This is a genomic window from Pseudomonas sp. 382, assembly GCF_002759075.1.
Taxonomy (GTDB): Bacteria; Pseudomonadota; Gammaproteobacteria; order Pseudomonadales; family Pseudomonadaceae; genus Aquipseudomonas; species Aquipseudomonas vlassakiae.
The window spans coordinates 1-57461 of the sequence record NZ_PEMX01000018.1 but is presented as its reverse complement, the minus strand read 5'-3'; the positions used below and the strand labels follow the sequence as shown (position 1 = coordinate 57461).

General features: G+C 57.3%; 55 protein-coding genes and 1 pseudogene (1 of these 56 running past the window's edge). 27 read left to right on the top strand and 29 right to left on the bottom strand.

Going from position 1 to position 57461, the window contains the following annotated elements:
- The 7 genes from CQW31_RS19625 to CQW31_RS31360 all read right to left on the bottom strand — a co-directional run.
- On the bottom strand, positions 1-106 hold the 5' end (the start) of the coding sequence (locus CQW31_RS19625; RefSeq protein WP_011953093.1) for an isoprenylcysteine carboxylmethyltransferase family protein. Its footprint begins 554 nt before the window's first position; only the first 106 of its 660 coding nucleotides appear in the window; it begins with the start codon at positions 104-106; its stop codon lies beyond the left edge, outside the window.
- Entirely contained in the window at positions 103-378 is a 276-nt protein-coding gene (locus tag CQW31_RS19620) for a DUF2933 domain-containing protein (RefSeq protein WP_011953094.1), read from the bottom strand. Before CQW31_RS19620 ends, CQW31_RS19625 begins: the two co-directional genes overlap by 4 nt.
- A 25-nt stretch (positions 379-403) precedes the next feature.
- A complete protein-coding gene (locus CQW31_RS19615) occupies positions 404-859 on the bottom strand; it encodes a hypothetical protein (protein ID WP_011953095.1) in 456 nt (151 codons plus the stop codon).
- A 138-nt stretch (positions 860-997) separates the two neighbouring features.
- Entirely contained in the window at positions 998-2020 is a 1023-nt protein-coding gene (locus tag CQW31_RS19610; protein ID WP_047932759.1) for a cytochrome D1 domain-containing protein, read from the bottom strand.
- A gap of 265 nt (positions 2021-2285) precedes the next feature.
- On the bottom strand, positions 2286-2486 hold the full coding sequence (locus tag CQW31_RS19605) for a heavy-metal-associated domain-containing protein (RefSeq protein WP_004575963.1): 201 nt from the start codon (positions 2484-2486) through the stop codon (positions 2286-2288).
- 337 nt (positions 2487-2823) lie between these two features.
- On the bottom strand, positions 2824-5346 hold the full coding sequence (locus CQW31_RS19600) for a heavy metal translocating P-type ATPase (protein WP_137108948.1): 2523 nt from the start codon (positions 5344-5346) through the stop codon (positions 2824-2826).
- Positions 5347-5389: 43 nt separating this feature from the next.
- Positions 5390-5548: a hypothetical protein gene (locus CQW31_RS31360; RefSeq protein ID WP_011953098.1), complete on the bottom strand. Its 159-nt coding sequence runs from the start codon at positions 5546-5548 to the stop codon at positions 5390-5392.
- A 47-nt stretch (positions 5549-5595) separates the two neighbouring features.
- On the opposite strand from CQW31_RS31360, the pseudogene CQW31_RS31355 reads away from it, so the two are divergent.
- From CQW31_RS31355 to CQW31_RS19560, 7 genes and pseudogenes are all read left to right on the top strand, one after another.
- Positions 5596-5931 (top strand): annotated as a pseudogene (locus CQW31_RS31355) (helix-turn-helix transcriptional regulator); the annotation flags it as partial.
- Positions 5932-6354: 423 nt separating this feature from the next.
- Positions 6355-7374: an ATP-binding protein gene (locus tag CQW31_RS31480; RefSeq protein ID WP_015268415.1), complete on the top strand. Its 1020-nt coding sequence runs from the start codon at positions 6355-6357 to the stop codon at positions 7372-7374.
- A 123-nt stretch (positions 7375-7497) separates the two neighbouring features.
- Positions 7498-7803 (top strand): STAS-like domain-containing protein, encoded by a 306-nt coding sequence (locus CQW31_RS32190; RefSeq protein ID WP_080516231.1) that lies wholly within the window; start codon positions 7498-7500, stop codon positions 7801-7803.
- 417 nt (positions 7804-8220) lie between these two features.
- Positions 8221-8454 (top strand): hypothetical protein, encoded by a 234-nt coding sequence (locus CQW31_RS19575; protein ID WP_156867445.1) that lies wholly within the window; start codon positions 8221-8223, stop codon positions 8452-8454.
- 310 nt (positions 8455-8764) lie between these two features.
- Positions 8765-9688 carry a hypothetical protein gene (locus CQW31_RS19570; protein ID WP_011953102.1) on the top strand — a complete coding sequence of 308 codons (924 nt, stop codon included), beginning with the start codon at positions 8765-8767 and terminating at the stop codon, positions 9686-9688.
- A 220-nt stretch (positions 9689-9908) separates the two neighbouring features.
- Positions 9909-10118, top strand: a complete 210-nt coding sequence (locus tag CQW31_RS19565) for a hypothetical protein (RefSeq protein ID WP_015268418.1) — start codon at positions 9909-9911, stop codon at positions 10116-10118.
- Positions 10119-10132: 14 nt separating this feature from the next.
- Positions 10133-10339, top strand: a complete 207-nt coding sequence (locus CQW31_RS19560) for a hypothetical protein (RefSeq protein ID WP_011953104.1) — start codon at positions 10133-10135, stop codon at positions 10337-10339.
- Positions 10340-10482: 143 nt separating this feature from the next.
- Here the strand turns inward: CQW31_RS19560 and CQW31_RS31710 are convergent, their stop codons facing one another.
- Both CQW31_RS31710 and CQW31_RS19555 read right to left on the bottom strand, forming a co-directional pair.
- Positions 10483-10611 carry a hypothetical protein gene (locus CQW31_RS31710; RefSeq protein WP_003253468.1) on the bottom strand — a complete coding sequence of 43 codons (129 nt, stop codon included), beginning with the start codon at positions 10609-10611 and terminating at the stop codon, positions 10483-10485.
- Positions 10612-10733: 122 nt separating this feature from the next.
- Positions 10734-12431, bottom strand: coding sequence for a phosphoethanolamine transferase (locus CQW31_RS19555; RefSeq protein WP_003298414.1), 1698 nt, complete (start codon positions 12429-12431; stop codon positions 10734-10736).
- 490 nt (positions 12432-12921) lie between these two features.
- On the opposite strand from CQW31_RS19555, the gene CQW31_RS19550 reads away from it, so the two are divergent.
- The 3 genes from CQW31_RS19550 to CQW31_RS19540 all read left to right on the top strand — a co-directional run bounded on the left by CQW31_RS19550 (position 12922) and on the right by CQW31_RS19540 (position 14728).
- The gene (locus tag CQW31_RS19550; protein ID WP_079732563.1) at positions 12922-13260 is read left to right on the top strand and encodes a zinc ribbon domain-containing protein; all 339 of its coding nucleotides are present in this window, start codon (positions 12922-12924) and stop codon (positions 13258-13260) included.
- 54 nt (positions 13261-13314) lie between these two features.
- Positions 13315-14220 carry a cation diffusion facilitator family transporter gene (locus CQW31_RS19545; RefSeq protein ID WP_010951438.1) on the top strand — a complete coding sequence of 302 codons (906 nt, stop codon included), beginning with the start codon at positions 13315-13317 and terminating at the stop codon, positions 14218-14220.
- Positions 14221-14377: 157 nt separating this feature from the next.
- On the top strand, positions 14378-14728 hold the full coding sequence (locus CQW31_RS19540; RefSeq protein ID WP_011953105.1) for a DUF3147 family protein: 351 nt from the start codon (positions 14378-14380) through the stop codon (positions 14726-14728).
- Between the two features lie 32 nt (positions 14729-14760).
- On the opposite strand, the gene CQW31_RS19535 is transcribed toward CQW31_RS19540, so the two are convergent.
- On the bottom strand, positions 14761-15087 hold the full coding sequence (locus CQW31_RS19535) for a DUF2790 domain-containing protein (protein ID WP_010951440.1): 327 nt from the start codon (positions 15085-15087) through the stop codon (positions 14761-14763).
- Between the two features lie 689 nt (positions 15088-15776).
- Here CQW31_RS19535 and CQW31_RS19530 point away from each other — a divergent pair.
- The gene (locus CQW31_RS19530) at positions 15777-16451 is read left to right on the top strand and encodes a heavy metal response regulator transcription factor (protein WP_003253457.1); all 675 of its coding nucleotides are present in this window, start codon (positions 15777-15779) and stop codon (positions 16449-16451) included.
- Complete coding sequence (locus tag CQW31_RS19525; protein ID WP_010951441.1) at positions 16448-17866, top strand: heavy metal sensor histidine kinase; 1419 nt, start codon at positions 16448-16450, stop codon at positions 17864-17866. Before CQW31_RS19530 ends, CQW31_RS19525 begins: the two co-directional genes overlap by 4 nt.
- A gap of 57 nt (positions 17867-17923) precedes the next feature.
- Here the strand turns inward: CQW31_RS19525 and CQW31_RS19520 are convergent, their stop codons facing one another.
- Entirely contained in the window at positions 17924-18511 is a 588-nt protein-coding gene (locus CQW31_RS19520; RefSeq protein WP_010951442.1) for a hypothetical protein, read from the bottom strand.
- Positions 18512-18777: 266 nt separating this feature from the next.
- Between CQW31_RS19520 and CQW31_RS19515 the strand changes: the two genes are divergently transcribed.
- A complete protein-coding gene (locus CQW31_RS19515) occupies positions 18778-18999 on the top strand; it encodes a hypothetical protein (protein WP_010951443.1) in 222 nt (73 codons plus the stop codon).
- Positions 19000-19081: 82 nt separating this feature from the next.
- Here CQW31_RS19515 and CQW31_RS19510 read toward each other — a convergent pair whose 3' ends face one another.
- From CQW31_RS19510 to CQW31_RS19500, 3 genes are read right to left on the bottom strand one after another with little or no spacing between them, the layout of a single operon-like run.
- Complete coding sequence (locus CQW31_RS19510; protein WP_010951444.1) at positions 19082-20536, bottom strand: phospholipid carrier-dependent glycosyltransferase; 1455 nt, start codon at positions 20534-20536, stop codon at positions 19082-19084.
- Positions 20530-21513: a glycosyltransferase family 2 protein gene (locus CQW31_RS19505; protein WP_010951445.1), complete on the bottom strand. Its 984-nt coding sequence runs from the start codon at positions 21511-21513 to the stop codon at positions 20530-20532. Before CQW31_RS19505 ends, CQW31_RS19510 begins: the two co-directional genes overlap by 7 nt.
- Positions 21479-21898 carry a GtrA family protein gene (locus tag CQW31_RS19500; RefSeq protein WP_010951446.1) on the bottom strand — a complete coding sequence of 140 codons (420 nt, stop codon included), beginning with the start codon at positions 21896-21898 and terminating at the stop codon, positions 21479-21481. Before CQW31_RS19500 ends, CQW31_RS19505 begins: the two co-directional genes overlap by 35 nt.
- 257 nt (positions 21899-22155) lie before the next feature.
- Between CQW31_RS19500 and CQW31_RS19495 the strand changes: the two genes are divergently transcribed.
- The 4 genes from CQW31_RS19495 (at position 22156) to CQW31_RS19480 (ending at position 26318) form a co-directional block, all read left to right on the top strand.
- Positions 22156-23124 (top strand): LysR family transcriptional regulator, encoded by a 969-nt coding sequence (locus CQW31_RS19495; RefSeq protein WP_010951447.1) that lies wholly within the window; start codon positions 22156-22158, stop codon positions 23122-23124.
- Between the two features lie 210 nt (positions 23125-23334).
- On the top strand, positions 23335-24642 hold the full coding sequence (locus tag CQW31_RS19490; RefSeq protein ID WP_009395904.1) for an OprO/OprP family phosphate-selective porin: 1308 nt from the start codon (positions 23335-23337) through the stop codon (positions 24640-24642).
- Positions 24643-24940: 298 nt separating this feature from the next.
- A complete protein-coding gene (locus CQW31_RS19485; RefSeq protein WP_011953109.1) occupies positions 24941-25966 on the top strand; it encodes a hypothetical protein in 1026 nt (341 codons plus the stop codon).
- Between the two features lie 127 nt (positions 25967-26093).
- Positions 26094-26318, top strand: coding sequence for a hypothetical protein (locus CQW31_RS19480; RefSeq protein WP_010951451.1), 225 nt, complete (start codon positions 26094-26096; stop codon positions 26316-26318).
- Positions 26319-26410: 92 nt separating this feature from the next.
- Here CQW31_RS19480 and CQW31_RS19475 read toward each other — a convergent pair whose 3' ends face one another.
- From CQW31_RS19475 to CQW31_RS19455, 5 genes are all read right to left on the bottom strand, one after another.
- Complete coding sequence (locus tag CQW31_RS19475; RefSeq protein WP_010951452.1) at positions 26411-28408, bottom strand: heavy metal translocating P-type ATPase; 1998 nt, start codon at positions 28406-28408, stop codon at positions 26411-26413.
- Positions 28409-28610: 202 nt separating this feature from the next.
- Positions 28611-28934 carry a DUF2790 domain-containing protein gene (locus CQW31_RS19470; RefSeq protein ID WP_003253432.1) on the bottom strand — a complete coding sequence of 108 codons (324 nt, stop codon included), beginning with the start codon at positions 28932-28934 and terminating at the stop codon, positions 28611-28613.
- Between the two features lie 162 nt (positions 28935-29096).
- Positions 29097-32258, bottom strand: a complete 3162-nt coding sequence (locus CQW31_RS19465) for a CusA/CzcA family heavy metal efflux RND transporter (RefSeq protein ID WP_010951454.1) — start codon at positions 32256-32258, stop codon at positions 29097-29099.
- A gap of 24 nt (positions 32259-32282) precedes the next feature.
- The gene (locus CQW31_RS19460; RefSeq protein ID WP_010951455.1) at positions 32283-33533 is read right to left on the bottom strand and encodes an efflux RND transporter periplasmic adaptor subunit; all 1251 of its coding nucleotides are present in this window, start codon (positions 33531-33533) and stop codon (positions 32283-32285) included.
- Positions 33534-33601: 68 nt separating this feature from the next.
- On the bottom strand, positions 33602-34873 hold the full coding sequence (locus CQW31_RS19455; protein ID WP_010951456.1) for a TolC family protein: 1272 nt from the start codon (positions 34871-34873) through the stop codon (positions 33602-33604).
- Positions 34874-35276: 403 nt separating this feature from the next.
- Between CQW31_RS19455 and CQW31_RS19450 the strand changes: the two genes are divergently transcribed.
- From CQW31_RS19450 to CQW31_RS19440, 3 genes are all read left to right on the top strand, one after another.
- Entirely contained in the window at positions 35277-36620 is a 1344-nt protein-coding gene (locus CQW31_RS19450) for an OprD family porin (RefSeq protein ID WP_003253422.1), read from the top strand.
- Positions 36621-37108: 488 nt separating this feature from the next.
- The gene (locus CQW31_RS19445; RefSeq protein WP_003253420.1) at positions 37109-37783 is read left to right on the top strand and encodes a heavy metal response regulator transcription factor; all 675 of its coding nucleotides are present in this window, start codon (positions 37109-37111) and stop codon (positions 37781-37783) included.
- Positions 37784-37900: 117 nt separating this feature from the next.
- Complete coding sequence (locus CQW31_RS19440) at positions 37901-38224, top strand: hypothetical protein (RefSeq protein ID WP_010951457.1); 324 nt, start codon at positions 37901-37903, stop codon at positions 38222-38224.
- Positions 38225-38325: 101 nt separating this feature from the next.
- Here CQW31_RS19440 and CQW31_RS19435 read toward each other — a convergent pair whose 3' ends face one another.
- The 5 genes from CQW31_RS19435 to CQW31_RS19415 form a co-directional block, all read right to left on the bottom strand.
- Positions 38326-38853, bottom strand: coding sequence for a hypothetical protein (locus tag CQW31_RS19435; protein ID WP_012269855.1), 528 nt, complete (start codon positions 38851-38853; stop codon positions 38326-38328).
- 189 nt (positions 38854-39042) lie between these two features.
- Positions 39043-40440: a hypothetical protein gene (locus tag CQW31_RS19430; RefSeq protein WP_224765890.1), complete on the bottom strand. Its 1398-nt coding sequence runs from the start codon at positions 40438-40440 to the stop codon at positions 39043-39045.
- Positions 40441-40521: 81 nt separating this feature from the next.
- Complete coding sequence (locus CQW31_RS19425; RefSeq protein ID WP_012269857.1) at positions 40522-40923, bottom strand: hypothetical protein; 402 nt, start codon at positions 40921-40923, stop codon at positions 40522-40524.
- Positions 40924-41660: 737 nt separating this feature from the next.
- Entirely contained in the window at positions 41661-42065 is a 405-nt protein-coding gene (locus tag CQW31_RS19420; RefSeq protein WP_099815200.1) for an RcnB family protein, read from the bottom strand.
- Positions 42066-42192: 127 nt separating this feature from the next.
- Entirely contained in the window at positions 42193-43482 is a 1290-nt protein-coding gene (locus tag CQW31_RS19415) for a sigma-54-dependent Fis family transcriptional regulator (RefSeq protein ID WP_099815199.1), read from the bottom strand.
- Positions 43483-43705: 223 nt separating this feature from the next.
- Between CQW31_RS19415 and CQW31_RS19410 the strand changes: the two genes are divergently transcribed.
- From CQW31_RS19410 to CQW31_RS19400, 3 genes are read left to right on the top strand one after another with little or no spacing between them, the layout of a single operon-like run.
- Positions 43706-44590 carry an MBL fold metallo-hydrolase gene (locus CQW31_RS19410; RefSeq protein ID WP_054884430.1) on the top strand — a complete coding sequence of 295 codons (885 nt, stop codon included), beginning with the start codon at positions 43706-43708 and terminating at the stop codon, positions 44588-44590.
- Positions 44591-44630: 40 nt separating this feature from the next.
- Entirely contained in the window at positions 44631-45887 is a 1257-nt protein-coding gene (locus CQW31_RS19405; RefSeq protein ID WP_249342222.1) for an FAD/NAD(P)-binding oxidoreductase, read from the top strand.
- Entirely contained in the window at positions 45884-46702 is an 819-nt protein-coding gene (locus tag CQW31_RS19400) for a sulfite exporter TauE/SafE family protein (protein WP_099815198.1), read from the top strand. Before CQW31_RS19405 ends, CQW31_RS19400 begins: the two co-directional genes overlap by 4 nt.
- On the opposite strand, the gene CQW31_RS19395 is transcribed toward CQW31_RS19400, so the two are convergent.
- A complete protein-coding gene (locus tag CQW31_RS19395; RefSeq protein WP_054884427.1) occupies positions 46691-47578 on the bottom strand; it encodes a LysR family transcriptional regulator in 888 nt (295 codons plus the stop codon). The two genes, CQW31_RS19400 and CQW31_RS19395, sit on opposite strands and share 12 nt — an antisense overlap.
- A gap of 219 nt (positions 47579-47797) precedes the next feature.
- Between CQW31_RS19395 and CQW31_RS19390 the strand changes: the two genes are divergently transcribed.
- Both CQW31_RS19390 and CQW31_RS19385 read left to right on the top strand, forming a co-directional pair.
- Positions 47798-49444, top strand: a complete 1647-nt coding sequence (locus tag CQW31_RS19390) for a GMC family oxidoreductase (protein ID WP_099815197.1) — start codon at positions 47798-47800, stop codon at positions 49442-49444.
- Between the two features lie 96 nt (positions 49445-49540).
- Positions 49541-51160, top strand: coding sequence for an MFS transporter (locus CQW31_RS19385; protein WP_099815196.1), 1620 nt, complete (start codon positions 49541-49543; stop codon positions 51158-51160).
- Between the two features lie 177 nt (positions 51161-51337).
- On the opposite strand, the gene CQW31_RS19380 is transcribed toward CQW31_RS19385, so the two are convergent.
- From CQW31_RS19380 to glyQ, 4 genes are all read right to left on the bottom strand, one after another.
- The gene (locus tag CQW31_RS19380) at positions 51338-52108 is read right to left on the bottom strand and encodes a 1-acyl-sn-glycerol-3-phosphate acyltransferase (protein WP_054884424.1); all 771 of its coding nucleotides are present in this window, start codon (positions 52106-52108) and stop codon (positions 51338-51340) included.
- Positions 52109-52171: 63 nt separating this feature from the next.
- Positions 52172-52699 (bottom strand): D-glycero-beta-D-manno-heptose 1,7-bisphosphate 7-phosphatase, encoded by a 528-nt coding sequence (gene gmhB, locus CQW31_RS19375; protein ID WP_054884423.1) that lies wholly within the window; start codon positions 52697-52699, stop codon positions 52172-52174.
- Between the two features lie 3 nt (positions 52700-52702).
- Positions 52703-54754: a glycine--tRNA ligase subunit beta gene (glyS, locus tag CQW31_RS19370; RefSeq protein WP_099815195.1), complete on the bottom strand. Its 2052-nt coding sequence runs from the start codon at positions 54752-54754 to the stop codon at positions 52703-52705.
- The gene (glyQ, locus tag CQW31_RS19365; protein ID WP_003253126.1) at positions 54751-55698 is read right to left on the bottom strand and encodes a glycine--tRNA ligase subunit alpha; all 948 of its coding nucleotides are present in this window, start codon (positions 55696-55698) and stop codon (positions 54751-54753) included. Before glyQ ends, glyS begins: the two co-directional genes overlap by 4 nt.
- An 83-nt stretch (positions 55699-55781) precedes the next feature.
- On the opposite strand from glyQ, the gene CQW31_RS19360 reads away from it, so the two are divergent.
- Together CQW31_RS19360 and CQW31_RS19355 are read left to right on the top strand one after the other, a co-directional pair.
- Positions 55782-56333 (top strand): DNA-3-methyladenine glycosylase I, encoded by a 552-nt coding sequence (locus CQW31_RS19360; protein ID WP_054884421.1) that lies wholly within the window; start codon positions 55782-55784, stop codon positions 56331-56333.
- A gap of 40 nt (positions 56334-56373) precedes the next feature.
- Positions 56374-57261 (top strand): lysophospholipid acyltransferase, encoded by an 888-nt coding sequence (locus tag CQW31_RS19355; RefSeq protein ID WP_054884420.1) that lies wholly within the window; start codon positions 56374-56376, stop codon positions 57259-57261.
- Positions 57262-57461: the final 200 nt, after the last annotated feature.

The window sequence follows — 57461 nt, the reverse complement described above, 5'->3', positions numbered from 1 at the left end:
CTCTCGCCGTTGCCGGCTTGAAGAAACTGAAGGCAAACATGATGAAGATCGCGGAGTTGATGAAAACCAGCGACCAGAGGCCATACGCGCTTTCACCATGATTCATGATGGATCTCCCGGCTTATGGATATCAGCCTTATCGGAGGGGGCCGGTTTGCTCTGGCCCTGGTGATGGTGTCCCCCATGTCCTCGATGCATGAAGACATGCATCAGCGGACAGGCGAGCAACAACAGATAAGGCAGGGCTCCAACGACATGGGCAAGGTGCTCGGTGAGCAGGAAGTAGACGGCGATCCCACCGATTACCACCAGGCCGATTGCATAGCGTGAACGCCAGAAACTGTGTGGTGAGCCGTTTTCATCGAAGTGAGGGTTCATAGCGACTCCTGGGAAAGGAGATGGGTTACTTCGATGCAGCAGATGGCATGCGGTCCATCATCATCTGCATCATCGACTCCATCATGTCCATGCGCTTTTCCATCATCTGGTGGCGGGCGGCCATATCCCCGCCCATGCCGCCATGCATGCCCCCCATTTCAGGCATGCCACCCTCCATGGACTTCATCATGGCCATGCCATTTTTCATCAGCGCCATATGCTCGGCCATCAACGCCTGACGGGCTTCCGGCGTTTTGGCTGCAGCCATCTTTTCGTGCATGGCTTGCATGGCCTTCATTTGCTGGTCCATCGCCGCCATTTGCCCTTTGTCCATTGGCTGAGAAGGCGTCTTCTCGGTAGCCGCCGCGCTTGGCGCATCGGCCGGGTGATGTGTCGAGTGTTCATCGGTGTTTTGCGCCATGGCGCCCACGGACGCTGCGGCCAAACAAAGTCCGATCAGTAAATTTCGAACGTTGTTCATCATCATCTCCTTAGCACTGTTTTAAAGCCGGATGCCTTGGTCTGGGCGCTAGGCCTCACCTGGCACGACAAGCAAATTACTGCGCCGGCGTGAATGCTCATTTTTCGCGTCGTGCTCGGGTTGTACACCGACGGGCTATTATTGGGCACTCGGCGGCTCGAAGCTGATCCCGTTTGGCCCGGCGCCAACCTTATGGGTAGCAACGACCTTTCGGCTGCTCGTATCGATGACAGATACGGTGCCCGCTTCAATATTGCTGACAAACACATAAGCGCCGTCGCTGCTGATGGCCACACCATGGGCACCCTTGCCGGTGGTCACGGTGCCCAGGCTGCTACGCGTCTGGAGATCTACGATGGAGACTCGGTCGTCCGGATTCTGGCCACTGCCCTGATTCGCGACATAGACCTGGCGACCGTCAACGGTGGCCATCATCTGGATTGGCGTGCGGCCGACATCAACCTTGCTGATCACCTTGCGTCTGGCCGTGTCGATGATGCCAAGCTGATTTGTCGCACTGAGCGAGACGAATGCCAGGCGACCGTCAGGGGCAAAGCCGACCTGGACAGGGCCTTTGCCCACGGGAATCTGCGCGGTTTCTTTGAGTGTGACGACATCGATAAGCGATACGCTGTCGCTCTTCATGTTCGCGATATAGAGTGTCCGGCCATCAGGGCTCAAGCGCAGCCCATGGGGATAACGCCCAGTTGGAATACCGGGCAACTCGATTCGCTGCTCAAGGTCAAATACTCGCACCTGGTTGGCAGCGGAATCGGTCACAAAAGCTCGCAGCCCGGTGACGTCGGTGACCACATGAGCCGGGTGATCGCCTGCCGGGAAGCTGAACGGTGGCCTGTCCAGCGCGCTGGTACTGAACACCAGCAACTGCCCACCGGGCTTTTCACCGCTCGAATGCCCCGCATGTCCAGCCACTCCAACAACCAGAAGCAAGCTGCCGTCGGGCGAAACCTGTAGGTTGTGGGGTGCGATCGGCAAGGCGACCGTGCTCACATCACCTGTCGCAAGATTTACCTGGCTAATGGAAGCGGACCGTTCATTGGCCGTGTAGACGTTACCCGTAGGGTTTGCCATGACCAGCCCCAGAGGGATGAGCAGGAATATCCCCAAGGCCATAGAACTAAACCGCTTGGCAGTCATCATTGTGAATGAGCTCCAACGAGGGGCCGGGGTATGTGAGCCAGGCTGGCCTATACATTTACTCAAGATAAACACCAATCGCGAAGCATTTTCTTGATCAGCGTCAACGTCCACAGCTTGACTCGGCACTGGGTGATCGAAGGCCGTCCATTTCTTGGGGAGTATTGCTGGCTATCCCGACCCGGAGTCAGTCGACATCAGGCTGTATATGAAGAAACCGCGCCATGAAACATGGCACGGCGGCTTGCCATCTGAGCGGTAACGAGACTTAGCGACTGACTTTGGTTGGGTAACCAAGCGCCTGGACCAGTGCACCGACGCGTTCCGCCTCGATGTTGCTTTGGACACTCACTGTACCGGCAGCACGATCAACGATCACCTTCGCGTCGCCATCGGCAGCCTGGATGGCCTTGGTGATCTTGTTGACACAACTGCCACATCCCATACCGGAAACTTCCAAAACGAACATAGCGGGCCTCTCATGCTGGTACGGCTTTTCTCGCCGCATTTACAGCTTCAACCTTGACACGATGACAAGGTCAAGGCCCGGTCAAAGGATTTATCTTCGCCCTGAAATCTTGTCCAACTCCTCTGGCGGCGGCCCCTGCTGCATCACAATTGTCCCTTACGATCTTGGCAGAAGATGGCGGACGTCGCAGTTGCCCGATGTCCTCCATCAGGACCAGATTGGCGCCGAACTCGCGGACATACCCGCTAAGGCCAAAGCCCTAGACAGTCAGTCATATGGATCAGGCGTTGAAACGCTGATGGCGGAACTTCCTCTCATAGGTTGCGGTGTGCCCATTTCAGTCTGTGACTACGCGCTTCAGCCGCAGTGCGTTGAATACCACGGAAGCCGAACTTACGCTCATGGCCAATGCCGCAATCATCGGTGACAATAGATGGCCGGTAAGCGGGTAGAACAAACCTGCCGCCAGCGGTATGCCCATAGCGTTGTAGAAGAATGCGAAGCCCAAGTTTTGACGCATGTTCTTCACCGTGGCCACGGATAGTGTTCTGGCCCGCAGGATGCCCATCAGGTCGCCCTTGACCAGCGTCAACTGGGAGCTGTTCATGGCAACATCGGTGCCAGTTCCCATGGCGATCCCGACATCAGCCCGGGCGAGCGCAGGGGCATCGTTGATCCCATCTCCTGCCATGGCAACCCGGCGCTTATCGCCCTGCAGGAGCGCCACCAGTTGCTCCTTGTCCTCGGGTTTCACTTCTCCGTGGACTTCCTCGATGCCGAGTTGTTTCGCGACCGCACGTGCCGTAGTCAGGCCGTCGCCGGTGGCCATGATGACCTTCACATCTTCTGCCTGTAGCCGGGTTACCGCCTCCTTGGAGGTGGGTTTGACCGGATCGGACACCGCTAGCAGGCCAGCGAGCACGCCATCGACGGCCAAGTACATGATACTCATGCCTTCCAGACGCAGCTGCTCGGCGCGGTCTCGCAACGGACTGGTGTCGAGGCCAGCCTCTTCCATCAAGGTCGTGTTGCCAAGCTGCAGCCGTTTGCCGTTCACCTGGCCACGTACACCGATCCCAGAGCCCGACTCAAACGCCTCTGGCTTGGACAAGCTGTGTCCATGCGCTCGCGCATGATCGACAATCGCATGTGCCAGCGGATGCTCGCTGCCTTGGTCCAGGCTGGCGGCAAGGCGCAAGACTTCGGGTGGCATGAACTGCCCGGTACCGACCACGCTATGAAACACTGGCCGGCCCTCGGTGAGGGTCCCGGTCTTGTCGACGATCAGCGTGTCGATCTTGCAGAGGTTCTCGATAGCACTGGCGTCTCGGAAGAGCACGCCACTGCTGGCAGCCTTCCCGGTAGCGACCATGATCGACATGGGAGTGGCTAGGCCGAGCGCGCAGGGGCAGGCAATGATCAGGACCGCGACCGCATTGATCAGGCCGAAGACCCAGCCAGGCTCCGGTCCGAAAAGCCCCCAGCCGAAGAGCGTGACCAGCGCGACCAGAATCACCCCCATGACGAAATAGCCGGCCACGGTGTCCGCCATCCGCTGCATCGGGGCTTTCGAGCGCTGAGCCCGCGCGACCATCTGCACGATTTGCGAGAGCACTGTCTCGGCGCCGACCTTCTGCGCCGCCATCACAAGGCTGCCGTGGGTATTCAGCGTGGCACCGATGAGTGCATCCCCAGCTTTCTTCATCACTGGCACGGGCTCGCCTGTCAGCATGGATTCATCGATAGCACTTTCGCCTTCCAGGACCACCCCGTCGACCGGCACCTTCTCGCCAGGGCGAACGCGCAGGTGGTCGCCCGTATGCACGTGGGTGAGCGGAATATCTTCCTCCTGACCATCGGCCCCGATGCGACGGGCCGTCTTGGGGGCAAGACCCAGGAGCGACTTGATGGCGGCGGAGGTTTGTGAGCGCGCCTTGAGCTCGAGCATTTGGCCGAGCAACGTTAATGAGATGATGACTGCAGCCGCTTCGAAGTAGACACCGATGCGGCCATCCTGCATGAAAGTCGTCGGGAAAACCTGCGGGAACACTGTGGCCGCAACGCTGTATAGGTACGCCGCAGCCGTTCCCAAACCTATCAGGGTCCACATATTCGGGCTGCGATTACGAATCGATGCGACCCCACGCACGAAAAACGGCCAGCCAGCCCATAGTGTCACGGGAGTGGCCAGAATCAACTCCACCCAATTCTGTGTGGCACCATGCAGCAATTGGAGTTGGTGGGCAGTCATGGCCAACACGGTCACGATGACCGTCAGGGGCAAGGTCCACCAGAAGCGGCGGGAGAAGTCCTTGAGTTCCGGGTTCTCGTCTTCCTCAAGCTCCGGTATTACCGGCTCTAGGGCCATGCCACAGATTGGGCAACTGCCCGGCCCACGCTGGCGGATTTGGGGATGCATCGGGCAAGTGTATTCGGCGTCCGCCGCGTTGCTTGGCTGCGGGGCAGCCGAGTGGAGATGGCCCGCGTGTTCTTGGTCCTGGGGAGGGCTAAGATAATGCACAGGCGCTGCGCGGAATTTCGTCAGGCACTTTTCACTGCAGAAGCGGTATGTCCTTCCCTCGTATAGCTCGAAGTAGCGACTATCCGGTGGCACCGTCATACCGCATACCAAATCGCGCTGACTACCATCCGGTTGCTCATACGGGTGCGAGTGGTCATGGTCATGGTCATGGTCATGCTGGCACGATTCGGTGTGCATGAAGTAGTTCCCTTTGTTGTCCGGTTTGGACGAGTTTTCACCCTTCTGGTGAGAATACCCGCCATGGTTGTGCCCGAAGAGTTGCGTCAGCGGACAGAGCAACAAAATTAAATAACTGTAGTGCCTGTGACAGGTGGCCATAGTGCACGAGCCACATAAAACAGGCCAAATATGGCCAGCATGATCAGTGCAATACCGCCTTTAGTCCGCCAAAAAGGTATTGCCAGATCTGTACCACGGCGATGGGCTCCATCATGATCAACTCCCAAGCTGGGTGGGAAATATCGGCCGCTGCCGTATTGTCCAGCCTAGACAACATCTCCTTGAACAGCTGTGACGCCAATCAATGCTCCTGTAAGCGTGTCGATTATTGTTGTGGTGTAGCGTCATGGCATAGATCATTTCTGGAGGTTGCTGATCCTGCTGCTGCACCAGTGGTTGCCCTTCGACAATGCGCTGGCTGCCTTGTACCCCGGCGAGGGAGTGCCCAAGCCGCTGGAGGAGTACGACGCCGGCTCCCGGTGGGGAACGCCGTCCATGCTTTCCTGCCTGGACGGCCTATACTTGCTCGACCCCTTCTACCAGGCCTGTCAGGAAGGCCTGCCCAGTGGGCTGTAACGCCTGGAGGAGATCGCTTCTGACCAGTTCCGTCAAAGCGAGTACTTCCTCAGTTACTTCCACGCCAACGCATTGGAAGACGAGGTGCAGTTCGTTCTCCAGTTGCCGGCCAAGGTAGCCTTATGCGATCTAACAGCTCAAGCCCCAGACCTGATACATGCGGTGCGGTACAGCGCTGATCGGGTCACTCTTCGCTGTTCCCCTTCCAGCTTTGCCTTTGCCCACAGCAGACGTCGGAGATGAAACTGCTCGGCGGACTCACAAACCTGCTCCAGTGCTCTCGCACAAGGCTTTGATCTGGCCATCTTTGCTTGAATGGCTGACCCGTGGCAGGGCGTTGGCCGTGTTTTCTTCGTGCGTGTTGAGCCCAAGGCGAGCGCGATCCACCATCCACAGGCCGCTACTGCCGCGCGCCAATTCTATGCCGGCACTACTCGTCAAAAAATAGGTGAGTGCTTACCCGGCAGGCAATGGGCTACTATCGAGCCCTATATCTATCCGAAAGGGTTAGCTCCGTTGCCAGGGAATTGCATGCAGGCCATCGATATTGAAAACGCGATCGTTCTTCCTTGGGGGCTTGGCTCAAGATCGCCCCATGACCTGTTTTCTGTGTGCGCAGAAATCATTAACTGCCCTGGTGACATCGTTTTAGACGCTAGCAACCTCTCGTATATCGATCCGTTAGGGATGGCCACGCTGCGAGCGTTGTTTGAAAACCAGTTGGTCCAGAAGCGAGTTTCGATGCAGTTTTTGAGCAGAGACCTGACCTCCTACCTGGCCAGGATGGATTTTTTCAAGGACATTGATGTAGAGGGTGTAGATCTATCGGGGGTAGGACGTCGAAACGACCGAAGCACCTCGTTGGTGGAAATCACCAAAATCAGCGAACACCATCAAGCAGAGGCTGCAGCCTCTCGCCTCGCTAGAGCTATTACGGGAAGGTTGACTCAATCGGACCCGGATGCCCCAGTCGACGAGCACACGGGACGGAATGAGTTTGACTCCTACCGGGGCCCTCTGGAGTATTCGCTCAAGGAGCTATTGGAAAACTCGCTTACTCACGCCCGCAGAGAGGGACGTGGTGACGCCGCCGTTTGGCTGACCTGTCAGTTTTATCCAAAATTGAACCTTGTACGCATGGCCATCGTCGATAATGGGTGTGGGTTTCTCGCGACACTGAGGAATCACCCTGAGCTTCATGACCGCACGCATTTGCACGCGATCGAGGCGGCACTCAAACCGCGAGTGAGCTGCAACCGGGGTGCGATGGCCCAGATCCTGGGTAGCGAGAACCAAGGTATCGGGTTAACAACTACCGCAAAAATTGCAGACGCGGCGGGCGGTGGTTTGATCATCGTGAGCGGCAATGGCATACATGACACAAAGCGTCGGCAGTCTCAGGAGCTGCATGATGCGCTGTGGAATGGTGTATCGATCGCGTTTAGCTGTACCCGTGAGCTGCTGCCCACCATTTCGATCAGTGACTTGCTGCCGAAGGACGATGCAGGACAGGTTGACGACGATCTCGACCTAGATCTGAATTTCCGCTAGCTCTGGCTTTTTGATAGCTCGAGGGCTAGAGTCGATCATGCAAGGAGCGGTAAATGGGAGATTCAGCGTCAACTGAAACTCTCGGGCTGCAAAAAAGGATTATGCAATACAAGGGGTTACGACATGCAAACTCAAATTCGATTAAGTAGGGATAGTTCTATCCGAACGTACGGAATGCGAGCTTCAGCGATCCCCTACCGTACCGAAATCGAACGCTCGCTCAGCAGTGGTGAGAGCGTTGTCATAGATTTCGCTGGGAACGATGTCACTCAGTCCTTCGTCGACGAGTTGATCGGGGCGCTGATTCTGAAGGAGGGTCGCCAGGTGGTATCGCGCCTTGCCTTTGAAAACTGCACCAACGATGTCAAAGGAATCATTAAATTTGTGGTCCATGATCGAGTTCGACAGCTGCAAAAAATGCCCGCGTGACGGATCCGCATTGAATTTAAGGCCCTCAATATTGAGGGCCTTTTCATTGGTGCCAGGCAAAAGATAGCCGTCTTGAGTGGCCCCCATAGCTCGCCCTGAAAAGCGAATGTCAGGGGACACACCGCAGAAAAGCGTTCTGTAGCGGAGGAATACGTGGAAAACGGAGCTTAGGTTTCCTCATTGAGATGTGTAGAAATCCATCGCGACTCACCTATGCAAAGGCTGCGAAAAGCCTGAATCTACTGGGGTATCGTGGCGTGAGATATGTGCAAAAAAATGTGCACAGCATCTGCGGATTGGAGAGCTGGCTTGGCTCCTTAAGTAAAACCATCAAGCTGCAACGGACCTGCAACTCCTGCGGCTTGAAGCAAAGCGGGTAATACCACCCCTGAGCCCTACGAGGTGGTGTTCCGGTTTTTGACCAAACGAGAGCACGCCAGGCGCGCAAATGAGCTGCACGACCAGCTGAATGAAGTGCTCGGGGTGGCCAGAAATCTCAACGATGGGCTGTACTTCGGTGGAGCAGACGTCACGGTGCTACAAGACTTTACCATGCTCGATGCGGAAGACTTCGTGCGGTACAACCTTCACGACTGGCTCAGTGTTGGGGATACCGATGAAGATGAAGAAGGTGCCGATGATGCTGACTGAGCTGCTATCGGCCTCCCCTTTAGGATCTGGGTTTGACCTTAGCTGACCGGCTGCTCTACAAACCAATTGATTTTCTCCGGAGCCGGTGTCACTGTCGCTCCAAGAATAGCCCCCACGCCTCGGGCAGGTCCCAGACCTGTACTGCGCATCAGGGGGTTAGTTGTTTCTAGGGCCCGCCCAGGTCGATCAGGCATGCTTTGGGCTGGCCTCAAACCAGTGGGTGACCACCATAAGGGTCAGTTAGGCCTACTGCTGCCTATCCTCGCTCGTTACCATCCAGAAACCCTCTATTGATACGGTTTCAGCAAAGATGGATGTCTATAAGCTCCGCATCGAAGACACAGAAAGCAAGATCATCGACAAGGAAGGTTTCGAGGCCGAGACCTTCCGCAGAGATCCGTGGTACCAGCCTGGAAGTGCGGGCAAGCTAGCTCAGTTTGCTGTATGCCCGGCATGCGACAACCCTGTCCAGCTGGTTGGGCTGTATGAGCTACCGCCTAACGTGAAGAACCCATTCGGGAAACATGCTACTAAGAGCATTCGCGGCATCGCTCCATTTGATAGTGAGGCCCGTAACGATTGCCCGTACTTCAAGCCTCGCCAGCATAAGAAAACAGAACGAAAAACCAGGTTTGACGGCGTCCCGCGGAAGATTCTCAAGCTATTGATCGAACAGTTCGATCGCGTGGTTTACATCCTGGAGAAAGAGACCCAACTGGTCCTTTCCGAGAACGCGTTGAGAGGCATGCTGCAGCGTTACAAGGGAGAGCGTGGCTACCTCTATACCGGCGCGACGCTTCGCAATGTGCCATGGATCTTTGCTTACATGTCGGACGCCACCCGCCTGTTTGGCCAGAAGGTCAGTGGAAATGCTGAGCTGGTGAAAGCTATTGCCGCTGAGGTGCCGGGGGCGGAAATCAGCAGCACTGGTCGGCTGGAATCGAAGAAGGTGCCTGGTTCGAAGGCGGCATATTTTGATCTCAAAATGAGTTTCATCCGCCATCGAATCGTCAAAGACAGTGAAGCGTCTGGCTTGGTTGAAAGCATGGAGTTTGTAGTGTCACAGCCTCGCGGAGGTGAGCTTGAGCACATTCACAAGGAAGTCATCAAATTCGATTCGGCTTGGTTCGAATCTCTTATCCGGATGCCGGTTGATCATCCTTATCGCAGAATGGATAGAGTGAAGATGGCCCGGGAGGAACTGGGCGATCTGCTGGAGCTGACTCAGGCCTGAGGAGGCCTGCTGTAAACCACTTTTTTTCACTGTAAACCACAGTGGTTTACAGTGAAAAAAGTGGTTTACAACGTAGCTATGACACGCGCCCTGGCCACTCCCCAGGCCAGCGCGCTCCTCATTGGTTCGTTCAGCCGGACGTCGAACACCTGTGCTGCTCGGGGCCTTGCCACGCCGCGGTGTCCTATAATTCATCTTCAGCTGAGTGGAGCAAAATGTTGTGAAGCGCACATTCATTGGAATGGTCGAGGCTGGTGAGCCACTGATGAGGCAAGCGCTTGAAGCTATCCGACAGGCCCACGAAGCGGAGGCTGCTGGATTGCCAGACCTTGAGGTACAGCGTCTTCACCTATTGGCAGATTCGCTCTATCAGGCGGTCATTGATTTTCAGCTCCTCAAAGCAGGTAAACCACCGTCGACTATCCAGTGAGGACCTGCCGCTACATGACGAAAAAGATACCAGCTCTTCTCCCCGACCACCCCATGTATACCGACGCAGTGGATGCGATGAAGCAATACCACGAGGCGCAGGCTTCTGGCTCATCTGCCGAAGAGGTTGAGCGCCTGCGTCAAATCGCAGAATCACAATTTCGGGCTGTCAGCGAGTATCAGCTCAACGCTCTGGGATATCAGTCTCGTCGTCCGCACTGAAGGGATAACCGATCCGGAGGTAGCTTCAGAATCCATCAAGCCAAGCGGAAGACTCACGACGCGGTCCGATTGATCAGCGAGACGGTCGGGAGGGTTTGCACACAGCCCCAAAAAAAAAGCAGCTCCCGAGAGCTGCTTTTTTCTTACTCCCCCTTTTTGTGCTTGTGGGGTTTCAGGTCCGGATGGTCCTTCTGCTTTTCAGGGGTGACTCGCTGCCTTTTGTCCGGAGTGCCATCTTCATTGGTGCGCTTTGGGCCTGGCTTGATGCTCATGCAAAACTTCCTTTTCCGCTTGGGTTGTTGAATGCAGCTATGTAATTAGTCCAGCTTCTCTCAGCTGTCAAAGCAGGCTGGTGCAGAACCGCCTGGCCGATGATCCGGTCCACATCGAACATTCAGAGGCCAGAATAAGAGCCTCCGACAAAGGGCTTACAAGGGGCAGTGAAATCCAGCGCTGAGCGATACGAAGACGTCTGGACGTTCATCATGCCGAGCACGGTGTGGAACAGGTTGTCGTGGCTCAGCGGTGACGTGGTTTGAGCTTTCAAACAACCCACGTTGACCTTTTCGCTCTTCGCGAGCGAGTCAGACATCCAAAGTACCAACGGCACCTTTGTTTGCTCGTCAGGAGCCATCGCGTAAGGCAGCCCGTGTAGATAGAGCCCACCCTCCCCCAGCGATTCGCCGTGGTCCGAAACGTACATCAGCGCAGTGTCGAACTTGGTGTTGGCCGCCAGGATATCGATGAGATTTGCAGTCACATAATCGGTGTAGAGGATTGAGTTGTCGTAGGCATTGACCACCTCCTCCTGCTTACATTTGTCGAGCTCGTTGGTCTCGCACACCGGTGCGAATTTCTTGAATTGCGAGGGGTAGCGCTTGTAGTAGGCCGGGCCGTGACTGCCTTTGTAGTGGAGCACCAGGACAGCATCGCCTTCCTGGCGCTTGATGAAGTCTTGCATCTCCGTGAGCAGCACCCCGTCCTTACACTCCTCGCTGGTGCACAGTTGGGAATCCGCGTGAGAGGCAGCCTTGTGGTTGGGAACCCTGTCGCAGACCCCTTTGCACCCCGAGTTGTTGTCAGTCCACATGACACTGATGCCAGCGCGTTGAAGCACGTCGAGCAGCCCTTCTCGGCTCTTGGCCAAGCCATCTTTGTACTGGGCCTTACCCACGTCCAGGAACATGCATGGCAGCGAGACCGCGGTAGCGGTACCGCAGGAGCTCACGTTCGTGAAGCTAATGACATTTCGCTTTTCTAGTTCCGGATTCGTTTCACGGGAGTAGCCGTTGAGGGAGAAGTTGGCGGAGCGAGCGGTCTCTCCTACTGCCAGTACCAGCAGCCTGGGTTTACGAGCCGCACCCTGTCGATTAACTACCGCATCAGTACCAATGGCCGTCAGCGTTTTAGGTGAGGCCAGCTGACGCTTCAGGTACCCATGGCCAGCCGCAAACAAGTTGGTAGGTACCAGAATCAGCCGGATCTCCCGATTGTTGCGCAGCAAGGAGGCATACGACTGGTACTGACTCAACGCGATGCCAGATAAGGTCAACAGAGCGAGCGACAGAGCAATGAACCTGCTGACCAAAGCTTTGGCCCAAGGCTTGCGCCGGAGGGGAACCCGGGCAATCAGGTAGACGGGCAACACCCCAACCATTGCGACCCAAAGACCGAGCTTCCAATTCAGCAGCTCGGTTGCCTCAGCGACGTCGGTCTCCACAACGTTGGTGAACATTGTGTAATCGATCACGATGCCGTAGGCATTCATGAAGTAACTCGCAAAAGACGCGCTGATCAGTACCAGGCACAGTATGGGTTTGGCCAGCCGCCCCCATGACAGCAAGCTCAGAACGGTAAACACCCATGCGAATACTATGACTGGGAGGCTAGCCGCTAGCTGCCAGTTCACTTCATCGGTTTTGAATACCAGCTTCCAGAGCACGTTCCAGAGCTCAGCGTTCGCGAATAGCAGTAACCAAAAAGTCACCAGGCCGATTAGCAAATTAGTACTGATGCCTTTCTGCCGCGCATTGCGAATAGCAAAGATCCATTTGCTTAACAGGGTGTGAACAATGGATTTGGAAGGTGTCATTATCAAACTCTGGAAGCTGCTTATCCATGGCGGTAGCTATGGAGTTAGCGGGAGCTACAAGGCAAACCGTCGACAGATGCTGAGCGATTGCGCAATGTGCGGAGCGTCAGAGGCCTTAGGCCCCTAGGCGTTGGGGACGCTTAGTATGTGTGAGGCATAGGGATAAAAAGAGAAATGAATCTCGCTGAGCGCATTATTTCCGGGACCTGATAACGACACGATGACCTCGGGATTACAATGCTGACAGAAATCCAATTACTGCTGTTTTGATTGTCATTGATCACGCTATGATCAAAATTAGGGGAATACTACCCACCAAAAGCAATGCTCCGCTCAGCTAGATAAATTTAATTTCACAAACAAAACGGTTTCGTTTTGTCGTAGGCTAATTTTGAACTTTCAATTCAACTTACAAGTCTTTCTCGCGAGCAGAACATAATTTTCAACTTTTGCTCGTTAATATGTCACCCATCAATGAGGGGCGAATACCATGAGCTTTTTCAAAAACATCCTGGGCGGGCACCATGGCCGTGGAAACCACGGTGGAGGCAAGCACCACAGCGGGGGACATGGGGCCGAGCAATATGATCGCCATGGCCGGCAGCAGGGCTGCGACGGCGGTAATCAGGTGTATGACGGCGGGCGCCCTCCCACTCCTGCCCCCATCAAAGATCTGCAGGGCTGCAGGCAGTGCCGGACGGCCAACGATCCGTCAGCACGCTTTTGTCTAAACTGCGGAACACCGCTATCGAGTGGTTGCACCGCCTGCGGCTCGCTGCTGAGTGCAGGAGCAAGATTTTGCAGTCAGTGTGGCCAAGCGACGCTCTAAGGCTAGGTAGACAGGAAGGCCAACGAGACCACAACCCTGCGCAAGGAGAAATACGTGGGTTCAAATCATGACCATGGCAGCGCTGCAGTACGCGAGGGGCATCAGAAGAAGCTAATCATGGCGCTCGGCTTGACTGGCAGCTTCATGATTGCAGAAGTGATCGGTGCGTGGATTACCGGCAGCCTGGCGCTGCTGTCGGACGCATCTCACATGTTCACAGATACTGCCGCCTTGGCGATCTCACTGATTGCACTTCAGATAGCCAAGCGGCCGGCGGATCAGAAAAGAACCTTCGGCTATGCGCGCCTGGAAATTCTGGCTTCGACGTTCAACGCCGTGCTGCTCTTCCTGGTGGCGATGTACATCTTGTATGAGGCCTACCAGCGCTTCTTCATGCCGGCGGAGATCGCTACCGGAGCGATGATGTGGATCGCAATCGCCGGCCTGATCATCAACCTAATTTCGATGCGCCTTCTGGCATCTGCGAGCAACGAAAGCCTCAACGTCAAAGGAGCCTACCTCGAAGTTTGGAGCGACATGCTCGGCTCGCTTGGCGTAATCATCGCGGCACTTATCATCCGCTTCACCGGCTGGACCTGGGTCGACACGATTGTCGCTGTGGCGATCGGCCTTTGGGTTCTGCCGCGGACGTGGCAGTTGCTTCGCGAAAGCCTGGGGATCCTCATGGAGGGTGTCCCGAGGGGGCTCGACGTTACGGCAATCGAGGCCACCATCCTCGGAGTAGATGGCGTGACGGACGTTCATGACTTGCACGTGTGGGCTGTCAGCAGTGGCAGTAACGTGATGACGTCGCACGTAGTGGTTCGGGATTCTGCAGATGGGGATGCTGTGTTGGCGGCCGTCGTGGATGCTGTCAGCGATGCATTCGAAATCCATCACTGCACCATCCAGATCGAGCGGGCAGCTTTCCACGAGAGCGTTCCCTCACCCTCGCACTGACCGATCGGTAAACACCATGCAAACACATCACCCTCCTGGCTGAGGGTGATGTTGCAAAAAAAATGCGGTGAGGGATGCCGTAAACGGCAGGAGCGCTTCAAGGGGGTTGGTGAATGGCTTCGCCTGCCCTCGTCAACAACCTCCAGAAGGCTCAGCGATGGCCTGGATCATCACGAAGTACCTACTCACTGCCGGTATAGTGATTCTCGTGTCAGAGCTGGCGAAACGCAGCGACAAGCTGGGCGGCTTGGTCGCCGCCCTACCCTTGGTCACGGTCGTGACGTTGGTCTGGCTCTATTTAGAGAACCAGAGCATGGAGAAGATCTCCAACCATGCTTGGTACACGTTCTGGTACGTGCTTCCGACCCTGCCGATGTTTATTGCTTTTCCATTGCTGCTACCTAAGCTCGGCTTTTGGCCGACACTGATCAGCAGCATCCTCATCACAATGGCCAGCTTCGGAGGCTTCGCCATACTGCTGCGCCGGTTCGGCATTGAGCTTCTATGATCCGGTGGCCGCAGGGATCATCTTGATGAGTCTTAACGGCTATTAACACACTCGCCCTTCACCAGGTAGCGAACCATGTGCAGTTCGCCTTTCGAGTCTTCGTAGGTCATCATGCTTCTTACATTACCGCAGTACCGCACATTGGGTGATACATACACCAACTTACCAACGTCCAGGTCCATGCCATAGGCGTAGTCTTCTAGTTGAGGCATGGGCTTTTTTACGCGTTGAGCATAATCCGCTGTAGCCTCTCTAGCAGTACGCTCGATGTGTTTATTGATCTCCATACCGCTTTGGGCATTGGCTGTTAGTGATGTAAAGAGCATAAACACGGCGATCGCTGATACAGTAGTGTTCATAAGAAGTCCCTTAATAAAAAAGCGCCCGTAGGGGGGCGCTAAAATTCACCTACCAAAGGAGCGTATGGTTTACAGGTGAATGCACTGGCGCGAACAACTGCTCGGTGCTCTTGCCAAGCTGCTTTGAAATGAGACAATTTCCAAAGCAGCGATGCCTCTTCCGCTGCCCTTAAACTAGCAAAGGAGGCTAACACCAAGATGATCGTGCAATTACAATTTGGACATGTAATAGATTGTAAGATAATTATTCGAGAGAATATCGAGCCGCCACGTGAACTAATTTGCAGAAAGGCGCTGCGGTTTGCGGCCGTGCATGGGGTCTGCCTGCGTGGCGCCCTCGATCCAAGGCCAGTACCAGTCCTTGCAAGCTAACGACCGAAATGCTGCCTGTCCTGGCCGATTCCACCTGCCAGGCGAATCTGTCATACACCGCCGCAGGCCCCAGAATCCGCTATGCTTAGGGGTGGAGCCTGCATGACTGTCAGAAATCTTGCGGCTACATTACAAATTTGTAGGATTTCGCCGCGGCCAGCTTCTTCGCGTTAAGATTCAAGCGTCCTCAGGTGACCCGGCGTATGGACAGAGGTAGCGACTACCACATGCCATACCCTCAGCCAAACTTTCGAACAGCCTGCAACCATAATCTTGGCGGATTAGGCCAACTCCTTCCTCACACCTTGAGATAAGTTATGCGCGTTCTAGTTGTGGAAGACGAAATTAAAACTGCCGAATATCTTCAGCAGGGCCTATCCGAAAGCGGGTATGTCGTAGATATCGTGCACAACGGTGTAGATGCTCTGCACTTGTTCAACACTAATGTCTATTCGTTGGTCCTCCTGGACGTGAACCTCCCGGGTATCGACGGCTGGGACCTGCTGGAAACCATCCGTAAGACCAGCCGGGTCCGCATCATCATGCTGACCGCCCGCGGACGCATCAATGACAAGCTCAAGGGCTTGGACGGCGGCGCGGATGACTACCTTGTGAAGCCATTCGAATTCCCTGAGCTGCTTGCTCGCATCCGTTCGCTGCAACGCCGTGGTGATGAGTTAGTCGAGAAGAGCTCGCTGAAAATTGCCGATCTGGAACTCGACTCCGTCCGCCATCGCGTCTTCCGCGGTGGCACACGCATCGATCTCACCACCAAGGAATTTGCGCTTCTGCACCTGCTCATGAGCCGAACGGGCGAAGCGCTGACTCGCTCTCAGATCATCTCGTTGGTCTGGGATATGAATTTCGATTGCGACACCAATGTCATCGATGTAGCCATCCGGCGCTTGCGCTCGAAGATCGATGACCCGTTTGAAACCAAGCTCATTCACACGCTTCGTGGCGTTGGGTACGTTTTTGAGGAACGCGCATGAGGCCATTCAGCCTGGCTGCAAAGCTGGGGTTAAAAGTTGGGTTGATGAGCGCAGCGTTGCTGCTTCTGTTCGCCACCTTTGGCTATCTGATGGTAGGCAAGGCTCTGGAAAGAAATGCCAGAGCAGACCTGGAAGTAAAGATGGCGGGGATGGCTCACAACCTGTCCACCATCCCGGACATCTCCGGCGTCAACGCGGATGCGCATCAGCTTGTCGATTTGGTCATGGGCCACAACAACCTGTATGTGAGCATATTCGATACCTCACAGAATCAGACTCCCCTGCTCTCGATTGGCTCGAAACAGGTCAATCTGGAGGTGCACAAGTTTCAGCCGGCGGCCCAGCCCAAAGAGCACGAATGGCGTGATACGCAGGACCGTCCTCTGCTGAGTGCTTCTCGAATCATGCGTTTGGGCGATGGAACAGAGGTCAGCGTCTATATGACCATGGACCAGTCATCCAGTGAGGCGCTGCTCGATGCGTTGCTGACCTGGGCCTTGATGATGTCCCCCGTCATCCTCGCACTGATCTTGGCCATTGGCTGGTGGACTGTGCGCAGAGGCCTGCTACCACTGACCAAGTTCCTCAAGATCGCCTCGAAAATCTCAACCGAGAGCCTCGACCATCGCCTTCCAACTGATGGGATGCCGGCAGAACTCAAAATGCTCGCCGACGGCATCAACATCATGCTGGCTCGCCTGGATGATGGGGTTCAGCAGCTCTCGCAGTTTTCTGACGACCTTGCTCACGAACTTCGAGCACCGCTTTCCAACCTGATGGGCAAGGCCCAGGTTGCCTTGACCAGAGAACGATCGCTTTCCGAGTACCGGGAGGTTCTGGAGTCGTGCACAGAAGAGCTGGACCGCATGAGCCGCATGGTTTCCGACATGCTGTTCTTGGCCCAGGTCAGTCATCCAGCATCAATGGTGGAGTTCGAATCCGTCTCCTTGGTCGACGAGGTTCAGCGAGTGTGCGATCTCTTCAGCATTTCAGCAGAAGAAGGCGAGATTCAGCTGCAGATCTCCGGCAGTGATGACGTGGTGCGCGGGAATCGCCTGATGGTTCAACGTGCCGTCTCGAATCTGGTCTCGAACGCGATCCGTTACTGCCCTCGCGGCCGCACGGTCTACGTTAAGGTGCAGCATAGTGCGAGCGGTACGACGTTGAGTGTCGGCAACCCCGGCCGTGGTATTGCCAAGGAACACCACGCGCACTTGTTTGAGCGGTTCTACCGTGTGGACAAGAGCCGAGCACGGAGCGAAGGCGGTACCGGTCTTGGCTTGGCCATTGTGCAGTCGATCATGAGTCTGCACCAGGGATCGGCGAGCGTGGAGGTGACCGAAGAAAACTTCACCTGGTTCCACCTTCACTTTCCGGAAGCCCAGCAAATGCAGCCGGCAATGACCGCCGCTTAAATTGCGCAGACACGATTAGGCCCGTCAATCGACGGGCCTTTTGTTTGCCTCAATGCATCAGTGCCGAAGGACCACAGGGTCCATGGGCGACCGCAGAATCACCGACTTAATAATCTTCTGTTCGTCAGGATTGGCGTTTTTCCACAGGTGTGAGAAGTACTGAGCATTCACTTTCTCTTGAGCACTTACGCTGCCGGCGGCATCGATCAGGCGCATGGTCGAGTAGACACAGATCAGCGCCAGAATGAAGAACGCCGTGGCGACCACCATCACATAACGCTTGGCCAGCACCGGTGCCCGCTTGAGCTCCTGGATAGAGGCGTCCGCCGCCTTTGTCGCTGCTGTAAGCTCCGAGATCAGTGGCTGGATGGCGGTGTCGACTCCGCGGCATGCAGCTGAATACGCTGATGCAGCGGCGCGCAAGGCAACCTCCTCCGCGTTCGACCAAGCCTTCTCCGCCTTTCGCACCTCCTCCTGAATCTGCCGGCCGACAGCGTCCACCTGCTCCACCAGTTCGTTCGACCTCTCCAAAACAGCGCTGGAGGTGCGCGTCTGCGAGGTCAGCTCATCGAGCTGGACAGTGAGTTTTTCAGTGCAGCGGCGAAAGTCACCGATAGCAACTGCCCAGGGCTCTATGTCATTCATGGCTATCTCCTAGGGCGGCCAACAACGCCGCGCTGAATTAACGCGCTAGATATCAAAATTGTAATTTAAGAGAAAATTCGAAGTCGCCCTCGACAGTGCCGAGATAGACATGATCCTTCCAGATTTGAAGATTTAACGCATCCTATCTGCAGCCAAAATTACGGAATTGTAATTATTGACTCACCTTGTCGTTAGCTTCGCGTTCCTAAACTACAAACCAACAAAGGCCGCTAATCAGGTTGGCCTAGTATGAGCCGAGGTTCACAATGAAATTTGTCAAATCTATCGCTATTGGCAGCCTGCTGCTGGGTCTCATGGGTACCGCTTACGCTGAAGGCGGCTTCGAGCGAACGAAACAGTTCAACGAGAACTTCCGAACCGAACAGGCTCGCCTATGGAGCGATGACTCTTCGGACCAGAACAAACAACAAGTCGCTCAAGAGCAAAAGAAAGAAAGCAAGGATGGTAAGGAACAAGCCGACAATTAATCGGCGGTTAAATAGGACTTCAAATGACGAAAGAAATCGACAAAAAAGCCAGGGTAAAACCTGGCTTTTTTGTGCTTGGAATTTAGCCTTCGTTCTTGCGAGGCGTTTCCGCATTGCTTTCTCCGGCCAGACCCTCGGCACCTTGTGCGGGGCGTTTCCAATGGCACAGCAGGAGCTGGCTGGCGTTCGCTTCGGTGATCGATGTGCAAGCTAGATCAGCGGGCAGACCATCCTTGCTGTCTCGCAAGCGCCTGGACAGATAGAACGAGCCATCCCGCGGCCACTTGGCAGGATCCTTGATGTTCTCGGACTTCCCGCTGCTGTAAAACTCCGACGAGTATGAGCGGCGGCCAGGATAGATCAGGGGAGCGGAATGAGCAGACTGCACATTGAGCCAGGCTTGAACCACATCCCGCTGATTCTGAGGGCGCTCCTCTAGTACCCCGGCGTAGATGATGCCCGCACCGATGATTGGCAACACCAATGCGCTCGCAGCGGCAGCCCAGGTGGTCTTCGGGCCAACTTCGCTGACCCGTGCAGACAGCAGCAATGCCCACGCTGGCAGCGCGGGTAGCAGGTAGGTCCACAGAATGTTGCCTGCAAATGTGAAGAAGACTGGTGTCGCCAAGGCCCACAGCCAGAGGTAGGCTTTGAAGCGCTGCATCGATCCACGCTTGCGGATCAACAGTGGTAGAAACAAGGCCCATGGCAGTAGCGACAATCCGAGCTGGATCCAGATGCTGCCGTACGGCTTGGCATGAGCACTACCATAGAGGTCCCCTGCCCAGTTACTGACGACGTAGCGGCTCCAGTGCTCACCAACGAAGAAGTACTCCATGAAGCCGGGCGTTTTCATCTCGGCCGCGACATACCATGGCACGGATATACCGAACATAAGTACAAGGCCGCTAATCCAGGGAAGCCTCAGTACCCGTCCCCATTCCTTGTAGATAACGAACCAGGCGAATGCCGGCGCCCCCATAAGCACCAGGGTCAGCGGCCCTTTGGCAAGCAAGCCCAGCCCGAGACCTGCGAACATCAGGTAGGCATCCGCCTTGCTGGCGCACTTCATCCAACGCCAGAAACCGTAGCTGGCCAGCAGAATCGAGAACGACAAAACAGGGTCAGTCAGCACAACACCGCTGGAGACCAGGCCAAGTGTGGTGCTGGAAAAAATAATGGCAGCCCAGATGCCGGCGTTACGAGAAATCTGCTGCGTGCCGAGTTTGATGATGATGAAACAGCTTGCCAGGTGGAGTAGCCACGCTGGGAAGCGCGCAGCGAACTCGTTAACGCCGAAGACCGTCATGCTCGCGGCCTGGGTCCAGAAGGACAACGGAGGCTTGCCCCAGAACGGTACCCCGTAGTCGAACATGGGCGTGATCCAGTCATTCAACTCGACCATCTTGCGAGCCATTTCAGCGTAACGGGCCTCAGATGTGTCCATCAGCGGGTAGATGCCCAGCCCCACCAAACGCAATAGCAAAATCGAACCCAGGACCCACCACAGCGTCCTCTCGTTCTTCAGGTTCAGCATTTCTTACCCTCGATCGAAGCCATCGAAGGGTGGAGTGACACGGGATCTGCCTTGTTGCTGTGCTTCAGGAAATAGAGAGGCCGGCGCTTCACTTCCGCGAGTGTCACGCCCAGGTACTCCCCCACCATGGCGACACCGACGCACATGAATGAAGCCATTCCGACGATCAGGTGATGGATGTCGAAACTGCCTGCCACAAGCGACGCAAGCATGTAGCAGATGCTGGAGACGAAAAGACCGAAACTGATGAGGCTGAAAATGCGCAGTGGTTTGCGAGAGAAGCTGACGATGCTCTCGATGGCCAGATTGAACAGGCCAGCTGCATTCCATTTGGTGCTCCCGGCATGGCGAACAGTGCGATTGTAGGGCAGTTCGATGGTACGAAAGCCTACCCAGCCGATCATGCCTTTGAGAATCCTGGAGCGTTCATCCAGGGCCCGCAGGGCTGCCAGCGGCGCAGGCCCAATCAATCGGAAATCGCTGACATCGGCCGGCATGTCCACCTTCTCCACCAGGCGCTGCATGACCCAGTAGTAAGCCCGGGCACTCATGCGCTTGAACCACGAATCACCGATTCTCAGGTTGCGCTGCATGTTCACCACGTCGTAGCCGCGTTGCCAGTAGTCCACCATGGCCGCGATGAGCTCTGGTGGATCCTGCAGGTCGACATCAATGAAGATCAGCGCACTGCCACGGGCATGGTCTATCCCGGCGCTCAGTGCAGCCTCTTTGCCGAAGTTGCGACTCAGGGACAGGCAACGTACAGATGACCCATCCTGATAGTGGCGAAGAATGTCGGCCGTCCGGTCATTACTGCCGTCGTCGACATAGAGGATTTCGCAGGAGACGGGTAAGCGCTTCACCACGCGGGTGATTCGCTGGTGGAACTCGGGGATGGTTTCCTCTTCCTGGAAGCAAGGGACCACGATGGTTAACAAGGGATCAGGGCGCTCGGGAAAGCGATGTAATGTCTGCATGATTGAATGTCCAAAAACGATGTGCAATGAATCCAAGTGCAGTGAGGCTTAAGGTCACTACGACTTGGGAGATGAGCGGTGACAGATTCGACTTGATGAGGAACCACATACCCACGCCATTGCCGAAGTTTGTGGTTAACGCGACCAGTGCAAACCTGACAGGCTGAAACTTACGAGAGCCATCTGCCACAAAACAGAGCGCCCTATTTCCAATGAAGCTCGCGATTGCGCCAACCATGCCGCCACAGATACTGGCCAGTAACGGAGTAACGAATTCTGTCGTAACCAGCAATAGGAACACCGCATAATGGACTCCCGTTGCTATGAAGCCGATCCCCAGATAACGAATCAGTAAGGTAGTAAGAGGTGGGGTTTGATTTTCCATGCCCAAAGCCTATGGAGGCAAAGGTGAAAAAATAGTGAACTAAATGTAAATGCGTAATTAGCCGAATCTATATATGGTAAGTAACAAGTCGGCGCACTAGGCTAGCACGCTACAATATCAGAGGGATTGCCTGAAAATTACGCTTTCGAAATAAAAGCCTTCCGATAACGCATGCATGACCCGTGGATTACAATGTTGACAAGATAAGGAAACACCGGGTGGCATTGAGATAGATTCCCCGAATTAAGGGGGACCTAATGGTTACACAAAATGAAACATATACAAGCACCGTTGTTCCTTACAGCCCTGACATATTGGATGATTTGCCAATTGATGATCAGCTGGCCGTAGAGTTTTTCGCAACAGCACGTTGTGCCAGTTTCAAACAGGCTGCCCGAGGGCTCAATGTGCCAGTGGTAGGCCTGCGGAAACGCTTGGAGAAACTGGAAGAGCACATTGGTGCTCCCGTGTTTGTCTACAAACACAACAAGCTTGCCCTGACCCGCACAGGCGAGAGGGTCAGCCATTACCTGTGCCAGCTCTTCGGCCCAGACGGCCTTGGCAAGTCCGGTGAAAAGGAAGTCCCCAGGCTTACCATCGCGATCACAGAGCCAGTGCTGAACGACATCGTAAACCGCGATCTAGTCGCCTACGTGCGTGATCATGCCGAAATGCAGCTGGAAATCCATTCAGAATGCACAACGCAGATGCTTTCTGAGTGTGAAGTCGATGTGGGTATCGCTTTGGTGAGCCCAGATGATAAAGGCGCGCTTGATCGCCATCCTACGTATAGGTTTGAACGGCTTGGCCGGATTGGGCACGCCCTGTTCATTTCCAGCCGCTATTCAAGAAGCGTCACCCTTCCAGTGGAGAGCTTGGATTTGCACAACTTCATGCTCGTTGTCCCTTGGGATGAAGAGATCTTGGCGGGCTCACGAAAGTGGGCATCGATAATGGCTGAGCATCAGGGCGGTACCACTCGGGTCAAGAGCTACAACCTATCACGAGGCCTTGTCGTTGGCGGTGCGTGTATTGGAGTGCTGCCCGACTACAGCCGAAAACTGGAGAGAAATATCCTACCCGTGCCGGGTTTCCTGGACGACCTGGAGGAGAAAGATGTCTATCTTGTTATCAAAACGAAGCTTGTCCGCAATCCGCAGGTTTTGGAAATTCGAAGATTGATCAAGAAGAGCTTCTTTGATAAGAAGGACTGGCTTGTTCGGTAACAGTTTTGTTAGGTTTGAAACTCCTCCGTTAACACTACAGAAACACAACTGTCATATTCGCTTGCAACCTAGTCAGAGTGCTTAGAACAAAGGCATCTTGTTACAGCAGGTGACAACCGTGGCCTGCTCCCATCTGCAAGATAAATTTAGGCCGGCGCAGGGCGAAATATAACGTCGGTAGCTAAGCACTTAACATACGAGAGGCAAGCAATGATCCGTTCTTCGAACATGCGGGAAAAGCTGTTGGCTGCCGCAATAATAGGCACATTTTCCTCGCAAGCATTCTCCGGAACAGTAACCACTGACGGAGCTGACATCGTTCTGAAGACCAAGGGCGGTCTTGAAGTATCGACTTCTGACAAGGAATTCAGTTTCAAACTGGGCGGCCGAGTTCAGGCCGACTACGGCCGTTTCGATGGTGTCTTCACCAAGAATGGCGATACCGCTGACGCAGGCTACTTCCGTCGCGCCTACCTTGAGCTCGGTGGCGTGCTGTACCGCGACTGGAAGTATCAGCTCAACTACGACCTTTCCCGCAACACGGGCAACGACTCCGACGGCTACTTCGACGAAGCCAGCCTGACCTACACGGGTTTCAAGCCGGTGCAACTGCGCTTTGGCCGTTTCTACACCGACTTCGGTCTTGAGAAAGCCACCAGTTCGAAGTGGACCACCGCCATGGAGCGGAACCTCTCGTACGACCTGGCGGACTGGATCAACGACAACGCCGGCATGGGTGTTCAAGCCACCAGCACCATCGCTGACATGGCTTATGTTTCCGGTAGCGTTTTCAGCGAAACCAATAACAACTCGGATGGCGACAGCACCAAGCGCTACAACGTACGTGGCGTGTTCGCACCGCTGCACAGTGATGGCAACGTCCTGCACGTCGGTGCTCAGTACGCTTACCGCGACCTCAAAAACAGTGCGGTCGATACCCGGATTCGTTCGCGTCTGGGCGTCCGCGGTGTAGATACCAATGGCGGCGGCGATGCCGGCACCAACGGCAACCGCATGCTGTTTGGCGGTGCTGCTGCACAAGATGGCCTGTGGAAGGACGACTCGGTCTGGGGTCTCGAAGGTGCCTGGGCCACCGGCCCGTTCTCGGTTCAAGCGGAATACCTTCGCCGCAAGCTGAAAGCTGACCAGGCCAACAACGACATGAAGGCCTCCGGTTACTACGCCCAGATGGCTTACACCCTGACCGGCGAGCCGCGTATCTACAAGCTCGATGGTGCCAAGTTCGACACTATCAAACCAGAGAACAAGGAACTGGGGGCCTGGGAAGTCTTCTACCGCTTTGACGATATCAAGGTCGAAGACGGCAACCTGGTCACCGCGGCGGACCAATCGAACGAGCGCAAGGCCAAGAGCCACACGGTGGGTGTGAACTGGTACGTCAACGAGGCGGTGAAAGTCAGTGCCAACTACATCAACGTGCGCACCGACAACAACGAGAACACCGTGGGCGACGACAGCGGCAATGCCATCGTGACCCGCCTGCAATACGTCTTCTGATCCCTCTCATCAGTCTGACGTGAGAAAGCCGGAAGCGCTCAACGTGCTTCCGGCTTTCCTGTTTCTGGAGGTGATCAAGCATGGAGCGCCCTCCTCCTACCTGCTTTCGCTTACCGATGACCGCTCTTGCCAAAGCTCGGCGAATCTGATGTGATTGCCGCGTCGGGCTTTGCATGGTGGCCGTGCAAGCAAATCAAACCTGACTCCTATTCATGATTGAACCTGATTCGACGTCCAGCTTCGCGTCTAACGGCCCTACAAGCGCAGCTACCCCAACGTCGCTCATTAGGGGATAGTCATGTCTGCAAAAAAGCTGCTTCAACCTCTCGCTGCTCAGCTGCACGCCTCGTTCTCGGCTTCTGGCCGCCCGTACTCTCATCTGCACCTCCACCAGCTGTTCCACGCGGCCATCGGCTCCGTTGCACCGCAAGTTGCCATCCAAGACAAGCTGCCAATTCAGGTCTGTCGTGACAACGAGACACGGCAGTACAACCTCTACGCGGCGGTCGAGCGGGCGAAAACGTGCTTAGGATTGACCGATCTTCAAGCAGTCGGTGTGGCTGAAGAAGTCATTGAGGTGCTACGAACTGCGGGAATCGGCGTGAACCAGGTTCGCCTGCTCCTTGACCCCTCCTTCAGCTCGAAGACTCGCAAAAAGGCCTTCAAGGCTCTCTGCAAGAACCTGGATCTGAACGAGCTAGGCGATCGCTTCGTCCCCAAGACTGCCACGTTGGCCATCGCTGCTGGTATTGCGCCGCCTCCCAAAATGTCGTGGAAGGATCGCTTCGCCCTGGCTGCAAATTCCCCCATGCGGGGGCCAAGCGAGCTCATCAGCATGGTCAACCGGGATGAGTGTTATCTGTGGGTATTCCCACCGACTGACCATCATGCGACGGCTCCAGCGACGCATGACCGTTTCTTTGGTGAAAAGACCCACCCGAGCGCAGAAATGGGCATGGGGTTCAGCATCATCGATTCCGGCTGGACCCGCCCCAAGTACCCGCTATCCAGGCAGTCACAAGAGACCTTCATCCAGTATTCGCTTTCTGCGCCGATGTGGTCCTGGCGCGCACAAAGTGACACCTGGCGCCTGGGAAACATCCTGCGTTCAAGAATCCTTGACGGGGCTCCTTGGCATAACGAGCCTCTGAGTGACGTGCTTCCGAGCGGCCTTAAATCCCTGCCCCGGATCTATGGGTGCGAAACCTGCCGAACGCTGTTCATTGAGAATCACAGCGACTACCCGGATGTACCCACTCAGTGCCAATGCGGTGAGGCGAGCAGCACGGGTGACCAAAACGAGTCATCTGCTCTCAATAGCTGATTTTCCTTACGGTGGCGGGCTGAGCCCCCCGTTAGGGATTGGCTATGGGAGCGGGATTCGCTCACCCCAAACCTGAAGGCGCCGCCACCTAACCGAGCGATATGAGCTGAATGCTCGCGGAGTAGATATGCAAAAGAGTAAAAACAAACAGGACACCCTGGCGGCGATCAATGCGCTTGTCGAGATTGCGTATGATCAGGGATTTGCGGACGGACACGGAGTCGGCAATCAAGTCGGTTTCGTAGCCGGTGTCATGAGCCTCAAAGCTGCATTGGCCTGCGGCTTACGGCATGGCTCACCTGAGTGCGGAAAGGCCCTTGAAAGCCTCAAGCGCATCGGGATCGACGAGTGAGAGAAAAGTACGGGTCGTGCGCTGATCGCGCACGACCCGTACTTCTACTTCAGGTCATTTCCCTGCTTAGCTTCATGATTGAAGCTCAGGGATCAGGTGCTTCTGCGGTAGGCCAACAGGCGCAAGGCGTTGAAGACGACCAACAGTGTGGAGCCCTCATGGATCGCAACAGCGGCACCAATGCTCAAGCCCATGATGGTGGACGGAACCAGGATGGCCACAATCCCCAAGCTGACGAACAGATTCTGGTGGATGATCGATCGCGTGTGACGGCTCAGCCCCACCGCAAATGGGAGTTGCCTGATGTCGTCAGCCATAAGCGCGATATCAGCCGTTTCCAGGGCAACATCAGATCCAGCAGCCCCCATTGCGATACCAACGCTCGAACTGGCCATGGCAGGGGCATCATTGACGCCGTCACCCACCATGGCCACCTTGGCGCTAAGGCGCAGGTTTTTGATGGCCTTGACCTTGTCTTCCGGCATCAGGTCTCCCCACGCTTCATCTAAGCCAACTTGTTTGGCTACAGCCTCTGCAACGCGGTTGTGGTCTCCAGAAATCATGACCATGCGTTCGATGCCCATCTCTCTAAGCTTCTGGAGTGCCTCTTTGGCCCCCTCCCGGGGTGTGTCCAATAGCCCGATAGCGCCCAGATCCTTGTCAGCACGCCGTACCACCATGGTGGTACGGCCTGACTGACGTAGACGCTCCGCAGCCTCCAGGGCTGCCTTGCTGAGTGCGGGAATACCATTGGTACCGAACATCTCGACCTTGCCAATCCAGACGAACTGCCCATCAAGCTCAGCACGCACGCCGCGGCCAATCATGTTGCTCATGTTCTTGGCTTGGAATCGGCGCCGTGTGCCAATCATCTCTTCACCGTCACGCACAATTGCCGCAGCCAGCGGATGGTCGCTCATCGACTCCACAGCGATGGCGACGTTTAGCAGATCCTCGATCTGCGTGCCGCCTATGGGTATTACATCGGTGATACGTGGGCGCCCTTCGGTCAGGGTACCGGTCTTGTCGAATGCCATGGCATTCAATGATCCAAGCTCTTCAAGTGGCGCACCGCCCTTGATCAGCACGCCACCTCGGGCTGCCCTGGCGATGCCAGAGAGAATGGCGCTTGGTGTAGCGATCGCGAGCGCGCAGGGGCTGGCTGCAACCAGTACGGCCATCGCCCGGTAGAACGAGTCACGGAACGGCTCGTCAAGGAAAATGCCGGCAAATAGCAGCCCGACTACCAGCAGTAAAACCAACGGGACGAATATGCGTTGGAAGCGGTCCGTGAATCGCTGGGTCGGTGACTTCCTGACTTCGGCTTCACTGACCATCTTGATGACCCGCGCCAAGGTACTCTCCGTAGAGCGCCGTGTTACCTCAACCTCGATGAGCGTTTCGCCATTGATGGTACCGGCGAAGACTTTCGAGGCTGCATCCACTGCATCTGGCTTGCTGCGTGCGAGTTCGGCATCAGGAACAGGTTGCTTGTCCACGGGGACGCTCTCACCGGTTACTGGCGCCTGGTTGATACTTGAGGAGCCTACGACTACAAAACCATCGGCCGGCAGGCGGTCATTGGGGCGCACGATGACAACGTCACCGGGAACCAGCAGCTCCACGGGCATCTCCACCGTGCCATTTGCTCTGCGTACGATCGCGGTGGCTGGTGCGAGCTTGGACAGTGCCTCAATCGCTTTCTTGGCCCGCCCCATCGCGTAGCTTTCAAGGGAATGCCCCAGACTGAACAGGAACAGCAGCAGAGCCCCCTCCGCCCAGGCGCCGATGCTCGCGGCACCGACTGCGGCGAGAAGCATCAGCGAGTCGATCTCGAAGCGTTTCTGACGGATGTTGGTAACCGCTTCCTTAGTGGTGAACCATCCACCGAACACGTAGGCCGACACGTACAGAATCAGAGGCAGACGATCAATCAGGCCAAGTTTTCCTGCGAGAGCTCCGGCACCCAGGAGAGCACCACAGATCAGCGCGAAAATCAGCTCTGTGTTCATTCCAAAAATGCCGCCATGCTCATGGCTATGACCTTCATGCCCGGCTTGGTCATCAGGGCGTTCAAGCAAACTCTTCATAACTCGTCCCTTCTGGGGTCAAGGCTTCCAATTGCCCTCTGCAGTTGGGGAGCCGTCTCTGTTGGTTGGCTAAGATCTATTGCACGGTTTGCCCGAGCCCAGGCGTTAACATTTCGAAGCTATGGGGTATCGGGCGTAATAAAAAATGCCAGGCACTGCCTGGCATTTATGAATTCTCTAATTGTTCTGTTCAAATCGTTTACTACTTGTTGTTGATGCATTGCGAATACATCGAGTAACGAACAGTCTTGAGCGTGCCCTGGGAGTCCTCGAAGGTCATCAACCGTGGATAGACCTGGCAGGTACGGGGGTCCTGCGACTGACGTACGAATTTCGCAACGTCTATCTTCATGCCATATTTGTAATCCTGAATCTCTGGCATTGGCTTGCCATTTTTCTCCGCGTACTTGGCCACTGCGGTCTGGTGTTCCTTGGTGTATTGAAGCTGCTTGCTCTCGGAGAAAGTGTTGGCCTGCGAAGCCACCGAGAAAACAACAAGTGCAGCAGCGATAATTAGCTTTTTCATAAAACCCTCTCAATTTCAAAACTTCTCGGGCGTAACCTTAGCAATGCATAGGCATCACCGGCATGACGAGAAACTTACAATTTTGAAAGGTAAGTGCATCTACTTCACTTTAAACAAAAAAGCCCACAACACGTGTTGTGGGCTTCTCTTTAGCGGAGGCTGTTAGCTAACCACTTCGGCCTCGTCGCCGTCTTCATCCTTGCGGTGTGCCCAGTGATACAGGGCAGGCAGTACCAGCAAGGTCAGTGCGGTGGAGGACAGGATCCCGCCAATCACCACCGTCGCCAATGGCCGCTGAACTTCGGCACCGGTGCCGGTGGCCAAAGCCATCGGGATGAAGCCCAGGGACGCTACCAAGGCTGTCATCAGAACAGGTCGCAGACGGGTCAATGCACCTTCATCGACTGCCTGTCTGAGCGTTCGTCCCTCCTCCCTTAGCCCGCGGATGAAGGCAATCATCACCAGGCCGTTCAGTACTGCAACGCCGGACAGTGCAATGAAGCCGACACCTGCCGAGATCGACAGTGGGATGTCCCGCAGCCACAACGCCACAACACCACCGGTGAGTGCGAATGGAATACCGGTGAAGACCAGCATGCCGTCCTTCAGGTTGTTGAACATCAGGAACAACAAGGTCATGACCAGCAGCAAGGCGACTGGAACAACGATCTGCAGGCGTTTGGCAGCCGACTGCAGCTGCTCGAACTGGCCCCCCCAAGTCGTCCAGTAGCCCGCAGGGATTTGCACCTTCTTGTCCAGCGATGCGGTCGCCTCCTCAACGAAGGACCCCAGATCGCGGCCTCGAACGTTGGCGCTGACGATAACCAGACGTTTGCCGTTCTCGCGGCTGATTTGGTTCGGGCCCAGTTGCAGGTCCAGATTGGCGACCTGGGACAGCGGGATGAAGCCGATCTGATTGGCACCCTGTGCCGCATTGGCAGGTACCGGGATCAGCAAGCTGGACATACCCGCTACGTCGGTGCGAACGGTCTCTGGTAGGCGTACTACCATGTCGAACCGACGGTCGCCCTCATACAGCGTGCCGGCCTGACGGCCACCCACGGCGATAGCGATCGAGTTCTGAACATCCGCGATGTTCAGGCCGTAGCGTGCTGCTTTTTCGCGGTCAATGTTGATGGTCAGCACCGGCAGGCCGGATGTCTGCTCAACTTTCACTTCCGATGAGCCCGGGACCGCTTTGAGCGCTGCCGCGATCTTGTTGGCGGTGTTGTTGAGCACGTCCATGTCATCGCCGAAGACTTTCACAGCGACGTCACTACGCACGCCCGAAATCAGCTCGTTGAAACGCAGTTGGATTGGCTGCGACAACTCGTAGTTGCTTCCTGGAACACCCGCTGCGGCCTTCTGCACTTCAGCAATCAGCTCATCACGAGGCTTCTTCGGGTTAGGCCACTGATCCTGAGGCTTGAGCATGATGTAGGCGTCAGAGGCGTTCGGCGGCATCGGGTCAGATGCAATTTCTGCGGTACCCGAGCGTGCGAACATCCGCTCAACTTCAGGCACCTGCGCAATCACCGCTTTCTCCAGACGCTGCTGCATCTCGACAGATTGAGTGAGGCTCGTTCCAGGCACACGCATGGCCTGCATCGCAAAGTCACCCTCACTGAGGCTTGGGATGAACTCGCTACCCATACGACTTGCCAGCAAACCACTGAGCACGACCAAGGCTACTGCGGCCGAGAAAGCGATGTTCCGATGTCCCAGCACCCATTGCAGAACCGGTTCATAGCGCAGTCGAGCTGTGCGCATGACCACGCCTTCCTCTTCCTTCACCTTGCCAGTGACGAACATGGCAATAGCTGCAGGAACAAAGGTAACGGACAGGACCATTGCACCCAGCAGCGCCATCACAACGGTGAAGGCCATCGGGTGGAACATTTTGCCTTCGACGCCGGTGAGGGCGAAGATCGGCAGGTACACCACCATGATGATCAGCTGACCGAAGATCAGCGGCCGGCGAGCTTCTCGCGCCGCGGCAAAGACCTCGTGGAAGCGTTCGGTTTTGGTGAGCATGCGGCCATGCTTATGTTGCGCATGAGCCAGTCGACGGATCGCGTTTTCTACAATAACCACGGCACCGTCGACGATGATGCCGAAGTCGAGTGCCCCCAAACTCATTAAGTTGGCACTGACCTTGTTGTTGAACATGCCTGTGAAGGTGAACAGCATGGACAGCGGAATCACCATCGCGGTGATCAGAGCCGCACGGATGTTGCCGAGGAACAGGAACAGAATGGCGATAACCAGGATCGCGCCTTCCACCAGGTTCTTCTTCACCGTCGCGATGGCTTTTTCAACCAGGTTGGTACGGTCGTAAACAGTCACAGCCACCACGCCCTTTGGCAGGGTGCGGTTGATGTCCGCCAATTTGGCGGCGACAGCTTGAGATACGGTGCGGCTGTTTTCACCAATCAGCATGAACACGGTACCGAGCACGACTTCGCGGCCGTTCTCAGTAGCAGCACCTGTACGGAGCTCTTTACCGATGCTGACGTCAGCAACGCTGCTGATGCGAATCGGTGCACCATCCACACTGGTGATCACGATGTTGGCGATGTCTTCGATATTGCCTACCTGACCCGGTGCACGGATGAGCAACTGTTCACCATTACGCTCGATGTAGCCGGCACCGACGTTGGCGTTGTTACTTTCCAACGCTGCGACCAGGTCATTGAGTGTCAGCTTGTAGGTAGCCAGGCGCTTTGGATCCGGCGCAACCAGGAACTGCTTGGCATAACCGCCGATGGTATTGATCTCGGCCACACCCGGGACGTTACGCAGCTGAGGCTTGATGATCCAGTCCTGGATCACGCGCAGGTCGGTCGGGGTGTACGGCGTACCGTCCTCTTTGACCGCGCCATCTTCGGCTTCAACAGTCCACAGGAAGATCTCGCCGAGGCCGGTAGATACCGGACCCATGACGGCCTCTACACCTTCTGGCAGCTGTTCCTTCGCAACCTGCAGCCGCTCGTTGATCAACTGGCGGGCAAAGAAGATGTCAGTGCCATCCTTGAAGATCACGGTGACCTGAGACAGGCCAGAGCGAGACAGGGAACGGGTCTGCTGAAGGCCCGGGAGACCGGCCATGGCCGTTTCAACTGGAAACGTGATCCGTTGTTCGGTTTCCAAGGGCGAGTAACCAGGCGCTGCAGTGTTGATCTGCACCTGGACGTTGGTGATATCGGGTACCGCATCGATGGGCAGCTTTTGATAGCTGTAGATACCGATACCCGCCATGATCAGAACGGCGATCATTACTACGATGCGCTGCTCGATGGCGAATCTGATGATACGTTCAAACATGAGAAATCATCCTGTCAGTTCGCATCAGTGACCGTGTTCGGCAGAAGCTTTGCCGAGCTCGGACTTGAGTGTGAAGCTGCCACTGGTTGCTACCTGGGCGCCGGCTTCAATACCGTCGATGATTTCCACGTACCCATTGTCGCGGCGACCCAGTTTTACCGGGCGGGTGTCAAAGCCATCTGGGGTGCGTACGAATACCGAAGGTTTGTCTTCAACGGTCTGCACAGCGTGCTCAGGGACCGCTACGGCAACTCGATCGGTCTGGGAGGTGACCGCAATGTTTACGAACAGGCCTGGACGCCAGGCGCCGTTGGGGTTGGTCAAGGTGACGCGGACAGTAGCTGCACGGTTTTGCTCGCCCAGCAGGCTGCCGACATAACCCACCTTCCCTTCGACCTCGACGTTCATGTCAGGCGAAGAGACTTTCACTGCACGGCCAGTCGTGACCTTGCCCAGATCTGTCGGCGGAACTGCGAAGGTCGCCCAGACCTGATTCAGGTCGGAAAGGATGAAGGCGTTGGTCGCCTCGCTGACGACTTCGCCGACGGTCAGGTGTTTCTCCACTACCACGGCGTCGAAGGGAGCGCGGAGCTCGTAACGATTACCGCCAACGGAGTTAACCGAGGCACCGATTGCGCCGACCTTCTGCTTGGCGTTGGCCAAGGAGATCTCCGCTTCTTGCAGCGCTTGGCGTGCTTGGAGGTAGTCTTGCTCTGCAGAGATCTTGTCCTGCCACAGTTGCTTCTCACGTTCGAAGGTCACACGCGCCAGTTCGACGCGACGCTGTGCGGCCTGTTGTTCGCTGCGCAGGTCAGAGATCTGCTGGCTGGCGATTACCGCGAGGACTTGCCCTTTCTTGACCGTCTCGCCCAGGTTGGCCTGGACAGCCTCAACAACGCCAGGAACACGAGGAACCACGTGGGCAGTACGATCTTCGTCGAAGCGAATTTCGCCAGGGAAGCTCACGACGGTACCGAGGTCACGAGGCGCTGCAGCTTCCAGGGCAACACCAGCGGCCTTGATCTGTTCAGCGCTGAGCGTCAGCTTGCCCTCTTCTTCACCGCCCTCTTCGCTGTGGCCTTCTTCACCATGGCCCTCATCACCTTCCTCTTTGGCGGCAGATGCGGCTTTCTTTTCGTCGCCATGGCCATCGTTAGCGCCATGCTCGGCAGTACTGGCGGCCTGCTGTCCGGAACTGTTGTTCCAGGCAAGGCTGCCAAATCCGAGGGCTGCCACAGCGGCTACCGCGAGGGCGATCTTGCGTTTGTTATCCATTGCTACTCCTGCTGATCGTAGGCACCGGCTTGTTCAAGGCTGTGTGCCGAAGAAAATGTTTGGCCCGTTCAGCGAGTGCCGGCGGTTGAGCCGACTTCGCCATAAACCCTTTCCACCTGCGCACGCGCATTGGTCGCCGCTGCCAACGATTCGAGGTATTGGCCACGAGCGACGATCAAGGTGCGCTGGGCATCCAGCACTTCGATGAAACCGAATTTGCCCATCTCGAAGCCGCGGGTTGCGGTCTCTACGGCTTGTTGGGCTGAAGGCAGAATGGTCTTGTCGTAGGACTCGACCTCCTGCATGGCGGTGGACCATTGGTTCAACGCGGTTTGGGTTTCGGTGCGCAGGCGCAGCTCAACAGCATTGCGCTGGTCCCGGGCCTGATCTGCACGACGAGAAGCGGAAAGAATGTTGCCCTGGTTACGATCGAACAGCGGCAAAGGCATAGACAGGCCCACAGTGTTGACCCGCTCGCGCACAGAGCGGTCGTACTGGCTACCTACACTGACAGTAAGGTTCGGGATACGCTGAGCTTTCTCTGAGCCGAGCGAGGCATCGCTCTTGTCTATCTGCACCACGGCCTGACGCATTTCTGCTGTTTGGTCGAGCTTAGCCAGCAGATCTTCAGTGCGAGGTGGCAAGCCCGGGGAGAGGGTTGGCGATTCGAGTCGATCAAACACGGTGACTGAGCTCCCGGTAATTTGAGCGAGCTGTTGGTAAGCGGTCGCTTTTTCCGTTTCTGCACGTCGAACTTGCAGCTGGGCTTCGGCCAGTTGCACTTGAGCGCGGGTCGCCTCCACTGGGGACGACTTACCTGCGCGAACACGGCCATCGACGATGCGAAGACCGCGCTCAGTCAGTTCGAGAGATTGCTTGGCCAGGTCGAGACCTGTCTGGGCCCGCAACGCGGCGTAAAAGGCTTGGACGACATCTGCACGCAGGCCGTTAACGCGACGGTCTAACTCAAGCTGTGCGGCGGTCTGCCCGTATGTGGCGACGTCAACACGAGCCCCCCGCTTACCGCCCAGCTCAAGGGTCTGGCTGAGAGAGACAGTCGTCTGGCTGGTGTTACGACGGGTGTCTTCCACGTCATACGAGATTGTGGGGTTGGGGATAAGCCCGGCCTGCTTGCGAGCACCATCAGCGATCCCAATTTCTTGCCTGGCCGCGGCCAGGTCTGGGTTGGCATCCATGGCCGTCGAAAGCGCCTGGGGCAAGCTGATGCTTTGGGCAAGGGCTGCAGGCGCCATCAACCCAGAGATGACTGCACAGAGTGCAGCGATCTTCCAGGGCGAGACGGGGGTCTTGGGTAAGACATTGCGGTTATACCGGGGCACTTTGATGGTCCTCGTGCACAAACTTCGATAAAGCTTGGCGAGAACGCCGAAACAGCTGCCAAGCCCCACTTGATTAGGTGATGGCACTCTAATGAGCGGTAGCTATCAGAGGGGTGGCTAGAAAATTACAATTCCGTAAGAATGTCCTGTAATGCCCGAAAATACTGGGAAACCAAACCCGACACGATGATTTCGTTACAAGCAACGGAGATGGCAAACACGCGGTGCGAAGGCCCGAACAACAGGTAGATGACGAAATTGTAATTTTCCTATCACCCCCCCGTTATCTTCGGCCTGCAAATATGAGCTCGCGCTACGCTAGGCGCGCCGCCTGGTCAGAACAATTAACGACACCCGCGCCGGTAAACATAATAAAAACTGCCGTGAATCAAAGGAGCATCGGATGAAAATCAAAGTACCACTGTATTTGGCGGCAGTTTCTGCGCTGTCTGGAAGCTATGCTATTTCGGCACAGGCAGAAGACAAGCCAGAAGGCTTCATTGAAGGCAGCAGCCTTACAGTGCTGAACCGTAACTTCTACTTCAACCGTGATAACCGCGACAGCACTGCCCCCACTTATAACAGTGGCAAGGGCAACACCAACGGCTACTCCGAAGCCTGGGCGCACGCGATCATCAGCAAATTCAACTCTGGGTTTACCCAGGGAACCGTTGGCTTTGGCGTTGATGCCTTCGCCATGATCGGCCTCAAGCTCGACACCGGTGATGGGCGCAACGGCGGCCGTAGCTCCTTCGACGTGCTACCCGTTGATAACAAGGGCGAAGCTCGCGACGAATACACCAAGGTCGGCGGCGCAGCCAAAGTCCGCTTGTTCGATACCATCGTGAAAGTAGGTGATGTTTTCCCATCGACTCCGGTCGTTGCATCCGGCGACTCTCGCCTGCTGCCAGAAAGCTTCCGCGGCGTGACCGTTGAGAACACCAGCATCCAAGGCCTCACCCTGCAGGGTGGTCGTCTGCATGCGATGAGCCAGCCGGTCTCAAGCAACCTGAACGACAACTTCGTGACGTTCTACGGCGGCCCGGTCAACTCGCCATGGATCGGTTACGGTGGCGGTGACTACTCGATCAACGACAACTGGACTGTGAGCGTCTACGCCAGCCAGCTGAAAGACGTCTGGAATCAGTACTACGCCGGCACCAGCGTGGTTTACCCGCTGAGCGACGATCTGGCGCTGATCGGTGGCTTCAACTACTACAAAGCCGTAGATGAAGGTAAGAAGCGCCTGGGTGAATTCGACAACAACATCTGGAGTGCCAAGGTCGGCGTGCGTTACGGTGCCCATACCCTAGCCCTGTCGCACCAGCGCAACAACGGCGACGACGATTTTGACTACCTGCGTCAGTCGGACTCGATTTTCGTCGACAACTCCATCCAGTACAGCGACTTCAACTCGCCGAAAGAGCGTTCCTGGATGCTGCGCTATGACCTGAACTTCACCAGCTACGGCATTCCAGGCCTGACGTTCATGACCCGCTACGCCAGAGGCTCGGGCGCGGATTACTCGAACGCTAACCAGTTCTACATGCGCACTGATGACAACGGCAACCCGCTCGACAATCAGAAGCGTTGGGAGCGTGACGTCGAAGTCAAATACGTTGTCCAAACCGGTCCAGCAAAAGATCTGTCCTTCCGGTTGCGCCAGGCAACCACACGTGCCACTGCATTCGAATCGGATCTGGATGAAACCCGTGTGATCATTGAGTACCCGCTTTCGATTCTGTAATTCGCTAACTGGACCAGTTATTCATTAACTGGTCCTATTAGTAAAACGAGCATTACGAATTCACCTTGAGTGGCTTAAGTGCTCCTTTGGTAAAAGGTGGATATTTGGCGCCCATTGGGCGCCTTTTTTTGCCTAAAATTCAAGTAGGCGTTCGATTGTACGCATCGCATGCCGGTGAAGTTCATGACTACACCAATGACCAGTCTCTTCAATGTGAGCGACCTCGCCGTCATCTGAGCGGAACGAAGCCAGCACAAAGAAGAAAATAACCCAATACTTCATAAGGTCAAATCACCTGCTGGAGAGAGGGCCCGCAACTGTCAAACCCAAACCGCGACAAGATATACCGCCAGACTATCAACTGTATTACCTAGAAATTACAAATCCGTCATTTGAGCCCCGGCACGCTCATTTTGATTTACCATCCCTTTCAATAATGCCGGCGCGCGTGCGCGGTTAATTGCTCAGTGATATCGAGACAAAATCCCATGCGAATTCTGGTAATTGAGGATGAAGTAAAAACTGCGGAGTATGTGCGTCAAGGTCTGACGGAATGTGGCTATGTCGTAGATTGCGTCCACACCGGGTCAGATGGATTATTCTTGGCTAAGCAGCACGAATATGAGCTGATTATCCTGGATATAAATCTGCCAGAGATGGACGGTTGGCAGGTCCTTGAGTTGTTGCGTCGTAAAAACTGCCCTTCCCGTATCATGATGCTGACGGCGAGAAGCCGGCTGGCGGATAAGGTCCGGGGGCTGGAGAACGGAGCAGATGACTACCTGATCAAGCCATTTGAGTTCCCTGAGCTGCTGGCCCGGGTTCGCGCCTTGATGCGCAGGTCAGATCACCCTGCATCCGTAGAGGTCATTCGCGTCGCTGACCTGGAGCTTGATCAGAGCCGGCACAGGGCATTCAGGGACGGTCAGCGCATTGACCTGACCACGAAAGAATTCGCGTTACTGCATTACCTGATGCGTAATACCGGTGTGGTGCTGAGCCGCACCCAAATTATTTCGCAGGTTTGGGATATGAATTTTGACTGCGACACAAACGTTGTAGAGGTGTCGATTCGAAGACTCAGAGCCAAGATAGATGACCCTTTCGAGACCAAACTGATACATACGCTTCGGGGCGTAGGGTATGTGCTTGAAAAACGATAGTTGCCAAGCTCTCTAGTACCGAAAATCCGCTACATGCTCCCGTCGCTTGCGAACTTGAGGTTTCTGTTTACGATCCGCGGCGCTGATTCCTCACTCAACAAATGAGGTAGGCTGTACATGAGGTATAGCATTGATTATCAGCAGGTTTCGCAAGGACAATCCGATGCCAGCATTGATGCCTGTCCAGCTGACATTGTCTTCAACAGCGACCATGGCCTAGCTCTTATCCCGTGCGTTGGCGATGTTATCAACCTCCCCTCTACGGCGGTCAAAGAAGGGGTTTGCGGCATCGTTAGATCAAGGATTTTCAATTATCTCAGAGGTCCTGAAGAGCTGTACTGTCACGTCAATATTCTCGTTGAGGAGGCGGACATCAATTTCGAAAGTCTCATCTCGGAATACATGCGCAATCAGTCACGTGCTCGCTCGCCTTCTTCATAAAGTCGAAGGCGGGCCAGTCCATTAATGGTTGTGTATGGGTGAGGGTTCAGCAGAGCGAGCGCCTACTGAGCACCAGAGATGAATAGTCACAGCCTAGTGGTTTAACGCGGTACTGCTGGTGTACGCAGGGCCGGACTCATTGTTTTTTGAATGGCGCATTGCAGCACATAGAAATATAAAACCCCGGAAGCAAATACGATTGCGGACAGATAAGCAAACTCAGAGTCTAAAACCCCGGAAACCATATACAATTTAATCGTGATAGAACCCATAATAATTCCGGTACAGTACATGACGCCTGTGAACTGATTGCCCAAAAAACTCAGTATGCCGCTGAAGGCATTGTTCGCACTCAACAGCATTGCTTTCAGTATCGTCCAGCCGAGAACTGGCAGAAAAGCCTTGATCATGAAGGCGAATAACATCGACGATGCAAACAGTTTTATCGGGGTTTCTGCCCACGGCTTGATGGTGCCGTCTACTTCAACGCCGGTATACAAGATGATATTCAGAATAATCGCCATAAGGGTGCATATGCCGAGGCGTATCATTTCCCGCTTAAGCGGGGCCATCATTATCACTGCGTGAATCTTGTTTCCAAAGTATCGTTTTAGTCCTTGGATCGACATTTTTCTTCCTATGCTCTCGGGTATGACGCTGTTGTAGCGTTGTATGACGGTCATGCTTTTACCCGAAGAGAGGTGACGCTTCAACGGTCCTGAATTGCGCAGGGGATCTCATGTCCTTCCCCTGGCTGGGTAGCTTGCTGAGAAATTCTCATCTACCTGCGTGGCAACGATGCGGCCACCCCGCCGCCGTCAGAGCTCTGGAGGACTGGCTGCTGTCAGCAACTCATCGAGTGACGGAACCTTAGCGTTTGCACTGAGGACGAGTGTTCTGGATCGGAGTATGGATACATCAAAGAAAGATTCGCACTCGACTCTTCCGTTTACTTCTCTCCAGTGGGTGACTTCTGGTATCAACTCATTAGGCACCGGGTATAGTGCCATAGGGTTATGGAATACCTCCACTTCAGCAGACCACGGCTCGTAGCCATATTGCGGCCAGAGCTGACCGTAGTCGCTGGACGCTACATCCAACAGAAATGGGATACCTCGTGATGCTCCCGGAGAACGGTCGAAAAACTCACCAAACCGCAAGTATCGGTACCCGTCTAGATGAGCTCCACCTGAGATCGGCACTCGGCTGAGCTTTGGCACTGTGCAGGCATTGGTGAAAATGACCGCTGAAAGATGGGCATTTTCCATTAGCGTAAATAGGCCGTTGGGGCGCCCTGATAGCAGAGATGTCTCTTCCTCCACAGTTATCAGGTGCGTACCACGATGCGCAGATGAGTGAACTGCAAAGCCATAGAGATAGCTGATGAGCGACTCCCTGCTCCACAGCATTGAACTGGGCGCATGGAAATCGGCTAAGGCCAGAATGAGCGGCTTACCCTCCACGTGCGGTAGGGATTCGTAACGCTTGTCCAATTTGTTTTGGATGGTCCTCGCAAACCTTTCTGCAGCCGCTCCTAAGAAACGCTCATGTCGGTCAGCGGGTGGGGGGACCGGCGAGGCGCCAAAATGCTCATACCGCTCTTCCGGGTTGGCTGTCACTGCTTCAACCCAGGCCTCATCTCCCAGCCTATTCTCGATGTGAAAATCGGGTGATTCTTTAGGCTGGGTGACCAAGAGTCCCTGTTCACGAAAAATCGCTAATAGGTGGGCTTCCCAGAGGCGGGTGTGAAAATTCTCAGTCTGGCAATCGGGAACCCAATTTCTGTCTGGGGATGGCAGTGCGAGATACAGTTGATTCAGCGCCCACGCCCCAATACGGCGGCTTGGATCAAATAGTGATTTGAACACCACGCTTGGTGTGCGCTTACCCATTCTGCTTAGAGGAGCACGTCGTCGTTCACCTGAAGGGAGTGGAAGCGGATGGGCTTGGGTATAGAGAAAGTGGCTGATTGAGGCGCGGGCTTCAGACTCGCCAGTGGTGCGCTCACTATGGCTGAGGAGCACCCACACGCTATCGACACGACGCCGCAAGGTGACAATTCCGAAGCTGCCGGAATGGATATTTCGGGTTAGAGCGGCACAAGAAATTCCGTCCTCACTAAGCCATGCCCCTACTGGCGGGCTGTCCCCAAACCCCAACCCTCGTGGAAGCGACAAAGCGATTAGATCGAACATCGGCGCAGCAATTTCTTTCATTCGCTGATCTCGGCAGCCGTCAAAATGCATTCCATCAATGCCTCGGAGCGTGCCCGCCGGCGATGGCATCGGTGGAGGTACCTATTGAAGAAGGGGGCCTTGTTCCACCAGGACATCTCGGTTGGTGAAGATGGTCTCAATGGTTGCAGCCTCGGCAGCCACATGAGTCTTTCGCGTGATCTCTTCAAGGGCCAGTTCGAGCCGGTAGTCTTGGAAATACTCGTACAGCTTTTCAGAGCTCTCGGATATCTCCTCCCCACCATTCTTCGCGAACAAGATGTGGATGATCGCTGCGAGTGGGAGAGAGATGTCGAGATCCTTCTCTTCTGCATCTGAATCCGAGTTCAAACCGTCGAAATACCTCTCCAGATGACTCTGGAGCTCCTCAAGCCAGAACTGAGATAGGTTGCTTGGAAGGGAGCTTTCAGGCCCGGTCAGAAGGACTTCATCTCTGAATAGAGCCAGCAGATTGGGGTTTGCCATGGAGGACCTCACGATTAGATTTGAGAGCAACTGGTCAGCATAGTCCACCTCAAGATGACCACCTCCTTGACGCCCATCCTGGTGCTCCTGAGCATCAGACGAGTGAATCGCCCCGAAACCTGTAGATACAAAATGACCGCTTCTCGCCGTTAGCTGCCTTTCTTGAAGGACAGCTTTGGGTCGATAGCGGCCTTCGTGGAGGTTGGTGTCTACGGGGTCGGTTTAGTCAATCTGAATCTCCGGTTTCACCTCCGTGAGGCCGGCCATCGTCATGCATCAGATCTTGATTGACACGCGTGCCGCTTTGGATAGCCTTGCAATTGAGGGCTGCAACTGCGCATTTGTCGGGCCTGGGTACCAGCATGAGCCCCCCGCAATTTTGGCAGCAGAGGAAGCTGGTTCCTCTGAAGTAGTGACGGCGGGCATTGCCAGTCGGATTCTGAACCCAAGGTCGCCAGACTAGGAGCTAAAGGATCGCTGCGACTACTCCTCATCCCTTACCGAAAAGTCACGCGTCGGTCGTAAACGGCCCTTTCCAGGCCAATCAACTTTTGTGATTGGTGAGTAGGGATTTCTCGGCTTTTCTGTGAAAAGCACCCCTTCATTTCACAAAAAAAATGGCGAAGATTCCAATTTCACGGGGTCTGGCCTATCACCTATTTTGTGAACCTACATCCGGTGTAGATCGCCAGAAACAACAAAGCCCGCTGACGCGGGCTTTGTTGTTTCTGTGAGACTCAGTAGCCGGAGAGAACGCTGACGACCACGCCTGAGGCGATCGCCACCAGCACATAGTCCCCGTTCACGTACAACCAGCGGTGATCACGAGGTGGCGCGTACAGATGGCGCGCACGCCAGTCGGTCACCCAGTAGCGGTCTGTGCGATAACGAGGTTCCACCACATAGCCACGATGCCATTGCTGATGCGGCATCGGCATGCCGGCTTCAGGTCGGAAGTTCGGGTTGTGGTAGGCCGGGTAGTGACCGTTGTCATGACGGTCATGCCGCTCGGGTTGGCCATGTGACGGGGAGCCCTGATGGGATGGACCACCGTCATGGTGGTCCGGCCCTGGTTGAGCAAAACTGGCCAAGGGTGTGCTGAGCACAAGTGCGGCGCAGAGTACGGTTAGGGCTTTGTTCATTTGCGGAACCTCTGACTGTTAACGCCCGGCAGGTAAAACGGTCTGCCTGGTGCGGTTACCTGATCAGACCACAAATTTTTCCGCTTGATGTCAGGGCAGAGGTAAAGGTCCGGTAAAGGTCTACGGACTACAAACCAAGCGCTTTCAAGCGGCGATAGAGGGTTCGCTCGCTCATGCCAAGGTGACGGGCCAGCTCGCTGCGTGATCCCTGGAACTGCTCCAGTGCGTGCGCGAGATCACCCAGATCGTTTCGCCCTCTGCGCATGGCCACTGCCTGCTGTCGCCCGACCTCTTCAGGGAGGTGCTCGGGTCGTATCAGCCCGTCATCGGCAAACAACCGAGCCCTTTCCAGAATGTTGCGCAACTCGCGAATGTTTCCAGGGAAGGCATGCAGCTTGAGTTGCTTCAGCGCCGCCTCGGTCAGGCTCGGTGTCGGCTTGCCAGTCATGCGTTGCAGCAGACTCTCGGCCAGCAGCGGTAAATCCTCCACGCGCTCGCGCAACGCCGGCAAGCGGATGGGGAAACCGCTGATGCGATAATACAGGTCTTCTCGGAACGTCCCCTCAGCCACCATTTTCTTCAGCGGCTTATGGGTCGCCGAAACCAGACGGAAATCCGAATGCACGGTGCGCAGGCTGCCAACCGGGCGGAAGCTCCCGGACTCGATCAGGCGCAGCAGTTTGACCTGCATCGCCAACGGCACTTCGCCGATTTCGTCGAGGAACAATGTGCCGCCATGGGCGGCCTCGGCCAAGCCGATCTTGCGCTGATTGGCGCCGGTGAATGCCCCCTTCTCGTAGCCGAACAGCTCGCTTTCGAACAGCGACTCGGTCAGGCCGGTACAGTCGACGACTACCAGCGGACCATTAGCCCGTGGGCTACCCATGTGAATAGCGCGGGCAAACAGCTCCTTCCCGGTACCCGACTCGCCCTGCAGCAGCACCGGAATCTGCGCAGGAGCCGCACGCTGAAGGCTGGCCAACGCGGTTTTGAAAGCAGGCGCCCGCCCGACCAGCCCTTGTTCCTGAGGTTGTGCGGAGGCCAGGGTGATGCTGGTCAGCCGCTCGACGAAAGCCACCACCCTGCCCTGCTCATCGAGGATCGGCCGCAACTCTACATCCACATGCTCAGGGCCACGCGGCGTGTGATGAATATGCAGCACTCGCTCCGGCACTTTGCTGTCCCACGCCTTGCGCATCGGGCAGTGCTCACCGGCCTGGTCACACGGTACAGCGTAGTGATGCGACACCCGGTGGCATTTCTCACCCAGCGGGGCCTGCTCGTTTCGACCGAACTGCCGCCGATAGGCCGCGTTGGCCGCAAGGATGTTGTAGCCGGTGTCCAGCACGATGGCAGGCACGGCATCGTGCTCAAGGTAGGAAACCAGGGCTAGGATGAGTGGATGAGATTCAGGCATGACGGCACCGATTGGATAACCTGGCGCAGGGTAACAAGGACTGCCAAACACTGCCATTGGCTGACAGTCGACTGCCAAAGGTACTGCCACCGGCACGTACAGCGGTGATCAAGGGACCGTGTTCATGGGGCCGGATGCGCAAGAGCGCCTGGCATGCATCTTGATAATCCTCCTCCCACTGCCTGCGCCCGTACAAGCTGAGGCAGACCATTTGGAGAACGTGATGATCATCGGCAACAACCTTCACGTGGAAGCCTTCTACGACGAGGCGACCTCGACCATCAGCTACCTGGTCATGGACCGTGAAACCCTCCAGTGCGCACTGATCGACAGCGTGCTGGACTACGACCCCAAGTCCGGGCGCACCTGCACCGCTTCGGCGGATCGCCTGATCGACCGGGTGACAGAGCTCAAGGCCACCGTGCAGTGGGTACTGGAAACCCACGTGCATGCCGACCACCTCTCGGCGGCGGCTTACCTCAAGGGCAAGCTTGGCGGCCATACCGCCATCGGTGCGCACATCACCCAGGTGCAGAAAGTCTTTGGCGCGCTGTTCAACGCCGAGCCTGGCTTCGCCCGTGATGGTAGCCAGTTCGATGTGCTCTTCGAAGATGAAGAGGGCTTCTGCATCGGCAACCTGCATGCTCGTGCGTTGCATACCCCCGGGCATACACCGGCATGCCTCAGTTACATGGTCGTGGACGCGGGTGAGACGGTGGTGTTCGTCGGCGATACCCTGTTCATGCCTGACTACGGCACGGCCCGCTGTGACTTCCCCGGCGCCGATGCGCGCACGCTGTACCGCTCGATCCGTCGGTTGCTGGCGTTCCCCGACCAGACGCTGCTGTTCATGTGCCACGACTATCTGCCAGGCGGGCGCGAGATGCGCTACGTCACCACGGTGGCCGAGCAGCGCGCCAGCAATATCCACATCCACCAAGGCATTGATGAGGACAGCTTCGTGGCCATGCGCGAAGCCCGCGACAAGACCCTCGACATGCCCGTGCTGATCCTGCCTTCGGTGCAGGTCAACATGCGCAGCGGCCAGCTCCCGGAGCCTGAGGAAAACGGTGTGAGCTACCTGAAGATCCCGCTGAACAAGCTTTGACTGCCCTGCCCCATTACCAGAAATTCCAGGATTGACTGCCATGCCTGCCAATGCCGACCACCACAAGGTGGTCATCGTCGGTGCCGGTGCCGCCGGTATCGCCACTGCTTCCAGCCTGATCGCCCGTGACCCGTCACTGGACATCGCCCTGATCGACCCTGCCGACGTGCACTACTACCAGCCAGGCTGGACTATGGTCGGCGCTGGCGTCTTCAGTGCGCCGAGCACCGCCCGCACCATGGCCTCGGCCATCCCGCGCGGCGTGCGCTGGATCAAGGCGCGCGTCCAGGGCTTCGACCCATCTGCCCAGTTGGTCACCCTGGAGGGAGGCCGCGCCATCAGTTATGAACAGCTGGTGGTCTGCCCTGGCCTCAAGCTCGACTGGGAGGCAATCGACGGGCTCAGCGAAACCCTTGGCCGCAACGGTGTCACCTCCAACTACCGCTACGACCTGGCACCTTACACCTGGGAGCTGGTGCAAAAGCTCAAGCAAGGCCGTGCACTGTTCACCCAGCCGCCGATGCCGATCAAGTGCGCTGGCGCGCCGCAAAAGGCCCTCTACCTGTCGTGCGACCATTGGCTGCGCAGTGGACGGCTGGGCGACGTGAAAGCCAGTTTCTTCAATGCCGGTGCAGTGCTGTTCGGCGTTCCCGATTATGTGCCAGCGTTGATGGCCTACATCGACAAGTACGGCGTGGACCTCAATTACAGCCACCGGCTGGTGGCCGTGGATGGGCCCAATCAGCGTGCCACCTTCGTGCGTACACTGGCCGACGGTAGCACTGAAACCCGTGCCGAATCCTTCGACCTGTTGCATGTGGTACCGCCACAGGTTGCCCCGGACTTTATCCGCCAGAGCCCCTTGGCCGATCCAGCCGGATGGGTCGATGTCGATCCGCATACCTTGCGCCACCGCCTGTTCGCCAACATCCACGCACTGGGCGATGTGGCCAACACCAGCAATGCCAAGACTGCCGCAGCGGCGCGCAAGCAGGCGCCAGTGGTAGCCAACAACGTGCTGGTAGCGCTGGGCCGTCTCCCTGCCCTGGCGCAGTACGACGGCTATGGTTCCTGCCCGCTGACCGTCGAGCGCGGCAAGATCGTCCTGGCCGAATTCACCTATGGCGGCAAGGTCGCTCCGAGCTTTCCCCGCTGGCTGCTCGATGGGCGCCAGCCGACACGCCTGGCCTGGCTGCTCAAGGCACGCGTACTGCCGCCGCTGTATTGGCAGGGCATGCTCAAGGGCCGAGAATGGCTGGCGCGCCCACAACCGTTGGACACCGAGGCCGCACAGTGATCGAACATCAACTGCTGGGCGCTGGCCTGGGCGCGATCATCGGAGCGGTGCTGGCGCTGACCGGCGCCGGTGGTGGCATCCTGGCGGTGCCGCTGCTGGTGTTCGGGCTGGGCCTGTCGATGGTCGAAGCGGCACCTATCGGGCTGCTCGCCGTGGGGCTTGCGGCGGCGGTGGGTGCGGTACTCGGCTTGCGCGAAGGGCTGGTGCGTTATCGCGCCGCCCTCTTCATCGCCTTGATCGGTATCGCAGCGGCACCGTTCGGCCTGATGCTGGCCCACCGCTTGCCCAATACACCCTTGGCGCTGGTGTTCGCTGCCGTGCTGATCCATGCCTGCCTGCGCATCTGGCGCAAGGCAGCCAAAGAGCTGCGCGGCGAAGGCAGTGAAGCCCATCGCTACATCGAGCCTTGTGTGCTGAACCCGTTGCAGGGGCGCTTGCGCTGGACGCTACCTTGCGCACGCGCCCTGGCATTTACCGGGGCCATGTCCGGCTTGCTGTCCGGCCTGTTGGGAGTAGGCGGCGGCTTTGTGATCATCCCCGCCTTGAACCGCTACACCAACCTGCGCATGAAGAGCATCGTCTCGACCTCCCTGGCCGTCATCGCGCTGGTTTCCACGGGGAGCGTGGTCAGCGCCAGCCTGGCCGGTGTGATGCATTGGCGGATTGGCGCACCTTTTGCCATTGGGGCGGTGATCGGCCTGTTGCTGGCTCGGCCACTGGCGGCCAGGATCGCCGGGCCTCGCCTGCAGCAGATGTTCGCTGTCGCCGGTTGGCTGGCGGCCGTGCTGCTGGCTGGCAAGGCGCTATTGGGCTAGCAGCTCGTCCTGTTCCGCCGCGCACAGCGCCAGCAGGTAGTCCCACACCACCCGCAGGCGCACCGACTTGTGCAACTCGCGGCGGGTACAGATCCAGTAGCTGCGCTGGATGGTCTCGCTGGGCAGCACGCGAACCAGCGTCGGGTCATGGCGAGCCATGTAGTTGGGCAGCACAGCGATGCCCAGCCCTGCGCGTGCGGCGGTTTGCTGGGCGATGACACTGGTACTGCGGAAGGCCACGTTCGGTGCACGGCAGAAGCTGTTGAGAAACAGCAGTTCCTGGCTGAACAGCAAGTCGTCGACATAGCCGATCCAGCTATGCCGCGCCAGGTCCTCGCGGTTACGCAGAGGCGGTGCCCGGTCCAGGTAGCTCTGGCTGGCGTACAGCGCCAGGCGGTAGTCGGTGAGCTTGCGGGTGATCAGCAGGTCGGCGTTGGGGCGCTCCAGATGGATGCTGATCTCCGCTTCGCGGTTGAGGATGCTGACGAAGCGCGGTACCGCCACCAGTTCTACCTCCAGCCCCGGATAGCGGGCGAACAGCTCGCTCATGCGCGGGGTGAAGAACATGATGCCGATGCCTTCGGTGACCCCCAGGCGAATCTTGCCCAGCGGGGTGATGGCCTGGGTGATTTCTTCCTGCGCCAGCAGGGCGACGTTCTCCATGGCTTCGGCGTGCTTTAGCAGCGCCTGGCCCGACGGGGTCAGTTCATAGCCTTGGGCATGCTGCACGAACAGTGGCGTGCCCAGGCTCTTCTCGATGCTTTCGATATGCCGGGCCACCGTGCTGTGGGTGGTATTGAGGCGCTTGGCCGCGCTGAGCAGGCGGCCACTGCGCTGCAACTCGAGGAAAAACCGCAGATCGTTCCAGTCGAACATGCTGATCCTTGTGGATGTTCGTTCCGGCCCTTTCGCGGCTGAAGCCGCTCCCGCAGACAACGCTATCCCTGGGGGAGCGGCTTTAGCCGCGAAGAGGCCAGTACAGACTTACCGCTGTGCTAAAACGCACAGCGGCTGCGTGAAATCTCGTGTTTCCATGGCGAAATTACTCACTAAGATGGATCGGAACAAGAATAAAAATCAGGCGCGAGGTTGCACATGCCATCAGCCGATTCTGTCTTCGACTACGTGGTCGTAGGCGCTGGCCCCGCCGGCTGCCTGCTGGCCAATCGTTTGTCCGCTGATCCTTCCAGCCGCGTGCTGCTGCTCGAAGCCGGTGGTCGCGACAACTATCCCTGGATTCACATCCCCGTCGGTTACCTCTACTGCATCGGCAACCCGCGTACCGACTGGTGCTTCAAGACCGAAGCACAGCCCGGTTTGGGCGGCCGCGCGCTGGGCTATCCACGGGGCAAGGTGCTCGGCGGCTGTTCTTCGATCAACGGTATGATCTACATGCGCGGCCAGGCCGCTGATTACGACCTTTGGGCTGCACAAGGCAACGAAGGCTGGGCCTGGAACGACGTACTGCCGTTGTTCAAGGCCAGTGAGAACCACTTTGCCGGTGCCAACGAGCACCATGGCGCCGAGGGTGAATGGCGAGTCGAGCGCCAACGCTACAACTGGCCGATCCTCGATGCCTTCCGTGATGCAGCCGAGCAGAGTGGCATCGGCAAGGTCGATGACTTCAATACTGGCGACAACCAGGGTTGTGGGTACTTTCAGGTCAATCAGCGCAGCGGTGTGCGCTGGAACGCCGCCAAGGCTTTTCTGCGGCCGATCAAAGACCGCCCCAACCTCACCGTGCTGACCGGCGTGCAGGTTGACCAGGTGCTGTTGAACAACACCCGTGCCCGTGCGGTCAAGGCGCAGTGGCAGGGCACCTGGCATGAGTTTGCTGCGCGTCGCGAGATCATCCTCTGTGCTGGCGCGGTGGGCTCGCCCGGTATTCTCCAGCGGTCCGGCATTGGCCCGCGCAAGCTGCTCGAAAGCCTGGGCATCGGCGTACGCCACGACATGCCCGGCGTTGGCGGCAACCTGCAGGATCATCTGCAGCTGCGGCTGATCTACCAGATCCGCAATACGCGCACCCTCAACCAGATGGCCAACAGCCTGTGGGGCAAGCTGGGCATGGGCCTGCGCTATCTCTACGACCGCAGTGGTCCGCTGGCCATGGCGCCCAGCCAACTGGGTGCCTTCGTACGTTCGAGCCCGGAGCAGGCCACACCGAACCTGCAGTATCACGTGCAGCCGCTATCTCTGGAGCGTTTCGGCGAGCCTCTGCATCAGTTCCCGGCGTTCACCGCTTCGGTGTGCAACCTGCGCCCGGCCAGCCGGGGGCGCATAGATATCCGCAGTGCAGACATGAACAGTGCGCCGCGGATCGACCCCAACTACTTGAGCGCCCCCCAGGACCTGCGCGTTGCCGTCGATGCCATTCGCCTGACTCGGCGTATCGTCCATGCCCCCGCCCTCGCCGTTTTCGATCCCCAGGAGTATCTGCCAGGCCCGACGCTGCAAACCGAGGAAGAACTGTTCGAGGCGGCCGGCAAGATCGGCACCACCATCTTCCACCCCGTCGGCACCTGCCGCATGGGCAACAGCGACCTGGACGTCGTGGATAACCAGCTGCGCGTGCACGGCATACCTGGCTTGCGCGTGGCCGACGCTTCGATCATGCCGCAAATCACTTCCGGCAATACCTGTTCCCCCACCCTGATGATCGCCGAGAAGGCGGCGCAACTGATCCTCAAAGGAGCGGCAACCCAGACTTACCTGAACGAAGACGCCATACCGACCCCCTGACCGGGAGCATGCAACACCGGCAGCTCGCGGTCACAAGCTGCCGACAGTGGAACAACAAGAATAATCACTGTGGCCTGCGGGCCGAGGACAGCAACGATGTCGGATTACATCCAAGAGCAGGGTGCGTCGGCGAGCACCTCCAGCCGTCGTGAAGAACGCAAGATCATTTTCGCGTCATCCCTCGGGACAGTTTTCGAGTGGTATGACTTTTTTCTCTATGGGGCCTTGGCCGCCGTTATCAGCAAGCAGTTCTTTGCTGGGGTCAACGACACCACGGCCTTCATCTTTGCCCTCATGGCGTTTGCTGCTGGCTTCCTGGTGCGGCCGTTTGGTGCGCTGGTGTTCGGCCGCCTGGGTGACATGATCGGGCGCAAGTACACCTTCCTGGTGACCATCGTGCTGATGGGCCTGTCGACGTTCGCTGTTGGCCTGTTGCCCACCTACGCCAGCATTGGCATCGCGGCACCGATCATCCTGGTGATCCTGCGCATGCTCCAGGGGCTGGCGCTGGGCGGTGAATACGGTGGTGCCGCCACTTACGTGGCCGAGCACGCGCCACCCGGCAAACGTGGCTTCCATACCGGTTTCATCCAGTCGACCGCGACCCTGGGCTTGCTGCTGTCATTGCTGGTGGTGCTTGGCAGCCGTTACATCAGTGGTGACCAGTTCGAAACCTGGGGCTGGCGCCTGCCGTTCCTGCTGTCGATCATCCTGTTGGGGATATCCACCTGGATCCGCATGAGCATGCACGAGTCGCCGGCCTTCGTGAAAATGAAGGCCCAGGGCAAGGTCAGCAAGTCACCGATCCGCGAGTCGTTCACCTCCTGGCCCAACCTGAAAGTCGTGCTTACCGCGCTGTTCAGCATCAATGCCGGGCAAGCTGTGACCTTCTACACGGCGCAGTTCTATGTGCTGTTCTTCATGACCCAGATGCTCAAGATGGACCCTGCTCAGGCCAATACCCTGCTGATCATCAGCGTGGTGATCGGCGCACCGTTCTTCGTGTTCTTCGGTTGGCTTTCCGACCGCATCGGGCGCAAACCGATCCTGATGCTCGGCCTGCTGCTGGCCACCGTGCTGTACTTCCCGTTGTTCAAGGCCCTGAGCCACTACGCCAACCCACAGATCGACGCCGCCAGCCGCCAGGCCCCTATCGTGGTGACCGCTGACCCGCAAGGCTGCACCTTCCAGTTCGACCCGGTTGGCAAAGCACGTTTCGACAGCCCCTGCGACAAGGTCAAAACCTTCCTGGTCAAGCAGGGCCTGCCATACAGCTCGGTGAACGTGGCCGGCAGTGACGTGGTGGTGAACATTGGCGACAAGACCATCAACGGCTTCGACGAAACGGCCATGCGCACGGCGATCGCGCAGGCGGGCTACCCGGCCAAGGCCGAGCCGGGGCAAGTCAACCAGGTGATGGTGGTGGTGCTGATCGTGGCAATGATCCTGATCGCGACCATGACCTACGGTCCGCTGGCGGCGGTGATGGTCGAGCTGTTCCCGACCCGTATCCGCTACACCTCGATGTCGCTGCCCTACCACATCGGCAACGGCTGGTTCGGTGGCTTCCTGCCCACCGTGTCGTTCGCATTGGTGGTGTATACCGGGGATATCTTCTATGGATTGTGGTATCCGGTGCTGGTGACCGGCATCAGCTTGGTAGTGGGGATGTTCTGCTTGAAAGAAACCAAGGACGTGGATATCGACAAAGTCTGACGCTATCACCGAGCCATAAAAAAACCGGCTGTAAAAGCCGGTTTTCTTATGCCATGGAAAAACTTATGCACGTTTTTCAGAAAATTGTCATGCGCCGAAATAAATAGCTAATTCATATACTTAGCGTTGAATCCGGGCACTCGGTCAAAAAATTGCTCACAAGTTATCCACAGATCGTCAAGCCATCTGCTCTTGCGGTTTTTCATCCACTGGCGGCAGCGATCCCATGGCCCGCTGGGTAGCTTCGTTCCACGCGGCGGCACGGTCGTTGAGCTCGGCAATGGCCCGCGGCCCGGAGCCCTCGGCGTACATCGGCTTGCCGATCACTACCTCGATGGTGCCTGAGCGCTTGCCCCAGCCAGTCTTCGGCCAGAATTTGCCAGCGTTATGGGCAATCGGCAGCACTGGCAAGCCAGCATTCACCGCCAGCGCGGTGCCGCCTCGGGAGAATTTGCCCACGGTACCGAACGGTACACGGGTACCTTCCGGGAAGATCAGCACCCAGGTTTTCTGCTTGAGCAACTCGTCACCCTTGCTGGCCACCTGACGCAGTGCCTCCTTGGGGTTGTCGCGGTTGATCGCGATGGGCCGCAGCATGGCCATGGCCCAACCAAAGAAGGGTACATACAGCAGCTCGCGCTTGAGCACCTGGCTCAGCGGGGAAAAGTACTGGGAAAGGAAGAAGGTTTCCCAGGTGCTCTGGTGATTGGACAGGATCACGCAGGGCTCATCCGGTACGTTCTCGGCACCTGTGACCTTGTAGTCGATACCAAGGATGGTGCGCACCAGGAACAGTGCGCAACGGCACCAGTACACGTTGATGAACGTGTAGCGCTTGGGGAACGACAGGAACGGCGCGACGAAAAAGCTCAGCGAGCACCACAGCAGCGAACTGGTGCCCAGCAGCAGGTAAAAAAGAACGATTCTGATCGCCTGCAGGATCGACATAGTGGCAATTACCGTTGCGGGGCGTGCCCGCCTAGGAAAAATGCGCCCCTGGGGGCGCACTGTTTAAATTAGTTCTCTGGCGATGGCTGCCAGATCGTCGAAAATCAGTGTAGTTTCCGGGACGCCTTTTTCCAGGGTCCGCTCGCCCTTGCCGGTTTTCACCAGCACGGGTTGTGCACCGACGGCCAGGGCGGCCTCCAGGTCACCTTTGCTGTCGCCGACGAACCAGACGCTTTCAAGGCCCGTCTGGTAATGCTCGGCGATCGCCCGCAGCATGCCTGGCTTGGGCTTGCGGCAATCGCAGCCTTCGTCAGGCCCGTGCGGGCAATACACGATATGGCCGACTTCGCCGCCCTGCTCGGCCACCAGCTCGCGCAAGCGCGCATGCATGGCCTCGAGGGTAGCCAGCGGGTAGTAGCCTCGGGCGATGCCGGACTGGTTGGTGGCCACAGCCACCGTCCAGCCCGCCTTGCTCAACTGCGCGATGGCCTCGACCGAGCCAGGGATCGGGATCCACTCTTCCAGCGTCTTGATGTAGGCGTCGGAGTCGTAGTTTATTACCCCGTCACGATCGAGAATCAGCAGTTTCAAGGCTTACCCCAGCAGCGAAATGTCGGCCACGCCCAGGAACAGGCCGCGCAGGCGGCTGAGCAGGGCATAACGGTTGGCACGTACCTTGGCGTCTTCGGCATTCACCATCACCGCCTCGAAGAAAGCGTCGACCGGGTCACGCAGGGCCGCCAGACGGGCCAGCGATTCGCTGTACTGGCGGGCAGCTGCCATTGGTTGCACGGCCTGGTCGGCCTGCTGGATGGCCGAGTACAGGGAGAACTCGTTGGCGTTGTCGAAGTATTTCGGCTCGACCTGGTCGGCGATCGCGCCTTCGGCCTTGCTCAGCAGGTTCGAGACGCGCTTGTTCACCGCGGCCAAGGCTTCGGCTTCCGGCAGTTTGCGGAAGGCCTGCACAGCCTGCACGCGCTGGTCGAAGTCCAAGGCCGAAGCCGGCTTCAGGGCACGTACCGACAGGTAGGTGGCAACGTCGATGCCTTCGTCTTCATAGCGTGCACGCAGGCGATCGAAAATGAACTCCAGTACCTGTTCGGCCAGGCCAGCGGCCTTGACCTTGGCACCGAACTGCTTGACCGCGAACTCGACCGCAGCGGTCAGGTCCAGGTCCAGCTGCTTCTCGATCAGGATGCGCAGCACGCCCAGGGCGGCACGACGCAAGGCGTACGGGTCCTTGCTGCCGGTGGGGAGCATGCCGATGCCGAAGATGCCGACCAGGGTGTCGAGCTTGTCGGCGATGGCCACCGCAGCACCGGTGAGGGTCTGCGGCAGCTCGGCGCCAGCACCGCGCGGCATGTACTGTTCGTTCAAGGCCAGGGCAACGTCTTCCGGCTCACCGTCGTTGAGCGCGTAGTAGTAGCCGGCAACCCCCTGCATTTCAGGGAATTCGCCGACCATCTCGGTGGCCAGGTCGCACTTCGACAGCAAGCCGGCACGGCCAGCGCGCTGGGCGTTGCCGCCGATCAGCGGGGCGATGAAGGCTGCCAGCCTGGAAACGCGTTCGGCCTTGTCGTAGACCGTGCCCAGTTGTGCCTGGAACACCACGTTCTTGAGGCGCTCGTTGAAGGTTTCCAGCGGCTGCTTCTTGTCTTGCTTGAAGAAGAACTCGGCGTCGGTCAGGCGCGGGCGCACGACCTTCTCGTTACCCTGCACGATCTGCCTGGGGTCACGGCTCTCGACGTTGGCCACGGTGATGAAGCGCGGCAGCAGCTTGCCTTCGCTGTCCAGCAGGCAGAAATACTTCTGGTTGTCCTGCATGGTGGTGATCAGGGCTTCTTGCGGCACTTCGAGGAAACGCTCCTCGAACGAGCACACCAGCGGTACCGGCCACTCGACCAGGGCAGTCACTTCGTCCAGCAGCGCTGGCGGCACGATGGCGCTGCCTTCCTGTTGCATGGCAAGCTCGGCGGTGCGCTTGCTGATCAGCTCGCGGCGCTCGGCGAAGTCGGCCAGCACATAAGCTTTGCGCAGGTCTTCGACGTAGTTGGCCGGCGTGGTGATGACCACGTTCTGTGGGTGGTGGAAGCGGTGGCCACGGGATTCACGGCCGGCCTTCTGCGACAGGATGGTGCAGTCGACCACTTGGTCGCCGAGCAGCATCACCAGCCACTGGGTCGGGCGCACGAACTCTTCACGGCTGGCGGCCCAGCGCATGCGCTTGGGGATCGGCAGGTCGTTGAGCGAATCCTCGACGATGGTCGGCAGCAGGCTGGCGGTGGCCTTGCCTGGGATGTGCTGGGAGAAGCGCAGCTTGGCGCCGCTCTGGTCGATTTCGGCCAGCTCTACACCACACTTCTTGGCAAAGCCCAAGGCTGCCTGGGTCGGCTCGCCGTCTTTGAAGGCCGCCTGCAGCGGGGGGCCGTCGATGTTGATGCTGCGGTCAGGCTGCTGCACGTCGAGCTGGCGGATCAGTACGGCCAGACGGCGTGGTGCGGCGTACACCTGCTTGCCGGTGTAGTTCAGGCCAGCGGCCTGCAGACCTTTTTCGATGCCGGCCAGGAAGGCGTCGCCGAGGCTGGCCAGGGCTTTTGGTGGCAGCTCTTCGGTGCCCAGTTCTACCAGGAAATCTTGAGCACTCATTGTGCAGCCTCCAGCTTCGCCAACACTTCGTCACGCAGTTCAGGGGTGGCCATCGGGAAGCCCAGGCGTGCGCGAGCTTGCAGATAGCTTTGCGCCACGTCCCGGGCCAGGGTACGTACACGCAGGATGTAACGCTGGCGCTCGGTTACCGAGATGGCGCGGCGGGCGTCCAGCAGGTTGAAGGTGTGCGAGGCCTTCAGGACCATTTCATAGGTCGGCAGCGGCAGCTCCAGCTTGATCAGGCGGTTGGCTTCGCTTTCATAGAAGTCGAACAGCTCGAACAGCTTGTCGACGTTGGCATGTTCGAAGTTGTAGGTCGACTGCTCCACCTCGTTCTGGTGGAACACGTCGCCGTAGGTGACCTTGCCGAACGGGCCGTCGGCCCACACCAGGTCGTAGACCGAGTCGACGCCCTGGATGTACATGGCCAGGCGCTCGAGGCCGTAGGTGATTTCACCGGTGACCGGGTAGCACTCGATGCCACCTACCTGCTGGAAGTAGGTGAACTGGGTGACTTCCATGCCGTTCAGCCAGATTTCCCAGCCCAGGCCCCAGGCGCCCAGGGTCGGCGACTCCCAGTTGTCTTCGACGAAGCGAATGTCGTGGACCAGCGGGTCCAGGCCAATGGCCTTCAGCGAGCCGAGGTACAGCTCCTGGAAGTTGGCCGGGTTCGGCTTGAGGACCACCTGGAACTGGTAGTAGTGCTGCAGGCGGTTGGGGTTTTCGCCATACCGCCCGTCGGCAGGGCGACGGCTAGGCTGCACATAGGCCGCGTTCCAGGTTTCTGGACCCACGGCGCGCAGGAATGTAGCGGTGTGGAATGTGCCGGCGCCTACTTCCATATCGTAGGGCTGAAGCACCACACAACCTTGAGCCGCCCAGTAGTTTTGCAGGGCGAGGATCAGGTCTTGGAAGGTACGCACGGCTGGCGTAGGCTGGCTCACGAAATTCACCTGTATCTGGGGATGCGGATGTAAAGAGCGGGAGTATAACCTGATTCGCCTCGCCCTCTACTCATTGGAGCCTTATGCCACGCTGCTTTTGGTGTACCGACGATCCGTTGTACCAGGCCTACCACGACCAGGAGTGGGGAACGCCACAGCGTGACCCGGCGCTGCTGTTCGAGATGCTTTTGCTCGAAGGGTTCCAGGCGGGGCTTTCGTGGATCACCGTTTTGCGTAAACGCGAGCGTTATCGCGAGGTGATGCATGGCTTCGATCCGGTGAAGCTGGCGGCTATGAGCGACGAACGCATCGAAGCACTGATGCTGGACGCCGGTATCATCCGTAACCGTCTCAAGCTCAAGGCTGCGCGGCGTAACGCGCAGGCCTGGCTGGCTGTGGATAACCCTGCCGAGTGGTTGTGGTCGTTCGTTGGCGGCAAGCCGAAGATCAACCACTTCCAGGGCCGTGGCGACGTGCCAGCGGTCACCGACGAAGCCAAGGCCATGAGCAAGGCCCTGCAGAAAGCGGGCTTCACCTTCGTCGGCCCGACCATCTGCTACGCCTTCATGCAGGCCACCGGCATGGTCATGGACCACACTACCGATTGCGATCGCTACGCCGCCTTGTCGCGCTGAAGGGTTACAATGCGCGCCTTGCTGAAATAAGGAATTGCCTGTGGAAAAGTTCAAGGGCGCCCTGATGGTCGGGGTGCTGCGTCTGTTTGCCAAGCTGCCCTGGGGCGCTGTGCAGCGCGTTGGCGCCGGTATCGGCTGGCTGATGTGGAAAATCCCCAACGGCTCGCGCAATGTAGTGCGCATCAACCTGGCCAAGTGCTTCCCGGAGATGGATCCGGTCGAGCGCGAGCAGTTGGTCGGCCGTGCGCTGAAGGATATCGGTAAATCCTTTGTCGAAAGTGCCTGCGCCTGGATCTGGCCGCCGCAGCGTTCGCTTGAGCTGGTCAAGGAAGTGCACGGGCTGGAAGTGCTGGAGCAGGCCCTGGCCTCGGGCAAGGGCGTGGTCGGCATCACCAGCCACCTGGGCAACTGGGAAGTGCTCAACCACTTCTACTGCAACCAGTGCAAACCGATCATCTTCTACCGCCCGCCGAAGCTCAAGGCAGTGGACGACCTGCTGCGCGAGCAGCGTGTGCAGATGGGCAACCGTGTGGCGCCTTCAACCAAGGAAGGCATCCTCAGCGTGATCAAGGAGGTGCGTCGCGGTGGCCAGGTGGGTATTCCTGCCGACCCGGAGCCGGCGGAATCGGCGGGGGTGTTCGTGCCGTTCCTGGGCACGCAGGCGCTGACCAGCAAGTTCGTGCCGAACATGCTGGCCGGCGGCAAGGCGGTGGGGGTGTTCCTGCACGCGCTGCGGCTGCCGGACGGATCGGGCTTCAAGGTGTTCCTGGAAGCGGCGCCGGAAGAGATGTACAGCACCGACGTGAACGTGTCGGCGGCGGCCATGAGCAAGGTGGTCGAGCGCTATGTGCGCGAGTACCCGAGCCAGTACATGTGGAGCATGAAGCGCTTCAAGAAGCGCCCGGCTGGCGAGCCGCGCTGGTATTGAGACCCTGGGGGCACTTTGTGCCCCTTTCGCGACACAAGGCCGCTCCCACATTGACCGGTGTACGCAGGACCTTTGGACTGCCCCCAAGAAGTTGGACACCAATCCAACCCTTGGGGGATTCATGGCCAAGTACACTGAGCAGTTCAAGCTCACAGCAATCACTGCCTATTTGGATGGCAGCAACGGTTTCCGTACGGTAG

Bases quoted from the DNA above. Each gene is read 5' to 3' on its own strand.
- CQW31_RS19620 (WP_011953094.1), bottom strand. From the start codon at position 378: ATGAACCCTCACTTCGATGAAAACGGCTCACCACACAGTTTCTGGCGT.
- CQW31_RS19615 (WP_011953095.1), bottom strand. From the start codon at position 859: ATGAACAACGTTCGAAATTTACTGATCGGACTTTGTTTGGCCGCAGCG.
- CQW31_RS19610 (WP_047932759.1), bottom strand. From the start codon at position 2,020: ATGATGACTGCCAAGCGGTTTAGTTCTATGGCCTTGGGGATATTCCTG.
- CQW31_RS19605 (WP_004575963.1), bottom strand. From the start codon at position 2,486: ATGTTCGTTTTGGAAGTTTCCGGTATGGGATGTGGCAGTTGTGTCAAC.
- CQW31_RS19600 (WP_137108948.1), bottom strand. From the start codon at position 5,346: ATGGCCACCTGTCACAGGCACTACAGTTATTTAATTTTGTTGCTCTGT.
- CQW31_RS31480 (WP_015268415.1), top strand. From the start codon at position 6,355: ATGCAGGCCATCGATATTGAAAACGCGATCGTTCTTCCTTGGGGGCTT.
- CQW31_RS32190 (WP_080516231.1), top strand. From the start codon at position 7,498: ATGCAAACTCAAATTCGATTAAGTAGGGATAGTTCTATCCGAACGTAC.
- CQW31_RS19570 (WP_011953102.1), top strand. From the start codon at position 8,765: ATGGATGTCTATAAGCTCCGCATCGAAGACACAGAAAGCAAGATCATC.
- CQW31_RS19560 (WP_011953104.1), top strand. From the start codon at position 10,133: ATGACGAAAAAGATACCAGCTCTTCTCCCCGACCACCCCATGTATACC.
- CQW31_RS31710 (WP_003253468.1), bottom strand. From the start codon at position 10,611: ATGAGCATCAAGCCAGGCCCAAAGCGCACCAATGAAGATGGCACTCCG.
- CQW31_RS19555 (WP_003298414.1), bottom strand. From the start codon at position 12,431: ATGACACCTTCCAAATCCATTGTTCACACCCTGTTAAGCAAATGGATC.
- CQW31_RS19550 (WP_079732563.1), top strand. From the start codon at position 12,922: ATGAGCTTTTTCAAAAACATCCTGGGCGGGCACCATGGCCGTGGAAAC.
- CQW31_RS19540 (WP_011953105.1), top strand. From the start codon at position 14,378: ATGGCCTGGATCATCACGAAGTACCTACTCACTGCCGGTATAGTGATT.
- CQW31_RS19535 (WP_010951440.1), bottom strand. From the start codon at position 15,087: ATGAACACTACTGTATCAGCGATCGCCGTGTTTATGCTCTTTACATCA.
- CQW31_RS19530 (WP_003253457.1), top strand. From the start codon at position 15,777: ATGCGCGTTCTAGTTGTGGAAGACGAAATTAAAACTGCCGAATATCTT.
- CQW31_RS19525 (WP_010951441.1), top strand. From the start codon at position 16,448: ATGAGGCCATTCAGCCTGGCTGCAAAGCTGGGGTTAAAAGTTGGGTTG.
- CQW31_RS19520 (WP_010951442.1), bottom strand. From the start codon at position 18,511: ATGAATGACATAGAGCCCTGGGCAGTTGCTATCGGTGACTTTCGCCGC.
- CQW31_RS19515 (WP_010951443.1), top strand. From the start codon at position 18,778: ATGAAATTTGTCAAATCTATCGCTATTGGCAGCCTGCTGCTGGGTCTC.
- CQW31_RS19510 (WP_010951444.1), bottom strand. From the start codon at position 20,536: ATGCTGAACCTGAAGAACGAGAGGACGCTGTGGTGGGTCCTGGGTTCG.
- CQW31_RS19505 (WP_010951445.1), bottom strand. From the start codon at position 21,513: ATGCAGACATTACATCGCTTTCCCGAGCGCCCTGATCCCTTGTTAACC.
- CQW31_RS19500 (WP_010951446.1), bottom strand. From the start codon at position 21,898: ATGGAAAATCAAACCCCACCTCTTACTACCTTACTGATTCGTTATCTG.
- CQW31_RS19495 (WP_010951447.1), top strand. From the start codon at position 22,156: ATGGTTACACAAAATGAAACATATACAAGCACCGTTGTTCCTTACAGC.
- CQW31_RS19490 (WP_009395904.1), top strand. From the start codon at position 23,335: ATGATCCGTTCTTCGAACATGCGGGAAAAGCTGTTGGCTGCCGCAATA.
- CQW31_RS19485 (WP_011953109.1), top strand. From the start codon at position 24,941: ATGTCTGCAAAAAAGCTGCTTCAACCTCTCGCTGCTCAGCTGCACGCC.
- CQW31_RS19480 (WP_010951451.1), top strand. From the start codon at position 26,094: ATGCAAAAGAGTAAAAACAAACAGGACACCCTGGCGGCGATCAATGCG.
- CQW31_RS19475 (WP_010951452.1), bottom strand. From the start codon at position 28,408: ATGAAGAGTTTGCTTGAACGCCCTGATGACCAAGCCGGGCATGAAGGT.
- CQW31_RS19470 (WP_003253432.1), bottom strand. From the start codon at position 28,934: ATGAAAAAGCTAATTATCGCTGCTGCACTTGTTGTTTTCTCGGTGGCT.
- CQW31_RS19465 (WP_010951454.1), bottom strand. From the start codon at position 32,258: ATGTTTGAACGTATCATCAGATTCGCCATCGAGCAGCGCATCGTAGTA.
- CQW31_RS19460 (WP_010951455.1), bottom strand. From the start codon at position 33,533: ATGGATAACAAACGCAAGATCGCCCTCGCGGTAGCCGCTGTGGCAGCC.
- CQW31_RS19450 (WP_003253422.1), top strand. From the start codon at position 35,277: ATGAAAATCAAAGTACCACTGTATTTGGCGGCAGTTTCTGCGCTGTCT.
- CQW31_RS19445 (WP_003253420.1), top strand. From the start codon at position 37,109: ATGCGAATTCTGGTAATTGAGGATGAAGTAAAAACTGCGGAGTATGTG.
- CQW31_RS19440 (WP_010951457.1), top strand. From the start codon at position 37,901: ATGAGGTATAGCATTGATTATCAGCAGGTTTCGCAAGGACAATCCGAT.
- CQW31_RS19435 (WP_012269855.1), bottom strand. From the start codon at position 38,853: ATGTCGATCCAAGGACTAAAACGATACTTTGGAAACAAGATTCACGCA.
- CQW31_RS19430 (WP_224765890.1), bottom strand. From the start codon at position 40,440: ATGAAAGAAATTGCTGCGCCGATGTTCGATCTAATCGCTTTGTCGCTT.
- CQW31_RS19425 (WP_012269857.1), bottom strand. From the start codon at position 40,923: ATGGCAAACCCCAATCTGCTGGCTCTATTCAGAGATGAAGTCCTTCTG.
- CQW31_RS19420 (WP_099815200.1), bottom strand. From the start codon at position 42,065: ATGAACAAAGCCCTAACCGTACTCTGCGCCGCACTTGTGCTCAGCACA.
- CQW31_RS19415 (WP_099815199.1), bottom strand. From the start codon at position 43,482: ATGCCTGAATCTCATCCACTCATCCTAGCCCTGGTTTCCTACCTTGAG.
- CQW31_RS19410 (WP_054884430.1), top strand. From the start codon at position 43,706: ATGATCATCGGCAACAACCTTCACGTGGAAGCCTTCTACGACGAGGCG.
- CQW31_RS19405 (WP_249342222.1), top strand. From the start codon at position 44,631: ATGCCTGCCAATGCCGACCACCACAAGGTGGTCATCGTCGGTGCCGGT.
- CQW31_RS19395 (WP_054884427.1), bottom strand. From the start codon at position 47,578: ATGTTCGACTGGAACGATCTGCGGTTTTTCCTCGAGTTGCAGCGCAGT.
- CQW31_RS19390 (WP_099815197.1), top strand. From the start codon at position 47,798: ATGCCATCAGCCGATTCTGTCTTCGACTACGTGGTCGTAGGCGCTGGC.
- CQW31_RS19385 (WP_099815196.1), top strand. From the start codon at position 49,541: ATGTCGGATTACATCCAAGAGCAGGGTGCGTCGGCGAGCACCTCCAGC.
- CQW31_RS19380 (WP_054884424.1), bottom strand. From the start codon at position 52,108: ATGTCGATCCTGCAGGCGATCAGAATCGTTCTTTTTTACCTGCTGCTG.
- glyS (WP_099815195.1), bottom strand. From the start codon at position 54,754: ATGAGTGCTCAAGATTTCCTGGTAGAACTGGGCACCGAAGAGCTGCCA.
- CQW31_RS19360 (WP_054884421.1), top strand. From the start codon at position 55,782: ATGCCACGCTGCTTTTGGTGTACCGACGATCCGTTGTACCAGGCCTAC.